Annotated in this window: 51 protein-coding genes (2 of these 51 only partly in view); 18 read left to right on the top strand and 33 right to left on the bottom strand. The window is 65.9% G+C overall.

Annotated features, from left to right (window positions below):
• The 5 genes from phnC (QTH91_RS06830) to phnC (QTH91_RS06810) all read right to left on the bottom strand — a co-directional run.
• Positions 1-250: the 5' end (the start) of a phosphonate ABC transporter ATP-binding protein gene (phnC, locus tag QTH91_RS06830; protein WP_286659250.1), read on the bottom strand. The gene continues 563 nt to the left of window position 1, outside the view; only the first 250 of its 813 coding nucleotides appear in the window; its start codon is at positions 248-250; the stop codon falls past the left edge of the window.
• Positions 247-1,128, bottom strand: a complete 882-nt coding sequence (gene phnD, locus QTH91_RS06825; protein WP_286659249.1) for a phosphonate ABC transporter substrate-binding protein — start codon at positions 1,126-1,128, stop codon at positions 247-249. Before phnD (QTH91_RS06825) ends, phnC (QTH91_RS06830) begins: the two co-directional genes overlap by 4 nt.
• A 171-nt stretch (positions 1,129-1,299) precedes the next feature.
• A complete protein-coding gene (phnE, locus tag QTH91_RS06820) occupies positions 1,300-2,139 on the bottom strand; it encodes a phosphonate ABC transporter, permease protein PhnE (RefSeq protein ID WP_286659248.1) in 840 nt (279 codons plus the stop codon).
• Positions 2,140-2,144: 5 nt separating this feature from the next.
• Positions 2,145-3,098 (bottom strand): phosphonate ABC transporter substrate-binding protein, encoded by a 954-nt coding sequence (gene phnD / locus QTH91_RS06815; protein ID WP_286659247.1) that lies wholly within the window; start codon positions 3,096-3,098, stop codon positions 2,145-2,147.
• A 47-nt stretch (positions 3,099-3,145) separates the two neighbouring features.
• Positions 3,146-3,982, bottom strand: a complete 837-nt coding sequence (gene phnC, locus QTH91_RS06810; RefSeq protein WP_286659246.1) for a phosphonate ABC transporter ATP-binding protein — start codon at positions 3,980-3,982, stop codon at positions 3,146-3,148.
• A gap of 186 nt (positions 3,983-4,168) precedes the next feature.
• On the opposite strand from phnC (QTH91_RS06810), the gene QTH91_RS06805 reads away from it, so the two are divergent.
• Entirely contained in the window at positions 4,169-5,032 is an 864-nt protein-coding gene (locus QTH91_RS06805) for a LysR substrate-binding domain-containing protein (protein WP_286659245.1), read from the top strand.
• A 17-nt stretch (positions 5,033-5,049) separates the two neighbouring features.
• Here the strand turns inward: QTH91_RS06805 and QTH91_RS06800 are convergent, their stop codons facing one another.
• Positions 5,050-5,784: an HAD family hydrolase gene (locus QTH91_RS06800; RefSeq protein WP_286659244.1), complete on the bottom strand. Its 735-nt coding sequence runs from the start codon at positions 5,782-5,784 to the stop codon at positions 5,050-5,052.
• A 15-nt stretch (positions 5,785-5,799) separates the two neighbouring features.
• On the opposite strand from QTH91_RS06800, the gene hemH reads away from it, so the two are divergent.
• Positions 5,800-6,888, top strand: a complete 1,089-nt coding sequence (gene hemH, locus QTH91_RS06795; RefSeq protein WP_286659243.1) for a ferrochelatase — start codon at positions 5,800-5,802, stop codon at positions 6,886-6,888.
• On the opposite strand, the gene QTH91_RS06790 is transcribed toward hemH, so the two are convergent.
• The 10 genes from QTH91_RS06790 to QTH91_RS06745 form a co-directional block, all read right to left on the bottom strand.
• Positions 6,869-7,402: a redoxin domain-containing protein gene (locus QTH91_RS06790; protein WP_286659242.1), complete on the bottom strand. Its 534-nt coding sequence runs from the start codon at positions 7,400-7,402 to the stop codon at positions 6,869-6,871. The two genes, hemH and QTH91_RS06790, sit on opposite strands and share 20 nt — an antisense overlap.
• Positions 7,403-7,404: 2 nt before the next feature.
• Entirely contained in the window at positions 7,405-8,103 is a 699-nt protein-coding gene (locus QTH91_RS06785) for a cytochrome c biogenesis CcdA family protein (protein ID WP_286659241.1), read from the bottom strand.
• A 111-nt stretch (positions 8,104-8,214) separates the two neighbouring features.
• Entirely contained in the window at positions 8,215-8,736 is a 522-nt protein-coding gene (locus QTH91_RS06780) for a DUF1993 domain-containing protein (RefSeq protein ID WP_286659240.1), read from the bottom strand.
• An 80-nt stretch (positions 8,737-8,816) separates the two neighbouring features.
• Positions 8,817-9,704, bottom strand: coding sequence for an alpha/beta fold hydrolase (locus QTH91_RS06775; RefSeq protein WP_286659239.1), 888 nt, complete (start codon positions 9,702-9,704; stop codon positions 8,817-8,819).
• Entirely contained in the window at positions 9,701-10,765 is a 1,065-nt protein-coding gene (locus QTH91_RS06770) for a branched-chain amino acid ABC transporter permease (protein ID WP_286659238.1), read from the bottom strand. The genes QTH91_RS06775 and QTH91_RS06770 overlap by 4 nt, the downstream gene beginning before the upstream one ends.
• A 12-nt stretch (positions 10,766-10,777) precedes the next feature.
• Entirely contained in the window at positions 10,778-11,758 is a 981-nt protein-coding gene (locus QTH91_RS06765; RefSeq protein WP_286659237.1) for a branched-chain amino acid ABC transporter permease, read from the bottom strand.
• Between the two features lie 56 nt (positions 11,759-11,814).
• Positions 11,815-12,540, bottom strand: coding sequence for an ABC transporter ATP-binding protein (locus QTH91_RS06760; RefSeq protein ID WP_286659236.1), 726 nt, complete (start codon positions 12,538-12,540; stop codon positions 11,815-11,817).
• The gene (locus QTH91_RS06755) at positions 12,537-13,304 is read right to left on the bottom strand and encodes an ABC transporter ATP-binding protein (RefSeq protein ID WP_286659235.1); all 768 of its coding nucleotides are present in this window, start codon (positions 13,302-13,304) and stop codon (positions 12,537-12,539) included. The genes QTH91_RS06760 and QTH91_RS06755 overlap by 4 nt, the downstream gene beginning before the upstream one ends.
• A gap of 152 nt (positions 13,305-13,456) precedes the next feature.
• Entirely contained in the window at positions 13,457-14,662 is a 1,206-nt protein-coding gene (locus QTH91_RS06750) for a substrate-binding domain-containing protein (RefSeq protein WP_286659234.1), read from the bottom strand.
• Between the two features lie 155 nt (positions 14,663-14,817).
• Positions 14,818-16,341: a sigma-54 interaction domain-containing protein gene (locus QTH91_RS06745; RefSeq protein ID WP_286659233.1), complete on the bottom strand. Its 1,524-nt coding sequence runs from the start codon at positions 16,339-16,341 to the stop codon at positions 14,818-14,820.
• A 289-nt stretch (positions 16,342-16,630) separates the two neighbouring features.
• On the opposite strand from QTH91_RS06745, the gene QTH91_RS06740 reads away from it, so the two are divergent.
• Both QTH91_RS06740 and QTH91_RS06735 read left to right on the top strand, forming a co-directional pair.
• A complete protein-coding gene (locus QTH91_RS06740; protein ID WP_286659232.1) occupies positions 16,631-17,761 on the top strand; it encodes an acyltransferase family protein in 1,131 nt (376 codons plus the stop codon).
• Positions 17,758-19,263 carry a right-handed parallel beta-helix repeat-containing protein gene (locus QTH91_RS06735; RefSeq protein WP_286659231.1) on the top strand — a complete coding sequence of 502 codons (1,506 nt, stop codon included), beginning with the start codon at positions 17,758-17,760 and terminating at the stop codon, positions 19,261-19,263. Before QTH91_RS06740 ends, QTH91_RS06735 begins: the two co-directional genes overlap by 4 nt.
• 22 nt (positions 19,264-19,285) lie before the next feature.
• Here QTH91_RS06735 and QTH91_RS06730 read toward each other — a convergent pair whose 3' ends face one another.
• Positions 19,286-19,480 carry a hypothetical protein gene (locus QTH91_RS06730; protein ID WP_286659230.1) on the bottom strand — a complete coding sequence of 65 codons (195 nt, stop codon included), beginning with the start codon at positions 19,478-19,480 and terminating at the stop codon, positions 19,286-19,288.
• Here QTH91_RS06730 and QTH91_RS06725 point away from each other — a divergent pair.
• A complete protein-coding gene (locus tag QTH91_RS06725) occupies positions 19,479-20,009 on the top strand; it encodes a hypothetical protein (protein ID WP_286659229.1) in 531 nt (176 codons plus the stop codon). The two genes, QTH91_RS06730 and QTH91_RS06725, sit on opposite strands and share 2 nt — an antisense overlap.
• A 4-nt stretch (positions 20,010-20,013) precedes the next feature.
• On the opposite strand, the gene QTH91_RS06720 is transcribed toward QTH91_RS06725, so the two are convergent.
• From QTH91_RS06720 to QTH91_RS06700, 5 genes are all read right to left on the bottom strand, one after another.
• Complete coding sequence (locus QTH91_RS06720; protein ID WP_286659228.1) at positions 20,014-20,337, bottom strand: thioredoxin family protein; 324 nt, start codon at positions 20,335-20,337, stop codon at positions 20,014-20,016.
• Positions 20,338-20,390: 53 nt separating this feature from the next.
• Positions 20,391-22,880: an AI-2E family transporter gene (locus QTH91_RS06715; RefSeq protein ID WP_286659227.1), complete on the bottom strand. Its 2,490-nt coding sequence runs from the start codon at positions 22,878-22,880 to the stop codon at positions 20,391-20,393.
• Positions 22,881-23,032: 152 nt separating this feature from the next.
• A complete protein-coding gene (gene putA, locus QTH91_RS06710) occupies positions 23,033-26,854 on the bottom strand; it encodes a trifunctional transcriptional regulator/proline dehydrogenase/L-glutamate gamma-semialdehyde dehydrogenase (protein WP_286659226.1) in 3,822 nt (1,273 codons plus the stop codon).
• A gap of 108 nt (positions 26,855-26,962) precedes the next feature.
• On the bottom strand, positions 26,963-28,066 hold the full coding sequence (locus QTH91_RS06705) for an extracellular catalytic domain type 1 short-chain-length polyhydroxyalkanoate depolymerase (protein ID WP_286659225.1): 1,104 nt from the start codon (positions 28,064-28,066) through the stop codon (positions 26,963-26,965).
• A gap of 17 nt (positions 28,067-28,083) precedes the next feature.
• Entirely contained in the window at positions 28,084-28,506 is a 423-nt protein-coding gene (locus QTH91_RS06700) for a ribbon-helix-helix domain-containing protein (protein ID WP_286659224.1), read from the bottom strand.
• 176 nt (positions 28,507-28,682) lie between these two features.
• Between QTH91_RS06700 and QTH91_RS06695 the strand changes: the two genes are divergently transcribed.
• The 3 genes from QTH91_RS06695 (at position 28,683) to QTH91_RS06685 (ending at position 32,965) form a co-directional block, all read left to right on the top strand.
• Positions 28,683-29,819, top strand: a complete 1,137-nt coding sequence (locus QTH91_RS06695) for a zinc-binding metallopeptidase family protein (RefSeq protein ID WP_286659223.1) — start codon at positions 28,683-28,685, stop codon at positions 29,817-29,819.
• Positions 29,816-31,945, top strand: a complete 2,130-nt coding sequence (glgX, locus tag QTH91_RS06690; protein WP_286659222.1) for a glycogen debranching protein GlgX — start codon at positions 29,816-29,818, stop codon at positions 31,943-31,945. The genes QTH91_RS06695 and glgX overlap by 4 nt, the downstream gene beginning before the upstream one ends.
• Before the next feature lie 69 nt (positions 31,946-32,014).
• The gene (locus QTH91_RS06685) at positions 32,015-32,965 is read left to right on the top strand and encodes a glycosyltransferase family 25 protein (RefSeq protein WP_286659221.1); all 951 of its coding nucleotides are present in this window, start codon (positions 32,015-32,017) and stop codon (positions 32,963-32,965) included.
• A 310-nt stretch (positions 32,966-33,275) separates the two neighbouring features.
• Here the strand turns inward: QTH91_RS06685 and QTH91_RS06680 are convergent, their stop codons facing one another.
• A complete protein-coding gene (locus QTH91_RS06680; RefSeq protein ID WP_286659220.1) occupies positions 33,276-34,685 on the bottom strand; it encodes a DUF1254 domain-containing protein in 1,410 nt (469 codons plus the stop codon).
• Positions 34,686-35,739: 1,054 nt separating this feature from the next.
• On the opposite strand from QTH91_RS06680, the gene QTH91_RS06675 reads away from it, so the two are divergent.
• Genes QTH91_RS06675 through QTH91_RS06665 form a run of 3 tightly spaced genes read left to right on the top strand, consistent with a single transcriptional unit; the run spans position 35,740 to position 41,646 of the window.
• Entirely contained in the window at positions 35,740-37,263 is a 1,524-nt protein-coding gene (locus QTH91_RS06675; RefSeq protein ID WP_286659219.1) for an efflux transporter outer membrane subunit, read from the top strand.
• A complete protein-coding gene (locus tag QTH91_RS06670) occupies positions 37,260-38,486 on the top strand; it encodes an efflux RND transporter periplasmic adaptor subunit (RefSeq protein WP_286659218.1) in 1,227 nt (408 codons plus the stop codon). Before QTH91_RS06675 ends, QTH91_RS06670 begins: the two co-directional genes overlap by 4 nt.
• 49 nt (positions 38,487-38,535) lie before the next feature.
• A complete protein-coding gene (locus QTH91_RS06665; protein WP_286659217.1) occupies positions 38,536-41,646 on the top strand; it encodes an efflux RND transporter permease subunit in 3,111 nt (1,036 codons plus the stop codon).
• A 10-nt stretch (positions 41,647-41,656) separates the two neighbouring features.
• Here QTH91_RS06665 and QTH91_RS06660 read toward each other — a convergent pair whose 3' ends face one another.
• Positions 41,657-42,148 (bottom strand): Lrp/AsnC ligand binding domain-containing protein, encoded by a 492-nt coding sequence (locus QTH91_RS06660; protein ID WP_286659216.1) that lies wholly within the window; start codon positions 42,146-42,148, stop codon positions 41,657-41,659.
• Positions 42,149-42,286: 138 nt separating this feature from the next.
• Here QTH91_RS06660 and QTH91_RS06655 point away from each other — a divergent pair, with 138 nt between their 5' ends.
• From QTH91_RS06655 to QTH91_RS06645, 3 genes are all read left to right on the top strand, one after another.
• A complete protein-coding gene (locus tag QTH91_RS06655; protein ID WP_286659215.1) occupies positions 42,287-43,609 on the top strand; it encodes a D-amino acid dehydrogenase in 1,323 nt (440 codons plus the stop codon).
• A gap of 101 nt (positions 43,610-43,710) precedes the next feature.
• The gene (locus tag QTH91_RS06650) at positions 43,711-44,928 is read left to right on the top strand and encodes a patatin-like phospholipase family protein (protein ID WP_286659214.1); all 1,218 of its coding nucleotides are present in this window, start codon (positions 43,711-43,713) and stop codon (positions 44,926-44,928) included.
• 74 nt (positions 44,929-45,002) lie between these two features.
• On the top strand, positions 45,003-45,395 hold the full coding sequence (locus QTH91_RS06645; RefSeq protein ID WP_286659213.1) for a hypothetical protein: 393 nt from the start codon (positions 45,003-45,005) through the stop codon (positions 45,393-45,395).
• Between the two features lie 70 nt (positions 45,396-45,465).
• Here QTH91_RS06645 and QTH91_RS06640 read toward each other — a convergent pair whose 3' ends face one another.
• The 6 genes from QTH91_RS06640 to QTH91_RS06615 form a co-directional block, all read right to left on the bottom strand.
• Entirely contained in the window at positions 45,466-46,149 is a 684-nt protein-coding gene (locus QTH91_RS06640; protein ID WP_286659212.1) for a hypothetical protein, read from the bottom strand.
• An 11-nt stretch (positions 46,150-46,160) separates the two neighbouring features.
• Positions 46,161-47,852 carry a pectin acetylesterase-family hydrolase gene (locus QTH91_RS06635; protein WP_286659211.1) on the bottom strand — a complete coding sequence of 564 codons (1,692 nt, stop codon included), beginning with the start codon at positions 47,850-47,852 and terminating at the stop codon, positions 46,161-46,163.
• 278 nt (positions 47,853-48,130) lie between these two features.
• Positions 48,131-48,700 (bottom strand): OmpA family protein, encoded by a 570-nt coding sequence (locus QTH91_RS06630; RefSeq protein WP_286659210.1) that lies wholly within the window; start codon positions 48,698-48,700, stop codon positions 48,131-48,133.
• Between the two features lie 203 nt (positions 48,701-48,903).
• Positions 48,904-50,421 (bottom strand): tripartite tricarboxylate transporter permease, encoded by a 1,518-nt coding sequence (locus QTH91_RS06625; protein WP_286659638.1) that lies wholly within the window; start codon positions 50,419-50,421, stop codon positions 48,904-48,906.
• 24 nt (positions 50,422-50,445) lie between these two features.
• Positions 50,446-50,994, bottom strand: a complete 549-nt coding sequence (locus QTH91_RS06620) for a tripartite tricarboxylate transporter TctB family protein (protein ID WP_286659209.1) — start codon at positions 50,992-50,994, stop codon at positions 50,446-50,448.
• Between the two features lie 43 nt (positions 50,995-51,037).
• Positions 51,038-52,000 (bottom strand): Bug family tripartite tricarboxylate transporter substrate binding protein, encoded by a 963-nt coding sequence (locus QTH91_RS06615; protein WP_286659208.1) that lies wholly within the window; start codon positions 51,998-52,000, stop codon positions 51,038-51,040.
• 168 nt (positions 52,001-52,168) lie between these two features.
• Here QTH91_RS06615 and QTH91_RS06610 point away from each other — a divergent pair, with 168 nt between their 5' ends.
• From QTH91_RS06610 to QTH91_RS06595, 4 genes are read left to right on the top strand one after another with little or no spacing between them, the layout of a single operon-like run.
• Complete coding sequence (locus tag QTH91_RS06610) at positions 52,169-52,852, top strand: response regulator transcription factor (protein WP_286659207.1); 684 nt, start codon at positions 52,169-52,171, stop codon at positions 52,850-52,852.
• Positions 52,849-54,264, top strand: coding sequence for a sensor histidine kinase (locus QTH91_RS06605; RefSeq protein WP_286659206.1), 1,416 nt, complete (start codon positions 52,849-52,851; stop codon positions 54,262-54,264). The genes QTH91_RS06610 and QTH91_RS06605 overlap by 4 nt, the downstream gene beginning before the upstream one ends.
• A gap of 4 nt (positions 54,265-54,268) precedes the next feature.
• A complete protein-coding gene (locus QTH91_RS06600) occupies positions 54,269-54,709 on the top strand; it encodes an RNA-binding S4 domain-containing protein (RefSeq protein ID WP_286659205.1) in 441 nt (146 codons plus the stop codon).
• A 15-nt stretch (positions 54,710-54,724) separates the two neighbouring features.
• Complete coding sequence (locus QTH91_RS06595) at positions 54,725-55,540, top strand: PPK2 family polyphosphate kinase (RefSeq protein WP_286659204.1); 816 nt, start codon at positions 54,725-54,727, stop codon at positions 55,538-55,540.
• Between the two features lie 14 nt (positions 55,541-55,554).
• Here QTH91_RS06595 and QTH91_RS06590 read toward each other — a convergent pair whose 3' ends face one another.
• The 3 genes in view from QTH91_RS06590 to QTH91_RS06580 are tightly spaced (each overlapping or abutting the next) and all read right to left on the bottom strand, a layout consistent with a single transcriptional unit that may run on beyond the window.
• Complete coding sequence (locus tag QTH91_RS06590) at positions 55,555-56,001, bottom strand: acyl-CoA thioesterase (RefSeq protein WP_286659203.1); 447 nt, start codon at positions 55,999-56,001, stop codon at positions 55,555-55,557.
• Positions 55,998-56,777 (bottom strand): SDR family NAD(P)-dependent oxidoreductase, encoded by a 780-nt coding sequence (locus QTH91_RS06585; RefSeq protein WP_286659202.1) that lies wholly within the window; start codon positions 56,775-56,777, stop codon positions 55,998-56,000. The genes QTH91_RS06590 and QTH91_RS06585 overlap by 4 nt, the downstream gene beginning before the upstream one ends.
• Positions 56,774-56,836, bottom strand: the final stretch of a protein-coding gene (locus QTH91_RS06580) for an ATP-dependent acyl-CoA ligase (protein WP_286659201.1). 1,554 nt of this gene lie beyond the right edge of the window; only the last 63 of its 1,617 coding nucleotides appear in the window; its start codon lies off the right edge, out of view; it ends in the stop codon at positions 56,774-56,776. The genes QTH91_RS06585 and QTH91_RS06580 overlap by 4 nt, the downstream gene beginning before the upstream one ends.

Below are 56,836 nucleotides of genomic sequence, written 5' to 3'. Positions count from 1 at the left end.
GGAAGATCATCGCCACCTGGCAGCGCAGCCGGCGAAGGCTCGCCGCATCCGAACGGACCGGCTGGCCATCGATGCGGATGTCGCCGCTGGTCGGCTCGGCAAGCCGGTTGATGCAGCGAAGCAGGGTCGACTTGCCGGCGCCCGAGGGGCCGAGCACCACCAGGAATTCCCCTGGCTTCACGTCGAGGTCGATGCCCTTGAGGGCATCGAAGGCGCCGTAGCGCTTGTTCAGGCCGCGGATCTCGATCACTTCATGGCCTTCAGGTCGAGGTGGAGGATCGAGGCCGTTTCGCGGATGACGTCGTAGGCCTTGTCGTTGGTGGGATGGAAGCCGTTGAGCATGCCCTGGTCCGACCACGGAATGTCCTTGACGTCCATGAACGCGGCCTGCACGCGCTTCTTCAACTCAGGGTCGAGGTCCTTGCGCCAGACCGTCGGGGATTCGGGAATGGGGTCGGACTTCCAGACAACGACCAGGTCCTCCCGCTTGGCCAGGCCCTTGGCGATCGCGGCGTCGAGGATGCGATCGGCAATGGCCACCGCATCCACCTTCTTGTTCTGGACGGCCACCGCGTTCGAATCGTGGGAGCCGGAGAAGATCACGCGGCTGAACTCCTTGTCGGGATCGAAGCCTGCCTTGATCAGGCCCGCCTTGGGGAACAGGTGGCCCGAGGTGGAAGTCGGATCGACGAAGGCGAAGGTCTTGCCCTTGAGGTCGGCGACGTTCTTGATGCCGCTGTCCTTGCGCGCGACGATCAGCGAGTGGTAGGAGGTGCGCCCGGCCTTCTTGGTCTCGGCCACGGCGAAGGCTTCGATGGGCGCGACGGTCGTGCCCATCACATAGGAGAAGGGGCCGAGGTAGGCCACGTCGAGGCGCTTCGAGCGCAGCGCCTCGATCACGCCGTTGTAGTCGGCCGCCACGAAGGGCTTGACCGGCATTCCGAGCGACTTGGAAAGCATGTCCATCATCGCCTGGCTGTTGGCGATCATGGCGCGCGAGTCCTCGGAAGGAATCAGGCCGACCGACAGCACGTTGGCGGCTCGTGCAAGGCTGCTGCCCAGACCGGCCATCGGGGCGCCCAGCACCACCGGTGCGTAGGCAAGAAGGGTACGACGCTTGAGTTTCATCGATGTCTCCAATTTGCGGAACTGAGGGGTCCGTCACTTTGTGCGCATCGCTCGCAGGCCGCGATGCGTGGTTGCACTGTCGTGCTTTCCCCTCTATTCAGCCAATTCAACTTTTGAAGACTATGTATCGATGAAATCTATAGGTTGGGCGGGATAACGCCAACCCGCCGCTCAGATGAAGCGCTTGCGCAGCCGGGCCGACGCCATATCGATGAGCGAGACAGTGACGACGAGGATCAGCAGCACCGCGCAGGTCTGCGCGTACTGGAAGCTGCGGATGACCTCGTAGAGCACCACGCCGATGCCACCGGCGCCCACCATGCCGACCACCGAGGCCGAGCGCACGTTGGACTCGAAGCGGTACAGCGTGAAGCTCAGCCACAAGGGCAGAACCTGCGGCACCACACCGTGAATCACTTCGACCAGGCGGTGCGCGCCGGTCGCGCGGATGCCCTCCACCGGCCGCGGATCGATGGCCTCGACCGCCTCGGAGAACAGCTTGGCCAGCGTGCCGGTGGTGTGCACCGCCAATGCCAGCACGCCTGCGAAAGGCCCCAGGCCCACGGCCACGATGAACAGCATGGCGAACACCATCTCGTTGATGGCGCGGCAGGCGTCCATCAGTCGGCGCAAGGGTTGATGCACCCAGGCCGGCGACACGTTGGACGCGCACAGCAGGCCGGCCGGCACGGCAGCCACGACCGCCAGCAGCGTGCCCCAGATGGCGATGTGCACCGTCACCAGCATCTCGCGGGCGTAGATGCGCCAGTCGTGAAAGTCCGGCGGGAAGAAGTCGCTCGCGTAGGTGCCGATGTTGGCCGCATCGCGCACCAGTGCGAGCGGTCGGATCTCCGCGCCTTGCCAGGCCCAGGCCAGCACACCCAGCACGGCTGCCCAGGCCAGGTAGCTCAGCAGGCCCGGCCGCTCGCTGGCGGCCCGCTCGCGCAGGCGCTCCAGCGAGGCGGCACTCGGTGCGCGCGGCGCGCCGGCCGCGATGGTGTCGATGCCCATGACGCTCACAGCTTCAGGGCAGCCAGCCTGCCGTCGATGTCAGCCAGGCGCTTCGCGCGGGTCGCATCGTCCAGCGCGGCGTCGTGCTCGACCTTGCTGCGCTCCTTGAACAATTCGAGTTGCCGGATCGGGATCAGCTGATCGTTGTCCGACGCCCTGAAGCCACCGTAGTTGTAGATGTTCTTGAGGATCGCCTTCTCTTCCGGGTCGCTCTTGGCGTAGTTGATGACGAAGGTCTTGAGCTTGGCCTTGACGGCGGGGTCGAGGTCCTTGCGCCAGACGAACGGGTCGCTCGGGATCAGCGGGCTTTCCCAGAGCACGCGCAGCTGGCTGGCCAGTTCGGGCTTGCTGGCCTTGAGCTTGTCGATTTCCTCGGTGTTGTTGGTGGCAACGTCGATCTGCTTGGCCAGCACCGCCTGGATGTTGGCGCCGTGGCTCGCATTGCGGATGGTCTTGAAGGCCGTGCGGTAGTCGATCTTGTTCTTGGCGAACAGGTAGAAGGTGGGCACCAAAAAGCCCGAGGTCGAGTTCGGATCGCCGATGCCGAAGTTCAGGTTCTTGCCATTGGCGAACACGTCGTCGAGCGACTTGAGCGCGCTGTCCTGGCGCGTGATGAGCAGGCCCTTGTAGCCGAACGTGCCGTCCGCATACATCACCTGCGCGAACACCTCGCCGTTGGCGCGGTCCACCGCCTCCATGGCCGACTTGTTGCCGTACCAGGCCACCTGGATCTTGTTGAAGCGCATGGCCTCGATCACGCCGGCGTAGTCGGGTGCGTAGAAGGACTTGACGGTCAGGCCCGTCTTCTTCTCCATGTCGCGGAAGAACGGCTCCCAACGCTCGCGCTGGGTGGAAGCGGTGTCGGTGGCGATGATGCCGAAGTTGATCTCCTGCGCATTGGCAGCGGCGGCGGAGGTCACGACGAGTGCGGCGATGGCAAGGCTTCGAAGCTTGTGCATGGTGGGTTCTCGTGGAAAGAGGGTTGAAGGAAGGTCGGCGGGGGGGGTCAGGCGGCAAGGGCCAGCGGGGCCTCGCCCAGCCACGGGCTGGCGGGTCTGTCATCACGCTCGCCGAGCAGGTCGGCCGCAGCGGTTCCGTACAACTGCTCGAGAAAGCCGGGCGTGAGCGCTTCGCTTGGGCCGTCGTAGACCAGCGCGCCATCGCGCAGCGCCACCACACGTTCGCAATAGCGCTTGGCCAGGGCCACGTGGTGAAGGCTCACGATCAGCGTCATGCCGTTGTCGCGGTTGAGTGCGGCCAGTTGCTCCATGACCCGGGTGGTGGACTGCGGGTCCAGCGAGGCGACGGGTTCGTCGGCCAGCACCATCTCGGCGCCCTGGACGAGCACGCGCGCAATGGCGGCGCGCTGCTGCTGGCCGCCGGACAGCGTCGAGGCGCGCTGGAAGGCTTGCGGCGCCAGGCCGATGTCGGCGAGCGCGTCCAGCGCACGAGCCTGATGCGCAAGCCCGTAGCGTCCCAGCACGGCGCGCCACAGCGGCGCTTCGGCAGCCAGACCGGTCAGCACATTGCTCATGACGCTCAGGCGCCCGACGAGGTTGAACTGCTGGAAGATGACGCCGATGCGTCGGCGCAAGGCGCGGATCTCGGCACTGTTCCTGCCTCCGGCCTGCAGCACTTGTCCGAAGACTTGGATGCGGCCGGTGCCGGGATCGGTGGTCTCGAGGCCGCACAGGCATCGGATGAGCGTCGACTTGCCCGAGCCGGAGGCCCCGAGCAGCGCCACGCGCTCGCCGCGGCGCACCTCCAGGTGCACATCGCGCAGCGCACGATGGCCGCCATAGGTCTTGTGCACGCCTTCGGCGCGCAATACGACAGGGTTCATGGTGAAGTGGGTTGCCGCGCGATGCACGGACCAACGGGTGGGCGGAACATGCCGGCGAGTATTTGGACCGCACATGACCGATCGGTGACAAACGGGCCTTCACCGCCCATATTGCGCATACAAGCTTTTTGGACCAGCTATTGATCCAATCTATAGTTCGGCCGGGCAACTACCGAGGACCCGTTCATGCGCCTGACTCAGCTGCGTTCATTTCATGCGGTCGCCACCACCGGCACCTTCACGGGCGCGGCGCAAAGCCTGCATGTCAGCCAGCCGACGGTGACGACGCAGGTGGGGCAGCTGGAGGCGCTGTACAAGGTCGAGCTCTTCCACCGGACCGGAAGGCGCGTGCGACTGACCGAGATGGGCGAACGGCTGCTGCAACTGTCGCGGCAGATCTTCGACCTCGAAGCAGAGGCCATCCAGCTGCTGCGCGAATCGGGTGAGCTGCGGTCGGGGCATCTGCGCGTGGCCGCCGTCGGGCCTTCGCATGTGACGCGGATGCTCGTGGCGTTCAACCAGCGCTATCCGGGCGTCAAGGTCTCGGTGACGACCGGCAACTCGCAAGACGTGCTGGACCGGCTCGCGGACTACAGCGCGGACATCGGCGTGCTGGCGCAGGTGGCGCGTGACAGGCGCTTCGTCTCGGTGCCGTACAGCGAGCATCCGGTGGTGATCTTCTGCTCGTCCGAACATCGCTTCGCGCACCGGCGCACCATCCGCACGTCGGAGCTGGAGGGCGAGAGGCTCATCCTGCGCGAGTCCGGATCGACGACGCGAAAGGCGATCGAGTCGGTGCTCAAGGCGGCGAACGTCACGCCCGACGTGGTGATGGAAATCGGCAGTCGCGAGATCATCCGCGAGGCGGTTTCCCAGAACCTCGGTGTGGCGGCTGTCTCGGAGGTGGAGTTCGTCCCCGGGCCGGGCCTGCACGTCGTTCGCCTGCGCGACGCGCAGGTGCAGACCTATGCGCACGTCGCCTGCCTGGCGGAGCGGCGCGACACCGCCATGGTGCGCGCCTTCTTTCAGACGATCGGCATGGACGCCTAGCGCGCCCATGCGCTAGATCAGGCGCCCGGCGCGCCCAGCGCCTTGCACAGCGCATGCAGGTCGGGCACCACCAGGTGTGGTCGCCTTTCGTGCTCCCAGGGCCGCGCATCGCGCACCAGCCAGGCTGCCTGCATGCCGGCCTCCAGCGCGCCCACCACGTCCAGCGCTGCATCGTCACCAACATGCAGCACCTCGGACGGGGCCACGTCGAGCGAAGCTGCGGCGGCATGGAAGATGGGCGCCGCCGGCTTGCCTTGTCCGAACTCGCGCGCGCTGAAGGCGCCCTTGAACCAGTGGCCCACGCCGGTTTCGTGAATGTTGGCGTTGCCGTTGGAGATGGCCACCATCGGATAGCGTGCGGCCAGCCACTCCATGGAAGGCAGCACGTCCTCGTAAAGCGTGACGCGCTGCCGCTCGGCGAAGAAGGCCTCGAAGGCGGCGGGCGCGAGCGCCGGGTCGTCGCCAGCGCGAAGCAGCGCCACGCGGATCGACTCCCTGCGCATTGCGCTCATGTCGTGCATCCATTGGGGGTTCTGCGCCTCGACCTCCTGGCGGATCTCGCGCAGCACGCCGGGCGTGAGCAGCATCCGCGCCGTGCCTGGCGCGCGCTCCTCGAGCCAGCCGTGCAGGACCTTCTCGGCACGCTCGATGGTGGGCCAGATCGGCCACAGCGTGTCGTCCAGATCGAGAGAGATGGCGCGGACGCGGGATGCGTCGAAGGGCTCGGGCGTTGAAAGTGAAGACGAAGCCATGCACGAGAATAGCGCATGGCCTTTCGCCCCGAACCCACTCAACCCACCTCCTCCAACGCCCTTCCCCGCACCGCGGTGCTGTGGTGCAACCTGGGTTCGCCCGACGCGCCGACCGCCAAGGCCGTGCGGCCCTACCTGGCCCAGTTCCTGTCCGACCAGCGCGTGGTCGAACTCCCGGCCGCACTGTGGCAGCCCATCCTGCGCGGCATCATCCTTCGCACCCGTCCGGCCAAGTCGGCCGCCAAGTACGCCAGCATCTGGCTGCCCGAGGGCTCGCCGCTCAAGGTATGGAGTGCGCGCCAGGCCGTCGCCTTGCGCGGCCTGCTCGATTCACGCGGCCATGCGGTGCAGGTTCAAGAGGCGATGCGCTACGGCCAGCCGGCCATCGGCGCCCGGCTCGACGCGCTGAAGGCCGAGGGCGTCCAGCGCGTGCTGGTGCTTCCGGCCTATCCGCAGTATTCCGGCACCACCACGGCCAGCGTGATCGATGCGGTCAACGACTGGTCGCGGGACATTCGCCGCCTGCCCGAGTTCCGCTTCGTGGCTGACTATCACGACGACCCCGGCTACATCGATGCGCTGGCCCACAGCGTGCAGCGGCACTGGCAGGCCAACGGCCGTGGCGACATGCTGTTGATGAGCTTCCATGGCGTGCCCGAGCGCACCGCCAAGCTGGGCGACCCTTACTCGCAACAATGCATGGCCACCGCAGGCCTGCTCGCGCAGCGGCTTCAGTTGTCGCAGTCGCAATGGCGCGTGAGCTTCCAGTCGCGCTTCGGCAAGGCCAAGTGGCTGGAGCCGTCGACCGAAGCCGTGCTGCACGAACTGGGCGGCCAAGGCACGCACCGCCTCGACGTGATGTGCCCGGGCTTCACCAGCGACTGCCTCGAAACGCTGGAAGAGATCGCGATGGAAGGCCGCGACACGTTCGTCGCTGCCGGCGGCCGGGAGTACCGCTACATCCCCTGCCTCAACGACGACGCCGAATGGATCGACGCGTTGGCCGCCATCGCGCAGCGGCACATGGGCGGCTGGCCCACGCAGCGCACGGCGGCCGGTGGGGACGCTGGCGCAGGCGCCGTGCCTAAGCCAGAAGCGCGCTGATCGCCTGGTCCATCTGCGCGTATTCGCCTTCGCCGAAGTGCCGGCGGCGCACGCGCCCGGCCTGGTCGACCAGGTAGAAGGCAGGCCAATACTGGTTGCGCCATGCCTTCCAGGTGGCGAAGTCGTTGTCCTGCGCCACCGGAAAGCGAATGTCGAAGCGCCCCAGCGCGGTCTGCACGTTGGCCGCCAATTTCTCGTAGCCGAATTCGGGCGTGTGGATGCCCACGACCACGAAGCCGCGCGCCGCATACCGGTCGTACCAGCGCACCACGTGCGGCATGGTGTTGGCGCAGTTCACGCAGCCGAAGGTCCAGAAGTCGACCAGCACCACCTTGCCGCGCAAGCTCGCGAGCGTGAGCGGCGCCGAGTTGAACCACTGGCCCAGGCCGGTGAACTCCGGCGCGGCCCCCAGGTCGGGCAGATCGGGCCCGGTTGCGGCGCGCGCCGACCAGGGGCTGGCCAGTGCACCCGCAGCCAGTGCGATGGAAAAGCTTCGGCGATCGATCGAGGTCATGGTCAGAGTCCTTGTGAGATGGCGGGAAGAAACCGCAGTGCCCAGGCGGTAAAGACGACGTCGTACTGCAGGAACATGGCGACGGCCGTTGCAACGACCAGCAGCCCAAGCCCGCGCTGGATCGCGCCCAGGTGCTGCGCCAGCCACCGTGCCCTCGCGCTGGCCCATTGGCCGCTGTAGGCCAGCAGCAGCATCGGCACGCCCGCGCCGACTGCATAGGCGCACAGCACGACGGCCGCGCGATGCGGCTCCGGCTCGGTCGCCAGTGCGACCAGCACCAGGCCCAGCGCCGGGCCGGCGCATGGCGTCCACACCGCGCCGAGCGTCAACCCGATCAGGAACGCGCCAGGCAATCCAGTGCCGACGGGCCGGGTGCCCAAGGGCGCCAGCGCGCGGCCAGCCGCCGCAAAGGCCCGCTTGAACGGCGCGCGCCAGAGCATCGACAGACCGAACAGCAGCAGGCCTGCAATCGCCAGATTGCGCAGCGCCTGTGGCGACACGCCGGCGATGTGGTTGAACAAGGAAAAAGCCAGCGTGACGCCGGCGAACGCGGCAACAAAGCCGGCCACGATCACAAGCGGCCGCCCTCGCCCGGCCGTGCCCACCGAGCCGCCCAGGATGACCGGCAAGGCGGGCAGCACGCAAGGCGCGGCAATGGTGGCCACGCCAGCCAGGAAGGCAATGGCGATCTGGTTCGACAAGGCAGGCAGCGGCAACAAGGCCGTGAGGCAAACCGAAGGCGGTCCACCTGCCTATTCGTTGGCGACGCCCTTCAGGTTACGCGCCGCCCATGCTCTGGCCGTTGCGCCACGTCAGCCCACCGGCTTCCAGAACGGGCCCAGGTAGTCCGGCTTGCCGAGCGGCACGCCGCTGTGGCGCAGCACGTCGTAGGCGGTGGTCACGTGGAAGAAGAAATTGGGCAGCGCGAACTGCAGCAGATAGGCCTGCGCCGCGAGTTGCAGCTCTTCGCCGCGCGCCTTGATCGTGACGATGCGGTCTTCATGGCCGTCGATCGCGCCGCGCTCGACGGTCTTGATCCAGGCGATCGTCTTGGCAGTGCGTTCCTGAAGTTGCGCGTAGGTGGTCTCGTCGTCGGCAAAGACGGGCGCCGTCAGGCCCGCGATGCGTGCGGTGCCGAGCTTGGAGGCGTCGCTCGCCGTCCGGATCTGCCCTGTCAGCGTGAACATGTCCGGCGCGAGGCGCGCCTCCACCAGCGAGTCGGGATCGATGCCGGTGGCCTTGGCATGGGCCAGCCCCTTGTCGAGGACGTGCGCGAGTTGATGAAGACCGCGCAGGAAAACCGGCACGGAAGCGTCGAATAGAGAAATCGCCATCGAAAGGGCTCCAGAACTGAGGCAGCGGCGATTGTGGAGCGCCTCTGGAAAGTCTGCTTGCCGCGCCCGCAGCTGCTTCCTCAGCCGCCAGCCGCCCGGATGAACGCCTCGATCGGCTCCACTTGCTCGGGCACGTTGAGCGCCGGCGCATGCCCGCAGCCGGGCACCTCGATCACCGTCAGCGCGCCGCGCTCGCCCGGGCCGCGCTGGCGCATCTCCTGGATCGTTTCCGGCAGAACCAGGTCCGAATCGACGCCGCGCAGGCAAAGCACCGGCACATCGATGGCGTCGTAGTGCGACCAGATGAGGTAGTCGTCGCCTGGCCCGGCAAATTGCTGGACCATCGCCGGGTCATAGTGCGGCGTGACGCGGCCGTCGGGCAGGCGGCGCGTCGACGTCTCGGTCAGGCGGCGCCATTGCGCGTCGCTCAGCCAGCCATAGGGCTTGTAGACGGTGCGGAAGAACGCTTCGAGCTCGCACACGGTGTCGAAGGCCGGTGGATTGCCGGCGTAGGCGCGAATGCGTTCGATGGCCGCCGGCGCCAGGGCCGGCGCGTTGTCGTTGAGCACCAGGCTGGCGATGCGCGCCTTCATGCGCGGCTCGAACATGCCGCCAGCGCAGACAGTGCCGATCGCGCCGCCCATCGACGTGCCCACCCAATGCACCCGTTCCAGTCCGAGGTGCTCGCACAGTGCGTCGGCAAGGCGGGCATAGAAGGCCAGGCGGTATTCCTGCGCCGGCACCGGGCTCCACTGGCTCAGGCCGCGGCCGATGGTGTCGGGGCAGATCACGCGGAAGCCGGCGCCGGCCAGGTGCAGGGCCAGCTCGTCCATGTCGCGCCCGGTGCGCGCCAGGCCGTGCCACGCGATGACGGCGGGCGCATCGGCGCCGCCCCATTCGACCCAGTGGATCTCTCGGCCGGCAAGCCGGGCGTAGCGCGATACGGGGGAAAGGCTGGACTGGCTCATGACGCGGCCCTTGCACGAAGTTTGCCGACCACGCCGGTCGGGAAGTAGTAGACCGACAGGACGAACAGCACGCCCAGCCACAGCAGCCAGCGGTCCGGCGACAGCACGGCCGCCAGCCAGGGCAGCGATGCCGAAGCCTCGCTGCCCATGCGCAGCAAGTCCTGCAGATAGCTTTGCGCCACCACGAAGAGCGCCGCGCCGATCACCGCGCCGTAGATGGTGCCCATGCCGCCGATCACCACGATCAGCAGCACGTCGACCATGATCTCGAACGACAGCGAGGTGTCCGGGCCGTTGTAGCGCAGCCAGATCGCCAGCATGCAGCCGGCCAAGGTGGCGAACAGGGCCGAGAGCATCGACGACACCGTGCGATACACCACCACCCGATAGCCGATGGCCTCGGCACGGAATTCGTTCTCGCGAATCGCCTGCAGCACGCGGCCGAATGGCGAGTTGACGATGCGCAGCATGGCCAGCACCAGCACGACGGCCACCACGAACAGCAGGTAGTAGCACAGGAGGCGACCGTCGAGCGAAGCGCCCAGGAAGGGCTCCTCGGCGAACTCGAAGCTCGGCGAGATCAGTTCGGGCAGCTTGAACGACAGGCCGTCCTCCCCGCCGGTGAACACCGAGAGCTGCGAGGCCAGCGTCTGGAAGGCCGCCGCCACTGCCAGCGTGATCATGGCGAAGAAGATCGCCCTCACCCGCAGCGAGAACAGGCCGATGGCCAGCGAAAGCACGAGCGAAAGCGCAAGCGCGCAGGCCACGCCGACGCCCATCGACATCCAGGTCGGCCCCAGGCGCGTGGAAGCGATGGCGATGCCGTAGGCCCCGATGCCGAAGAACATCGTGTGCGCGAAACTGACGATGCCCGTGTAGCCCAGCAGCAGGTCGAAGCTCGCCACCAGGACGATGAACACCAGGATCTTGGCCGCCACGTTCAACGCCTTGACGCCCGGGAACGCAAACGGCGCGACCAGCAGCGCAAGCACGATGGCCGCAAGAATCACCGCCAGCAGTCGGCTGCGTGGCAGGTCGTGGGAAATGAGTCTGCTCAACATGTTCGGCTCGCTTCAGCGGTTGACCACCGGGTACACGCCCTGCGGACGCCAGAGCAGCACCACCACCATCAGCGCGATGGTCGAGAACTGCGTTGCCGCCGGCAGCAGGAAGCCCACGTAGTTGTTCATCAGACCCACCAGCAATGCGCCGATGAGCGCGCCGCCGGTCGAGCCCAGGCCGCCGATGATGATCACGATGAAGATGAGCACGTTCACCTGCGCGCCCATCTGGGGGATGAGGTTCTGCTGGAACAGCCCCCACATCGTGCCGCCCAGGCCGGCCAGCGCACTGCCGGCCACGAACACGCCGATGAACAGGCGGCCGATGCGGTAGCCCAGCGACTCGACCATTTCGCGGTCCTGCACGCCCGCACGGATGAGCAGGCCGATCTTGGTCCGCGCCAGGGTCCATGCCATGAGGCCGAACACCGCCAGGCCCACCACCACCGCCAGCAGGCGGTATTTGCTGATGGCGGCATCCATCACGAAGATCGACCCGCGCAGCGCCTCTGGCAAGGGCAGCGGCAATTGGGCGGGGCCCCAGATCACCTTGATGATCTCCTCGCCGATGATCATGCCGCCCATCGTGATCAGGATCTGCTTGAGATGCTGGCCATAGACCGGTCGCACGATCAGCCGCTCGAACGCCAGGCCGACGGCGCCGGCGACCAACATGGCGACGAGCATGGCCGGGAACACGGCCATCAGGTTGAGCAGGAGCGACTGGGAGCCGGTCCAGTCGCCCATCAGCGCCAGCACGCTGCTGGCCACGAAGGCACCCAGCGCGATGAACACGCCGTGGCCGAAGTTCAGCACGTCCATCAAGCCGAAGACCAGCGTCAGGCCCGAGGCAATGATGAAGATGATCATGCCCATCGCCAGCCCCGCCACCGTCAGCGTGAGCCAGGTGGAAAAGGAGCCGGTGAGCGGCAGCGCCACCAGCGCCAGCACGGGCGCCAGCAACAGCGGCTTGTAGTCGATGTCGCGAAACATGGTTCGGGTTCCTGCGGCGCCGCCTGCGTCCGGCGCCTGGGTAGTGGCCGGCGCGTTCACAGTGCCAGCCCCAGCAGTCGCTGCTGCAACTGCACGTCTTCCGAGAAGGCGGCCATGCGACCGGCGTGCACCAGACGCCCGTTGTCCATCACCGCCACGTGATCGCCCAGCCGCTGGGCGAAGTTGAGGTTCTGCTCGACCAGCAGGATCGTCACGCCGCGCGACTTGAGCTCGGCGAACGCGTCGATCATGTTGTTGATGATGGCCGGCGCCAGGCCCTTGCTGGGTTCGTCCACGATCAGCAATTCGCGCGGCTCGACGATCGCCCGCGCGACCGCCAGCATCTGCTTCTGCCCGCCCGAAAGCTTGCCGGCCGGATGGTTCCAGAACTTCTGCACGGCCGGAAAGAGCTGGAAGATCCACTCGAGCCGCTGCGTATCGATGTCGTCGGCCGTGCGGGCGGCGCGCGCGGCCAGCAGCATGTTCTCCTTGACCGTCAGGTCCGAGAAGATGCCCATGTTCTCCGGCACGTAGGCAATGCCCAGTTCTGCGATCTGCGGCGTGCGCAGCCGGGTGATGTCGCGCCCGGCAAAGCTCACCTTGCCTTGCGAGGCCTGCCACAGGCCCATGATCGTGCGCAGCGTCGTGGTCTTGCCGGCGCCGTTGCGGCCCAGAAGCATCGTGAGTTGGGCGCGCGGCACCTGCAGGTCCACGCCATGCAGGATGTGGTACGCACCGATGTGCGTATGCACGCCTTGCAGGTCGAGCAGCATCTCGCTCATGCGGCCTCCTTCGTGCTCACGCCCAGGTAGGCTTCCTGCACCACCGGCGAGGCAATCACTTCGGCCGGCTCTCCATCGGCCACCAGCGTGCCGTTGTGCAGCACGATGATGCGGTCGGCCAGTTCGCGCACCACGTCCATCTTGTGCTCCACCAGAAGGATGGTCTTGCTGCGGTCCTGCTTGAGCTGACGGATCAGATCGAGGATGACCGGCGCCTCGGCCGCGTTCATGCCCGCGGTGGGTTCGTCGAACATGAAGACCTTGGGCTCCAGTGCGATGAGCAGCGCCACCTCCAGCTTGCGCTGGTCGCCGTGCGGCAGGCTGGCCACGGCGTCGTGTTCCCTCGCCTTGAGGGCCACCTGGGTCAGGATCTCGTCGGCGCGGGCCACCAGATCGCGGTGGTCGCTCCAGATGCTCCACAGCTTCAGCCCACGCCGGTGCGTGCCATCTCGAGTGGCCTGAACCGCCAGGCGCACGTTTTCCAGCACCGTCAGATGCGGGAACAGGTTGGTCAACTGGAACGCGCGTCCGAGTCCCGCTCTTGTGCGGGCCGACGGCGCCATTCCGGTGAGCGACCGCCCGTCCAGCGACACCGTCCCGGCGCTCGCCTTGAGCTGCCCCGAGATCAGGTTGAAGTACGTCGTCTTGCCTGCGCCATTGGGGCCCACGATGGCCGTCAGCGTGCCCGGTGCGAAGCTGCAGGACACGGCGTTGACCGCCACGTGCCCGCCGAAGCGAATGGTCAGATCCCTGGTTTCAAGCATGAGTGTTCCCAGCGCCGACTTCGTCGCGAGGAAGAGAAAAGTGGAGTTGCGCCGGATTCACCGGCAAGCGAAGCGAAGCCCTTCGGCACGCCCGCGGAACCGGCCTTGCCGGACCACGGGTCGTGCCCCGCCTCAGGGCGCCAGCGATCGATCTATCGCTTGTTCTTGATCGGGATGTTCATTTCCTCGGGCTTGATCTCGTGAACGAGTTCAGGCACGCCCCAGGCGAACGCCGGGTCCACCTTGATCTTGAAGTGATACATGCTCTGCATGGCCTGGTGGTCTTCCTTGCGGAAGGTCATCTTGCCCTTGGGCGTATCGAAGCTCATGCCTTCCATGGTCGAGATGAGCTTGTTGGTGCTGGTGTTGCCTTCGGTCTTCTTCAGCGCGGTGACCACGGCCATCGCGGCGGAGAAGCCGCCGGCGGTGAAGAAGTCCGGCGGTGCCTTGAACTCCTTGTAGTGCGCCGAAACCATCGCCTCGTTCACCGGGTTCTTGGGGATGCCGAAGTAGTAGTAGGTGGCGCCCTCCATGCCCGGGAAGCGCTTGTAGGCGGCCATGGCCGGCAGGATGTTGCCGCCCGAGCCCACCTCGATGTTGTAGCGGCTCTTGAGGTCCGCATCGGCCAGCGCGTTGAACGGGTTGGTGGCACCCGCCCACACCACGGCAATGATCTTGCGGCCCGGCTTGTCCTTGAGCGCATCCACCATGCGGGCAATGCCGGCAGTGAAATCGGTGGTGGCCGGCGGCAGGTATTCCTCGTGGACGATCTTGGCCTTCTTCAGCGCGTCCTTGAAGGCCTTCACACCGTCGCGCCCGAACGCGTAGTCCTGCGCCAGCATGACGATGGAGGTGCCTTCCTTGTCGACGGCCACGGCGTTGCTGATGGCGTCCTGGCTCGAATTGCGGCCGGTACGGAAGATGTACTTGTTCCACTTGTCGCCGGTGATCGAATCGGCCACGGCCGGCTCGACCAGCAGGATCTTCTTGTACTCCTCGGCCACCGGCAGAAGCGCCAGCGCCACGCCCGACGACGTGGGGCCGATGGCCAGGTCAGCCTTGTCGTCGGAATAGGCCGCTGCCAGCAGCGACTTGCCCAGGTCCGGCTTGCCCTGGTCGTCCTTCTCGATCACCACGATCTTCTTGCCGCCGACGGTCATGCTGCCGCCGGTGGCGTATTCCAGACCCATCATCAGGCCGATCTGGGTCTGCTTGCCATAGGCCTCCAGCGGGCCGGTCTTGCTGTAGACGTGGGCGATGCGGATTTCCTTGTCCGCAGCAGCAGCCGGAATGGCGAAGGCCGACATGGCCAGAGCACCGACCGCGGCAGCGGTGGCGACGAGTGAACGACGTTGCATTGCTTTGTCTCCTTTTGCAATCGATGACCAAATATTGCACAGTTCGTGCCAAGTCATCGAGAGGGGAGAACTACCCGGTTTTCACTGCGGAGTGCGCGGATTCAGCCGGATTGCAAACAACTGTGTTGCATGATCTACGAACACATGTCTGCTTTTCATGCAGGGTTTTCCAGACGATCGTAGAGCGTGGCGCGAGAGATGCCCAGCAGCCGCGAAGTCGCCAGCTTGTTGCCCCCTGTCGCCTCCATGGCTGCAGCGATGGCGCGGCGTTCCAATTCGGCCACCTGCTCGGTCAGCGGGCGCAGCAGCAAGGCCTGCGCCTCGGCTTCGTCGTTCGGCATGCGGGCGTAAGCAGGCGGCGCCGCCTCGATCTGCTCGACCCCGCTCTCGCGCATGATGCGTTCGAGCTGCGCCGCGTCGATGCGTTGCGAATCGCTGCGCATGGCCAGTTGTTCCAGCACATTGCGCAGCTCGCGGATGTTGCCGCGCCAATGTTGCGCCGCCAGCAGCGCGAGGGCATCGGGCATCAGCTCCGGCGGCGCTTCCCCGCTGCGCAGCGCCATGTCCTCCCCCAGGACCTCGACCAGCGCCGGGATGTCGGCCCGTCGCTCGCGCAAGGGCGGCACCTTCAAGGGCAGGACGTTGAGGCGGTAGTAAAGGTCCTCGCGGAACCGGCCTTCGCGCACCAGCGCCGGCAGGTCGCGCGAGGTGGCCGCGATCACGCGGGCGTCGAAGGGCACCAGCACGTTGGAGCCGAGCGGCTCGATCTCGCCTTCCTGCAGCGCGCGCAGCAGCTTGGCTTGCAGGCCCGGCGGCATGTCGCCGATCTCGTCCAGGAACAGCGTGCCGCCGTCGGCCAGCTTGAACTTGCCGGTGCGCCCCTTGCGGTCGGCGCCTGTGTAGGCGCCGGGCGCGACGCCGAAGAACTCGGCCTCCAGCAGCGTGTCCGGCACGGCGGCGATGTTCAGGCTGACGAAGGGCCCGTTCGCACGCGCGGACGCCGTGTGAATCGCATGGGCCAGCAGTTCCTTGCCGGTGCCCGTTTCGCCAAGCAGCAAGACCGGGCTGGACGACTGGGCCGCCCGACGCGCATGACGCTTCACGTCCACCGCGGCCGGACTGCTGCCGACGAAACTCGCGAAGGTGTATTTGGCGCGGCGCTGGCCGTCGGGCAGTTGCCGCAGCAAGGGGTTGGCACGCTGGGCGGCCAACTCGCGCCGGGCATCGTCCAGGTCGCGCTGCAGCATCGCGAACTTGCTGATCAGCGGTTGAAGCGTCGTCTCCGGATGGTCGAAGAGCACGATGCCGATCGCACCGATGACTTCGCCCAGCCCATCGCCGCCCTCGCCCTCCTCGTGCAGCGGAATGCGGCTGACCACGAACGTGCCGGCCTTGTTGGTCAGCAAGTCGATCAGGATCGGCTTGCCGGTTTCCAGCACCTGACGCATCTGCGTGTTCGGAATCACCTCCTCGACCATCCGCCCGAGGAACTGGTCGACCGAACTGAACCCCAGGGCCGGAAGGAAACGTTGATAGCCCTCGTTCACCCAGACGATGCGCCCCGTGCGATCGACCAGGAACATGCCCTGGCTGATGCTGGAGAACAAATGAAACATGGAGCGGGACGCGAGTGCGTGGATGGCACTGGCGTCGAGGGGTAGCGGTCGAGGGCTGGGCATGTGGGGCGATTCTAGGAACTGCGGGCGGCAGGCGCCGGCTGGATGCCGTCCGACGCACCTGTGCCGCAAAGGCAGGACGAGCCGCCTTCACACACTTTAATAACCATCAATTACATGAGCAATTATATAAATTGATGTTAATTTGCCGGCTATTTGTTAATACTTTGTCGCCAGAATCATAATATCTTGCCACTCTATAAAAGCGTGTCTAGACTCGCCCCCTCACGGCTCGCCACCCAAGAAAATTCGAGTCTTCGCGATATCAAGTTGGTGATTAGGGATATTCCAAATGACGCTCGACGAGCGCGCGGTCGGCCGAAGTAACAATCTCAATCTGCTTCGTCTGATCGCAGCCTGGATAGTCCTGGCCAGTCACAGCTTTGTCCTTGCAACGGGGGATATTCATGCGGAGCCTTGGCAAACCGTCCTTGGCACCACGCCTGGCGGCATCGCCGTCGATGTCTTTTTCGTCATCAGTGGATTTCTTGTCACCGGAAGTCTTCTTCGCTCCAAAAGCATCTGGGAATTTGCAATTGCACGCGCATTGCGCATCTATCCCGCACTCTGGGTGTCGCTGCTGCTGACCGTCGGAATCATTGGAATAGGGTTCAGCGCCGAACCCACCAGCCAGTATTTCACGCAGCTTCAGACGTGGAAATATCTGCTGAAAAATGCGCTCATGGTCGCAGGTGCCGAGGCCGATTTGCCCGGCGCATTTTTCGACAACAAGGCGCCTGCCGCCGTCAACGGATCACTCTGGACACTCCGGCATGAGTTGCGCCTGTACGCGTTGCTCGGAATTGGCTGGCTATTTCTGGCCGTCACCGCACGGCATCGTCATCACGATTGGATGAGGCGGGCGAGCTTGGTCATCGCCATTGCGTTGATCGTGGCAAGCCTGCGCTCGCCGCAGCATTCGACGTCCCCGGAAATCCTGAAACTCGCCGTGATGTTCTGCAGCGGCATGGTTTACCAACTGTTCCGATCGAAGATTCCACTTTCACCCATGCTTTTTGGCGCAGCAAGCATTTTTCTGGTGGGCGGCGCCATGAATTCGCCAATGGTTTTCAGGTCCATCTACCTGTTCGCCCTGCCCTACGTGACTCTTTTCATCGCGTATTGGCCTGCCAACAAGGCCTTGTTGAAATTCAACGAAATGGGCGACTATTCCTATGGCATCTATATCTATGCGTTTCCCATCCAGCAAATGCTCATGGCAACCATGCCGACACTTTCGGTCTGCGCGCTGACGGCTGCCGCAACGTTCTTTTCGGTGGTCGTGGCCATGATGTCCTGGCATTTCATCGAAGAGCCGGCAATCCTGCAAAAACACCGTCTGACCAAAAAGATCAAGCCAATGAACAAGCTTGCATCGATTCACCCTTTAAATCAACCCTCGGCTGAAAACGGCAATCAATGAAAAAACTCTATGCTGCCGCAGCGTGCGCGCTTCTATTGACTGCCCTGTCGCCTGCGCAATCGAAGGAATGGCGCGTCGGCAAAGGCACGAGTTACAGCCTCGCCGATATCCAATATTCGCTGAAGGCCCAGATCAAACCGGGTGACGTCATCCTCATCACGCCGGGCACCTACGGCGCGGAACCCACCCTCGGATACAACTCTCTGGCCATCAACGGATTTCAGGGCACGGCAAGCAAGCCGATCACGATCAAGGCGGCGAGCAGTACGGCCATGCCTCGCCTGATTGAGGGGATCAGCGTCTTCAACTCGAAATACATCGTCATCCAGCATCTGGATGTCACGCGCAACAACCGGGACACGGCCGCTGCCGCGATCGCCGTATCGGACGGTAGCTCCTACGTCAAGCTATACAACCTGAGCGTGCACAGCGCCTTTGTTGGCGTTTCCTTCGCCGATCCGGGACCGGGAAACTCGATCCAATACAGCCACATCGTCGCCAATGACCACCACGGCATCGCAAGCAAGATATCGGACGATAAAAAGGCAGCCAACAAGCCGATCAATGCCGGCGATGCATCGACCATCGAAAACAACCTTGTCGAAGGCAATGGGGGCCATGGGATCGATATGGAGGCCTCGTACTGGCAGATCCTCAGGAACCAGGTTCTCAACAACGGCCAAGCCTATGGCGGCACGTCCGGCATCCATCTCTTCCGAGTCAACGATCGCCCTGACGACGATCCAGATTGCGACAACAACGAGATTCTTTACAACTATGTGGCCGGACAGAAGGATGAAACGCTTTCCGACGGCAACGGCATTCAGATAGACCACTACTGCGACGGCAACCTGGTCGCGTACAACGTCCTCAAAAACAATGCCGGAGCGGGCATCAGTCTCTTTGTCGGCAAGAACAACGTCATTTCATCCAACACGCTCTACCACAACGCCACCGATAAGAATCGAGTTCCCTACGGCGCGCACCGCGCAGAAATGATTCTCGCAAGCCAGCCAAGCATCTGCCCCAATGACGTCAACGGCACCTGCATTCTTCCTTACGCCCAAATCTCGCCGAACCGAAGCAGCTGGAATTTCATCTACGACAACATCGTGGCTACCAGCGATTCGGATACCAACGGCATTTATGTGACGGATGACTTCAAGGATCCGCAGCGCAACACCAACTTCCTGTACGTCAATTGGTACAGCATTCAAGGCAACGGCGCTCCGCTGCGCTGGGGCAACGAATTGGTCAGAGATGTCGACGCGAAGACCACCACAGGAAATCTTGTTGCGCCGGTTCGTTTCGTCAACAGCGCAGCCACCGACGGCACGGGTTTCAGCTTGGCTGCCGCGCCTCCGAACGGCAATCCCGGATGGGCGCCAGTGCCGCCGCGTGCGGACATGGCGGGCAAATTTCCCCTGCCGGTTGGCACGGGCCTGACTTCGTACTGGGGAGCCTTTTACTTGTGCTCCAACAGCGTATGCGCCAGCAACTAAGGCGCGCCAAAGCGCGTGATGGTCAAGCCAAGGCGTGGTCTCTCGCGTGGCGCACGGTCGCCGCGGGCGCGATCACGTTGATGGCGACCACAGGCCAGGCGCGCGAATCGACGGCCCGAAGCGAGTGCGCGCGGCCTGAAAAGTTGGTCGTCATCGGGAACAGCCTGACCAGGCATCCGCCCAGCGCGCAAGTGCAATGGCCCAACGATTGGGGCATGGCGGCATCGGCCAAGGAGCGCGATTTCGCGCATCTGGTGGCATCGGCCCTGCGCCTGCCGCTGGAGCTTCGCGCCATTCCCGAGTTCGAATCCGCTCCGTCGCAGCACCTCCATCGCATCCCCGAAGTCACCGCCAACGTCGACGACAAGACGCTTGTCGTGGTCGGACTCGGCGACAACGCCAAGAACGAGACGGCGGCCGAATTCGTCAGCAGCTACGGCAAGCTTCTGAAGGCTGCCCACGGCCTGCGCCTGGTTTGCATGTCGACCTGGTGGGGCAACGCTGCTCTGGATCGACAGATGAAAAAGCAATGCGAGGACGGCGGGGGACGCTTCGTGGGCATTGGAGATCTGCGCCAATCTCCGCAAAACCCCGACCAGCAGTCCGGCCCGCAGTACGCCATTGCCGCGGTCAACGACCACCCCCATGACTGGGGCATGGCCCGCATTGCCGAGCGCGTGGTCGCCGCATGGCGTGGCAGCGAGGAAAAAGCCGGCTGTCAGCCGGCTGCGCGCACAGCGCCCTGAAGCGTCAAGTGGTCAGCTTGGCCAGGCCGTCGCTCACGTCCTGCGCACTGCCAGGGCGGACCACCCGGGCGACTTCCTTGCCGTCTTGCAGGAACACCAGGGTCGGCCAGAGCTTGACGCCGAAGCTGCGGCCCAGCGGACGGCCGCTTCCGTCCTCGACCTTGATGTGCCGCAGCCCTGCCTTGTCGGCCAAGGCTTGCGAGATCAGTGGCTGCGCCGCGGCGCAGATGCCGCACCAATTGGCCCCGAACTCCAGCACCGCAGCGCCTTGCAGGCGGTCGATGTCGGAACGTTCGGGTTGCTCGGCGGCGTAGGGTTGGGTGCTCATGCGGCAACCTTAGCGCAGAACGAAGCCCACGCGGTTCGGGGGTGATTCGATCATCACGTTCCCTGCGGCACGGCTTGCCCCAGCGTGGCTGACGACCCTTCCTCCGGCTCAGGCTGCACCGGAAGCATGTCCCCCCACTGCGCCACGCTGTTCGCCAGCGCCTTCATCAGGTCGTCGGCCATGGCCTGCAACAGCCGTCCTTCCCGGGGGTTGAGAACGCGCGGTTCGTTGTCCAAGAGGCACAGGGTGCCGATGACATGCCCGCCTTCCGCCCGCAGCGGCGCGCCGGCATAGAACCGGATGCCTTTCTCGCGCAGCGCGGCGTTGCCGGCAAAGCGCATGTCCTTGGAGACATCGGGCACGATCACCGACTGGGCGTTGGCCACCACGTGCCCGCACAACGAGACGGTTCGATCGATCTCCATGTCTTCGCCACGCACGGTCGGCTTGCCCGAGCCGCGCGGCCAGGCCAGCTTGCCCCACGATCCGCCGATCTGCTGGCGGCTTTCGTCGATCAGCGAGACCATGGCCATCGGCATGTCGAAGATGTCGGCCGCCCTTTGCGCAGCGGCATCGAACAGCGGCTGCGCGCGCGCGTCGAGCGCACCGCTGGCGCGCAGCGCCTGCAGCCGCAATGCATCGGCCTCTGGGACGATGGCCTCCATGAAGCTTTCGGAAAGGCGCGTGCCCATCAGGTCGGAGATGCGCACCACCGCCTCGTCGATGCCACCCACGATCGCGTCGGCGCCCAGCGATTCGGCCGCGTCCTCGCCACGCAGTTCCGGCGACGCGTTCCACAGGCCCAGCACGATCTTCACCTTCGGCCAGCGGCGGCGCAGGCGGCGGCAGAAGTGGCGTGCCTGAATCTCCGGCTGGGGGCTGAAGTACGAGAGGCAGACGCACTGCGCGTCGTGCAGATCCAGACCGTCGATGTGTTCGGCGGTGAGCGTGCTGGCCGCCCGCCAGCCGGCGCCCTGACCTTCGAGCGACAGGGCATGGCCGAGCATGCGCGCAGCGATGTTGTCGACCTCCCACTTGCCGCCGATGCACACCACGTGCGGCGCGGCGTCGCGCACCGGCGCGGGGTGCTCCTCTTCCAGATCGTCGATCAGCGCATACATGCCCGTCACCACGCGATGACGATGCTCCGCCGTGGCAACTCGTCCGTGGTCGATCGACGACATGCGCAGAACCTGCAGCGCCGTCTCGTTGTAGAAGGCGGTGACGCTGCCCTTGTCCACCTGTTCCTCCGCCAGGTCGCCGGCCTCTTCCACGTCGCCGGCGATCAGGCGCTGGTAGATGCGGGTGGGCGTATCCAGCGCCGGGTGGCTTCCCAGCAGCACATCCAGAAAATGCAGCCGCGGCAGATAGCGCCCGATGACCAGCAGGCAGACCGTCAATGGCGTCGACATGATCAGCCCGATGGGCCCCCACAGCGCCGTCCAGAAGATGGCCGCCACGATCAGCGACAGCGCGGACAGGCCAGTGCTGGCGCCATAGAGCCAGGGCTCGACGATGTTGTTGCTGACCAGTTCGAGCACCACGATCAGCCCGATCGTCCAAAGCACCATCGACCAGCCGGGGTCGACCGCGAACGCCAGCGCGATCGGGAATGCCGCCGAGATCATCGGCCCGACATAAGGCACGAAGCGCATCACCGCGGCGATGGCGCCCCACAGCATGAATCCAGGCACGCCGATCAGCCAGAGCCCGGCGGCCATCGGCAAGCCGTAGGTCAGGTTCACGACGAGCTGCATGCCCAGGTATCGGCTGATGCGGCGCGCCGCCTCGTCCATCGCGTCGGTCGATCGGTGAACGCTGCCGCCCCACAGGCGGACCAGTCGGTCGCGCAGGTCCAGCCGGTCCAGCAGGATGAGCACCACAAAGACCAGCACGATGCCCGCCGTGGCGAGCGGCCCGCTGGCCTTGTTCACCCCGTTGATGAGCTGCTCCATGGGCGAAGGCGTCCGCTCGGCGATCACCACGCGCTGGGGCGGCGCCGGCGCAGCCTGGGGTGCGGGTGCCTCTTTCTCGACCTCTTTCTTCACGGTATCGAGCGTCCTCATGGCGCCATCGAACATGCCCGGCTTGTCGAACGCGGCGCGCAGATCCCGCAGCTTGTGGCGGATGTTGGTCTGGTAGGTGGGCAGCTGCGCGCTCAACGCACTGACCTGGTTGCCCAGGAAGAGCCCGCCGAGGCCGAGCATGCCCAGCACCAGCGTCACCACCAGGATGACGGCCGGCGCCCGGGGCAGCCCCCAGCGCTTGAGGCGCACCACCACGGGGTCGAGCAGAAAGCCCAGCAGGAAGGCCAAGGCCAGGGGAATGAGAATGTCGCGCCCGAAATACAGCGCGGCAATGATGGCGGCGCCGGTGAGCAGTCCGGCCATGAGCTTCAGCTCGGGAACGAGCGCGGCCAGGGCGGCCAGCGGATGCGTGGATGCGCCGGGCAAGTCACCCAGCGCCGGCGGCAGCGTGGAACTCCTCGAATCAGGCCCGGCGTCTTGCGCACGTGGGCGCGCGTCGGCATCTTTTGTGGTCATGTTTGCGGCGCCCGGCGGCGCAATTGGTGCGCGTCGAGCCGACACTTTGCCGTCACAACGGTGCAGCGCGGGTCGTCCGCGCCCGCAACGTCGCGTAGGCGCCGGCCGTCATCCGCGGCCTTTTGGCCGCCTTGCCAGGAACCGCCGGAGGATCAGCCGATGGACATGAGCGACGCGTTGCCGCCGGCGGCGGCCGTGTTGGTGCTCACGCTGCGCTCCGCCAGCAGGCGCTCGCCCACATAGCGCGACCGGCCGCTCGCGATGTCGCCGCTGGCCAGGCCCTGAACGCCGACGATCGGGCCGTCGCGCGACGCCACGCGCTGGTTGAGCGCGCGCAGCGCATCAGGGTCGCCTTCGAACATCACGGCGTCGAAACGGGCCGACTCCAGCGCATCGTCGGCCACGAAGGCGCAGGTGGCGCGCTCGGCCTTCGTCAAGCTGGCGACGAAATCCTGCGCCACGGGCCCGTCGAGCCACAAGGCACGGTTGCCCAGCGGATGCAATGTTTCCCACTGCGCTCGCGCGCCTTCGGCCGTGGCCGCCACGCACAGCACCGTGCCGCGCGGCACCAGGCTGTAGACATTGCGCTCGCCGGTCGGACCGGGCAGCACCTGGGCCTGGCCCGGCTGCGCCGCTGGCGCGGGGCCCGCCGCCAACAGGCGGTGGAGGTAAAGCGGCCCGCCCGCCTTGGGGCCGGTGCCCGACAGTCCTTCTCCACCAAAAGGCTGCACCCCAACCACGGCGCCCACCACGTTCCGGTTGACGTAGACATTGCCAGCGTGGATGCGCGAAACCACCTGCGCGATCGTCTCGTCGATGCGCGTGTGCAGGCCGAAAGTCAAGCCGTAGCCGGTGCCGTTGATGGCGTCGATCAACTCCGGCAGGCCGTCGCGCTTGTAGCGCAGCACATGCAGCACGGGGCCGAAGACTTCGCGTTCGAGCTGCGCGGGGCTGTCGATCTCGATCAGCGTCGGGGCGACGAAGCTGCCGTGCACGCAAACCTGCGGCAGCGGCAGGCGCTCGACCTGGCAGCCGGCAGACTGCATGGCCGCCACGTGGCGCTCGATGACGTCGCGCGCGCCGTCGTCGATCACCGGGCCGACGTCGACCGAAAGGCGATCGGGGTTGCCCACCGCCAGTTCGCGCATCGCGCCGCGCAGCATGGCAAGCAGCCGGTCGGCCACTTCCTCCTGCACGCACAGCAGTCGCAATGCCGAGCAACGCTGGCCGGCGGAGTCGAACGCGGACTGAAGCACATCCAGAACCACCTGTTCGGCCAGCGCGGACGAGTCGACCACCATCGCGTTCTGGCCACCGGTTTCGGCGATGAGGGGAATGGTGTGGCCGTGATCGTCCAGACGCGAGGCCAGCGTGCGCGAGATGTGGCGCGCCACCTCGGTCGAGCCGGTGAACATCACGCCGCGAACGCGGGCATCGCCCACAAGACGCGCGCCCACGGTCTCGCCTTGTCCGGGAAGCAATTGAACGGCGGCCGGCGGCACGCCGGCTTCGTGCAGCAGGTCGATCATGCGCGCTGCCACCAGCGGTGTCTGCTCCGCCGGCTTGGCGAGCACCACATTGCCGGCAGCCAGCGCGGCCGCCACCTGGCCGGTGAAGATCGCCAGCGGGAAGTTCCAGGGGCTGATGCAGGTCACCAGGCCCAGCGGGCGGCTGGGCGCTCCGCCCAGTTCATCGCGCGCCTGCGCCGCGTAGTAGCGCAGGAAGTCGACCGCCTCGCGCACTTCGGCGATGGCGTTGTTCAGCGTCTTGCCGACTTCGCGCACGATCAGGCCGAGCAGCGGCTGCATCTGCGCTTCCAGCGCCTGGGCAGCGCGCTCCAGGCATTCGGCACGCTGTTCGACCGGGGTCGATTGCCAGATGGGTGCCTCGCCCGCGGCGGCGGCCAATGCCTGTTCGACTTCTTCGGGCGTCGCCTCGATCACATGGCCGACCACGTCGCGCCGGTCGGACGGGTTGCGCACCGGCTGCGAGCGCCCGTCGTCCCAGGTCGTGCCGGTGGGCGCGGCGCGCCAGGCCTGGCCCGTGCCGCCGAGCAGCGCGGCCGACAGCGATGCGAGTCGCTGTTCGTTCGACAGGTCCAAGCCCTGCGAATTGGCGCGACCCTGCCCTTCGCCGTTGCAAAACAGGTTGACCGGCAAGGGTATGCGCTCGTGCATCGCACCCACGGGGGTGATGCGGGAGGCCGCCTCGACCGGATCGGCGATGAGCGATTCCACCGACACCTTTGGATCGGCAATCTGGTTGACGAAGGACGTGTTGGCGCCGTTTTCCAACAGGCGCCGCACCAGGTAGGCCAGCAGCGTCTCGTGCGTGCCCACCGGCGCGTAGATGCGGCAGGGCCGCGCCAGCTTGCCTTCCGACACCGGGCCGGTCACCTCTTCGTAAAGTGGCTCGCCCATGCCGTGCAGGCACTGGAACTCGTACTGGCCGGGGTAGTAGTTCTGGCCCGCCATCTGATGAATGGCGGCCAGCGTGTAGGCGTTGTGCGTGGCGAACTGCGGATACACCTGCTGCGGCGCTGCCAGCAGGCGACGCGCGCAGGCCAGGTACGACACATCGGTGTGCACCTTGCGCGTGAAGACCGGATAGTCCTCCAGCCCATCGACCTGAGCGCGCTTGATCTCGCTGTCCCAATAGGCGCCCTTGACCAGCCGCACCATGAGCCGCCGACCACTGCGCTGTGCCAGCTCGATCAGGTGATCGATCACGTAGGGGCAGCGCTTCTGGTACGCCTGAACCACGAAGCCGATGCCGTTCCAGCCCTGCAACTGCGCGTCGAAGCACAGCGCTTCGAGCAGGTCCAGCGACAACTCCAGCCGGTCGGCTTCTTCAGCGTCGATGTTCAGGCCGATGTCGTAGCGCCGCGCCAGCAGCGCCAGTTCGCGCACGCGCGGCAGCAGTTCGGACATGACCCGCTCGTGCTGGGCACGGGCATAGCGCGGATGCAGCGCCGACAGCTTGATCGAGATGCCCGGCCCCTCGTAGATGCCGCGGCCCGCACTGGAGCGGCCGATGGCGTGAATGGCCTGCTCGTACAGCGCGTAGTAGCGCTGTGCGTCGTCGGCCGTGGTCGCGGCCTCGCCGAGCATGTCGTACGAATAGCGAAAGCCCTTGGCCTCGTACTTGCGGCTGTTGGCCAGCGCGGCGGAGATGGTCTCGCCCGTCACGAACTGCTCGCCCATCACGCGCATGGCCATGTCCACGCCCTTGCGGATGAGCGGCTCGCCGCCCTTGCCGATCAGGCGCGACAGCGCGCTGCCCAGCGACTTCTCGCTGCTCGTGCCGACCAGCTTGCCGGTGAGCATCAGGCCCCACGTGGCCGCGTTGACGAACAGCGATGGCGAGTGGCCCACGTGCGAATGCCAGTCACCCTGGCTGATCTTGTCGCGGATCAGCGCGTCGCGCGTCGCCCGATCGGGAATGCGCAGCAGCGCCTCGGCCAGGCACATGAGGGCCACGCCCTCCTGGCTGGAGAGGGAGAACTCCTGCAGCAAGCCTTCGACGCCACCGGTCGCGCGCTTGTTGCGAAGCGCCGTCACCAGCTTGTGCGCCAGTTCAGAAGCGCCCTTGGCCTGGGCCTGAGGCAGGCGCGCCTGGGCGATCAGCATCGGCACGCACTCTTCTTCCGGACGCCGGTAGGCCGCGGTGATCGCGGCGCGCCGGACCGACTGCGGCGCCACCGATTGCGCAAACTCCAAAAAAGGTTGCACCATTGGATTGGGCTCGAAGATCTGGGTTGCACCTTCGAGGTTGGCCGGGCCATCCAGCGCGCTGCCCAGCTCGCCCGCGCCGAGCACGCGGCCTGCGATCAGGCCCCCTTCCACACGCTCGATCGCACCCAGGACGGCTTGCTTGATGAACCAGTGTGGCGTGCGACCGAGGGCTTCCGCCGAGGCACGCAAACGGTTGCGAAACTCCTCGTCAACCTTGATCCCGAGTGTGGTGAGGCCCATGTCTGCCGTCCGTGTTTGATTGGCGGCGACTATAACCGAAGGTGCAACCCGTAGAAAAGAAAGGTGCAACCCATTGCGGATCCGCTCAAATCGGTCCTTGCCGTCCGATCAATGCGCGGGTTTGCGAGGGTGCTCGAAGAAGAAGCGCAGCATCTCCTCGGTTGCGTCTGGGCCGGACGCGTCGGTGTACGAGCCTTGTGGACTGCCGCCAAACCAGGCGTGAGATCCGCCGTGCACGACCCAGTGCTCAGCCAATACGCGCCCGTCTGCATGGCAATGCAAATGTCGCGTGGCATGGCGCCGCCCTGCCCCCTGTACATGCTCCGTTTCGCTCGGCTCGACCTGGCCGGTCGCCGAAAACACCACGCTCGCGCCGTTCCTTGCGTGGACCGTCGAGTCGGCATCGCCATGAAAAACGATCGTCGGAACGCCGCTGCCCCCGCCTGCAGCGGGTTTTGGACTCGCCGTCGCGCCCTTCATGGCAGCCAATGCGCTGGGCAGGTCGGCCGCAGCATTGGCTGCCAGGCCGGAATGCACACCGACGGCCGCAAACAACTCGGGGTACAGCTCGCCGACGATGGCCGCCATGGCCCCGCCTGCTGACAGCCCGGCCACATAGACCCGATCGGCATCCACACGGTGCCTTGCCATCACCTCGCGCGTCATCGCCGCGATGAGGCCCGGCTCGCCACGGTCTCGCTGCTGGTGCGTGTGCTTGAACCAGTTCCAGCAGCCTTGCGGATTGGCCTTTCTGGATTGCGCGGGATACAGCACGTAGAAGCCTTGCGCCAAGGCTGCGTCGTTCATGGCCGTGCCGGCAGCGAAATCGTCCGGGTTCTGCGTGCAGCCATGCAGCATCACGACCAGCGGCAAGGGCCGCTCCCCGGCCTGCGGCGGAACGAAGAGCTTGTAGTCACGCTGGGTGCCACCTTGCGCCAGAGTGTGCGTCGAAAAGCTGCTGCGCCCGAGCGGTGCAGGCTCCGAACTGTCCGGCTCGAGTTGCGCGCGCTCGGGCGCGACATTGGGAATCTCGCGGGCCTGCACGTCGATGATTTCGCCGGGCTCGTCGGCGGCGCCGGGCGCATGAGGCGAAGGGGGCGTGTCTGGCGTCTGAAGAAGTGCCGCCTGAATCGCTGCGGTTGCAGCGCGCAGATCCCCTGCGCGGGTAAGGTGGGTCGCTTGCGCCAGGAGTTGCTGGAACTTGGGGTTCATGTTGGTGTCCGGTTGGTTCAACGAATGCGTTCTGCAAGGGCCTTCTTGACGGCGGCACTCGCATGCAGGGCGCCAAGCACGGTGATGGATTCGATCGTCGCCAGGGCCAGCTCAGGCGTCACGTCAGGTGCGATCACCGCAAGCCCAAGCACGCGGATCTGGATCGTCTGCTTGGCTTCCTGCAACGCATGCAGTTCGTCTGCGCCGAAGGTCTGTATGCCGAGCACAAGCGACTTGCGCGCTACGGTCTGGCGCACGAAGTCCGTCTGCGTTGCCAGGTGGTTGCGGATGGCTGTCCGGATGAGATCGGTGCGGTTGGCGTAGAAGCCCTCCTGGACCAGCAGGTCGATCTGACCCAGGTCCACACAACCGATGTTGATGGTGATCTTCTCGTCGCCAGGCTTGTTGGCGGTGGCGACGGCGTGGCTGCGTTTTGGCATTTTGCCATCTTAGCACCATCCACTTGGATGGCAAATGGCTGGTTATTCCCCTCGCGAAAGTGCGGCGAATGCCGCCCTGCGGCAAATTCCTACTGCAGTGCAGCATGAAGGATGGCGCCCCGGAACGCCGCCTCTGCCCATCATGGCGGCCACCATCTCGCCAGGCGTTCCATCCGATGAAGCTCTTCAACTGCAGCCACTGCGGCAACCGCGTTTTCTTCGAGAACGACCATTGCGATGTCTGCCAGAAGCTCCTCGGCTTCTCGGCGGACGAAATGAAGATGGTGGCTTTCGAAGAATCACCAGAATCACCAGAATCGGCACAAGGCCCCATCCAGCGCTGTGGCGCACCTGAGCAGGCCCTGCCCTTGCGCGCGTGTGCCAACCGCGCGTCGGGGGTGTGCAACTGGCTCCTGCCGCACGACGCCGACCATCAGTACTGCATCTCTTGCAGAACCACGCACACCATTCCGGCCCTGTCGAAGCCGCAGAACCTCGAGTACTGGATCAAGCTCGAGCGCGCCAAGCGGCACTTGGTGTTCACGCTGCTCGAGTTGGGCTTGCCCGTCCCAAACAAGGTCGAAGACCCAGCCAATGGCCTGTCCTTCGAATTCCTGGAAGACGTGAGCCCCGAGGCGCGCGTGCTCACCGGGCACGACGAAGGCGTCATCACCCTGAACATCGCGGAAGCGGACGACGCCCGCCGCGAAGACATCCGCACCCGGATGCACGAGCCGTACAGGACGCTGCTGGGCCACTTCCGGCACGAGATCGGTCACTACTACTGGGATCGGCTCGTTCGTGACACGCCCTGGATCGACGGCTTCAGGGAGCGATTTGGCGACGAGCGCGCTGACTATGCACAGGCCTTGCAGCGCCACTACGCATCCCCACGGGCCGACTGGGCCGAAGACTGCGTGAGCGTCTACGCCAGCTCGCACCCCTGGGAAGACTGGGCAGAGACCTGGGCGCACTACCTGCATCTTGTCGATGGCCTGGAAACCGCCGCGGCGTGGGGATTGCGGCTCGACCACGCCGTGCCCACCGGGCCGGCGTTGCAGGCGCGCCCTGTCGATCCCGATGACGAGCAGTTTGTCGCGACCGTCATCGAGCAGTGGCTTCCGGTGTCGCAGTTCATCAACGCCATGGACCGCAGCCTCGGCTCACTGGACAGCTACCCCTTCGTGATCGTCGAGCCGGTCGTGCAGAAGCTGGCCTTCGTGCACCAGGTGGTGCACCACGCCACGCACGGTCTCAGCCCCATGAATTTCGCCGTCCCCACGCCTGCCAACCAGCCCACTGCCGCCCAATGACCACTCAGAGCTTCAGCATCGAGGAAGGTGTATCTCACCCGCTGGGTGCCAGCTACACCGGCACCGGCGTCAACTTCGCGGTGTTCTCGGCCCATGCCACCCGCGTGGAGGTCTGTCTGTTCGACGAGGCGGGCGAAAACGAAATCGGGCGCGTGACCTTGCCCGAGTACACCGATGAGGTCTGGCACGGCTTCGTGCCCGGGCTCGCTCCGGGGGCGCGCTACGGCCTGCGGGTGCACGGCCCGTACGAGCCGGAGAACGGACATCGCTTCAATCACCACAAGCTTCTGCTCGACCCGTATGCCAAGGCCCACATGGGCGAGCTGCAATGGAGCCCGGAGCTCTTCGGCTACACCGTCGGCCATCCGGATGGCGACCTGAGCTTCGACGAACGCGACAGCGCGCACCTGGTGCCCAAATGCGTCGTGGTCGATTCGCGCTTTGCCTGGGAGCAGACGGAGGGCCCGCGCGTTCCCTGGGAGCGCACCATCGTCTACGAAACGCATGTGCGCGGCCACACCATGCGCCACCCCGGCGTGCCGGAGGCGCTGCGCGGAACCTTCGCCGGCTTTGCGCAGGACGAAGTGCTGCGGCACATACGCGAGCTGGGCGTGACCAGCATCGAGCTGCTGCCGGTGCACCGCTACGTTTCGCAGTCTTTTCTGGAAGAGCGCGGACTGAAGAACTACTGGGGCTACGACACGCTGGGCTTTTTCGCGCTCAAGCCACGCTACCTGCATGAGCCGAGCATCGACGAGTTCAAGCACATGGTGGAGCGCATCCACCACCATGGGCTGGAGCTGATCCTCGACGTGGTCTACAACCACACGCCCGAAGGCAACGAGCTGGGCCCCACGCTCAGCTTCAAGGGCATCGACAACGCGAGCTACTACCGCTTGATGCCCAAAGGCGAGGCGACCGGCCCGCGCTACTACATCAACGACACGGGCACCGGCAACACGCTCAACCTGAGCCATCCGCGCGTCCTGCAGATGGTGACCGACAGCCTGCGCTACTGGGTCACCGAGATGCACGTGGACGGCTTCCGGTTCGACCTGGCCACCATCCTCGCGCGCGAACCCTACGGCTTCGACGAAGGCGGGGGCTTTCTGGACAGCTGCCGACAAGACCCGGTGCTTTCCAGCGTCAAGCTCATTGCGGAGCCCTGGGACTGCGGGCCGGGCGGCTACCAGGTGGGTGGCTTTCCGCCGGGCTGGGCTGAATGGAACGACCGCTTCCGCGACACGGTGCGTGCGTTCTGGAAAGGCGACGAAGGCATGGCGCCCGCCCTGGCCAATTGCATGAGCGCCAGCGCGGACCCTTTCAACCACCGCGGTCGCCGGCCTTGGGCCAGCGTGAACTTCATCAGCGCGCACGACGGCTTCACGCTGGCGGATCTCACCAGCTACAACGGCAAGCACAACGAAGCGAATGGCGAGGACAACCGCGACGGCCATTCCGACAACCGCAGTTGGAACTGCGGCGCAGAAGGGCCGACCGACGAACCGGTTGTGCTGGCCCTGCGAGCCCGACAGCGCCGCAACCTGCTGGGCACGCTGCTGCTCGCCCAAGGAACACCCATGCTGCTGGGCGGCGACGAATTCGGTCGCACCCAGAATGGCAACAACAACGCGTACTGCCAGGACAACGAGATCTCGTGGTTCGACTGGGAGGCCATCGACGCGGCCGGCCGGGCGCAGATTGCCTTCGTGCAACGTCTGCTGCAGCTGCGCGATGCCTTGCCGGTGCTGCGTCGAAACCGTTTTGCGACAGGCCAGCTTGACGAAGAACTTTCGGTGAAAGACTTGTGCTGGCTCGCACCCGACGGCAGCGAGATGGGCCCGGAACAGTGGAACGATCCTCGGACGCGCAGCTTTGGAATGCTGCTCGACGGCCGCGCACGTGCCACCGCCATTGCCCGCCACGGCGCCGACCACAGCGTGCTGCTGGTGTTCAACGCCTGGGAAGATGCAGTCGACTTCACACTGGTCGCACCCAGCACGCCAGGCGCGTGGGTGCTCGAACTGGACACCGCGCAGGACGCGCTCGCGCCAGGTGGCCGCTTCGACACAGGCACCACTTACACGGTCACCGGCCGATCGCTGCTGCTCTTTCGCTCGGAGTGATCGCTGCCGGTGGCATCGCAGCAAGAGGGCACGTTTTGGACTGCCCAGGCTCGTGCGCGTTAGCGATGAGTGTTCGCGCGCTGGGGATGGCGAGTTGTTCAGCAGCCATTCATTTTGGCCGCCAAGAATGCCGCCGCCGCCCCCGCATTCGATACCGTGCCCATTCACCCGCGCTTCCAAACGTTCGTCATCAACCTGGACCGTTCGCCCGATCGCCTCAGTGCGATGGGCCAACGCCTGTCCCGCGCTGGCCTGCCGTGGATACGTGTGCCAGCGATCGACGGCAGCACCTTGGATCTTTCGTGCACCCCAGAGGTGGACTCGACAGGGTACCGTCGCAACCACGGCAAGCACTTGAACGCCGCCGAGGTCGGCTGCTACCTTTCCCACGTGAGGGCACTGCGAGAATTTCTTTCAGGGCCTTGGAGCTGGGCCCTGGTGCTCGAGGACGACGCCGACTTTCCTGACGATTTTCAGCACTTGCTGAGCCGCCTGATCAGCCTCAACGACGAGTGGGACGTCGTCAAGCTTTCCAGCTTTCACTCCGGGACCCCGGTTCGCATTGAAGACCTGTCCGAGCACTATGCGTTGGCCGTACCCTTGTCGCGCCTGATGAACTCGAACAGCATTCTGTTCAACCGACGGGCCGCCGAGGTTCTGGTGGAAAGACTCCTTCCCATGCAGCTGCCCTACGATCACGCGCTGGAGCGGGCATGGCTCTTCGGTCTGAAGCTGCGAACGGTTACTCCATCGCCCTGTCCGTCAGACACCAACCTGGTGAGCACCATCGGCGATCGGCAGCGCTTGAAGCTGTTCAAGTTGCGCTGGTATCGGCGCGGGCCCGCCATGATCTTCAGGGCTCGAACCGAACTCATGCGCGTGTACTTTGGTGGCGTTCACGCCCTGCATGCGCATTCGAGCAGGTTGCGATGGGGGACGATCGGTCGCGTGTTGCGCATGCCCATCGCATGGATCGCCATTGGGCTGGTCGCGCTTCTTTCGATGGCCTCTGATCTATGAAGTGCCAGGGAACATTCGCAGGTTCGCGATCGCTGCGCAAGCGGAACATCGGAAGAGTTCCAAGGCCGAATGAGCGCTGGTTCCGCCTAGGGCACTGACCGGACGTTGCCGCGATACCGTCGGTCGACTCGTTTGCGCCCGCTGCAGACATCGGGACTTCTTGAAAGCGGACCTACGTTCAATGTCCGGAACGGAGCTTCAGGTACAGCCGCTGTGGGCCCTGAGCGGACCCCAAGCGGTTCGGACCAAGCTGTCATTCCCAACTCGCAACAGGTGTTCCCCGCGTTGTCAGCAGCGGTGAAAGGCGAAGCTATCGAACCAGTTCGAAGTCTCCCGGCTTCCAGCTTCTATCGAAGGCCCCTTGCTCAGGCCCATAGATACGGAAGTACGTGAACCAGCCTTTGCCGGGGGTGGTTTTGAGCCAGCGAGCCTCGTGTCCGGGGGGAGGTTTGGGGCCGAAGTACAGGTCGACGGAACCACCCGTGGCATCCTTGAGTTCGACCATCGAGCGCAGTGCCGCCTTTCCCTGGTCAGTGAGCAATTCGCTTCGCGTATGCGGGTCGTAAAGGGTGACCGACCAAAAGAGCTTGCCCGGCACCGGCAAGGGCACCGTGAGCTTGTACGTCTTGGCGCCGTCCAGGTAGGCTCCGGAAGCATCTCGCGTACCAAGCCAGTAGAGCGACCCGGCGGCGGCTGTGCGCCTGAACATCGCCGGCGACTCGATTTGCGCTTGGTAGAACCACTTCGCTCGAGCGTCTAGGTCTTTGTAGGTGGGCAGGTCAAACGTACCGTTCTCGGGCCTCAGCGTCGCCCACTCCCACTTTCGGTCCGGCCACATGACGCGGTCTGGCCTGCGGTCAGCGAACGACTGCACTCGCATCTGAGCATTGGCGATTCGAGCGGCTTTCTCGAGGATGGCTGTCATGCGCGCATCCGGTTCGAACGGCTTGCCTTTCTCGATACCCAGAGCCGCAAGCTCCCCGTAGTTCATTCGATAGGCTTCATATGGCGGCTCAGCGTCAATCAATTGATGCAAGCGCTTCCAGTAGCCGATGTTGTTCTCCCACGGTCCCGGCGTGAACTCCCCCGGTCGGTCGCCGATGGGCGCCCAGGCGAGTTCAGGCCAGTCGGCCGGCCGGTTGAGCGGATAGAACTTGATGGTCTTGAGCCTCGCGATGGCCCCGTCCACGTCGCCATTCGCGGGAATGACGCGCATCAACATGAGGGCCCGGTTGGACGTGGCAGTCGCCACATAGTAGCCAGCCGGCACGTCGCCCTTGTAACCGGGAGGGAGAATCAAGTGCTTGCCTCCCTTCCCCTCATCGGGCCCTGGGAGACCCATGTCCATCACCCATCGCTGGTTCATATCGTTGACCACGCAGATGAGCGGACCAGGAGGCAACTCCACCACCATCGGGCCGCTGGACAGGTCCACATTGATACCAGCGTAGGGAGTATCCGAGTTCGGGGTGAACACGGTCTGGTAGGGACTTCCCATCAAAAGCATGGCCGTCTTGTTCGGCACGAGGCCGGCCTTCTCATTCCCATCCCAGGTGGCAGCAATCGACACCGATGGATAGAAGAACTTGTAGGTTTGGATGGCACGCGTCAGGTCGGCATCGTCATATGCCTTCCTCACCGTGGCCGGCGTTGGGAAGCCGCCCTTGAACTGGTAGCCCTCCTGGCCGATGGCAGGTCCCAAAGGCAGCAGTGCTGCCATGACCATCAGATACGCCCTTTGCCGTGCTCCTGCCATCTTTGATGCCCTCTTCGGTACGTGCTCGGTATTTCCGCCGAGCAATACATTACGCCGCCATCGGAACGTAGGCAATTGCCCCTAATGCAAGAACCTGGCATAGCGCAGCCTGCGCATCTACCAAATCGTTCTATCGAGGCCGGGGGCGGCGAATGTCAGCTTCCGAGTGCAGGTGGGCGGCGTCAGCGACTGACCGGTTCTGGCCGGATTCTGCCGGAGCTCGCCGGCGCCAGTTCGGCGCCCATTGCGGAAGTACCGGCGGGCTGGCGGAACCTGCGGAAATGGGCCCCTGTCCATCCTGTCAGACGGCATTTCGGATGACGTTGACGAGATAGATGGCGCTCAGTCCGAGGACGAAAATCAGAAAGAGACGTGTCAGGTAGGCGACGATTGCGTCGCTCAGCGAGCGTTCCTCCAAGAGCCTTGGTCTTCTGGCTGGGAATGCAAGCTCAAAATAGTTCTTGGTGAAGAGCGCACACATGAGAACACAGGGAAGTGTCAAGAAGACTCCAAGCACAAGGACGAATGTCGCTGTTCTCATGATTTGAAGATAGAGACTGAAGGTCGGCTGTTGGCCGATTGTTGAATGAGTGCGAGTTGGTGTGCACGCACCTTCAACGGCCCAACCTACTCAATCGAGTGGAGTCAGTTCGATCGAAGCAACGAACGTCAGCTCCTGGCCGATCGCCGCCAGCACAAACTCCCCCAGCCCCGCCCAAGGATCCCCACACCTGTCAGCACATCAAGACTTTCTTGCCCGGCGCGCAAGAACCTTGACGGCCCACCCCAGCCGTGGCGGCTCGCCATGCGTTGTTTTTTCCTTGTAGGACGCCACCCAGAAACTCGCCCTGGGACAGTGCCCATCGTCGGTTTGCACGCGCCGTGTTGCTATGCTCGCCTGCTGCCGGCAGCGCACCCCCCGCGCGGCCCGGCGATCCCGTCCACAGCGCCTGCCATTGCGATCGCGACGGCCGGCGCAAAACCACTCGCCACGAGCGAGCACCGTTCGTCTTCGACCATGAGGATTCCAGGTCTGTTCGCGCCCTGCCTGGGCGCCTTGCTGTTGTCGGCTGGCTGCGTCTCAAGGCCGCCCGAAAAAGCCCCCGACCCCACGCCGGCGCAGTGGCACGTGCCGCTGCCCCACGGCGGCGCGGTGGTGCTGATGGCCGAGTGGTGGAAGCGCCTGGACGATCCGCTGCTGGTCGACCTGATCAGCGCCGCACAGGCCGAGAGCCCCGACATCGCCAGCGCCGCCGCGCGCATCTCCGAGGCGAGCGCGGACCGCGTGGCCGCCGGCGCCGCGATGATCCCCAACCTGAACGGGAACCTGTCGGCACAGCGCGGCAATGCCCTGATGCAGGCCAGTCCCGGCCAGACCCTCACGCCGATGACGATGCTGCAGGCCGGCCTGGCATCGAGCTGGGAGATCGACCTGTTCGGCGGCCTGGCCGCCAGCCGCGACGCCGCCCAGGCGCAACTCGAAGGCGCGCAGGCGCGCTGGCATGCGGCACGGGTGTCGGTGGCTGCCGAGACGGCCAACACCTATTTCGACGAGCGCGCCTGCCAGGGCCAGTTGCAGGTGCAGGCCTCCGACACGCGCTCGCGCAACGAGACCGCACGCCTGACCGACCTGGCCGCCAATGCCGGCTTCCAGGCGCCGGCCGATGCCGCACGCGCCCGCGCCACCGCCGCCGACGGCAACTCCCGTCTCGTGCAGCAGCGCACCCAATGCGCGCTGTATCGCAAGGCGCTGGTCGCCCTCACCGGGCTGGATGCCGCCACGCTCGATGCCCGGCTCGACGCCGCGCCGCTGGTGCCGCCGCCTCTGGGCGAGATCGCGGTGGGCCCGTTGCCGGCGCAGACGCTGGCGCAGCGGCCGGATGTGTTCGCTGCCGAGCGAGCCGTGGCGGCCGCCAGTGCATCGGCCGGTGCCGCCCAGGCACGGCGGCTGCCGCGCCTGACCCTACAGGGCAACATCGGCATCACGCAGTTCCGCGTCAGCGGCTTCCAGCAGTCACTCGACACCTGGACCATCGGGCCCCTGGCGCTGGACATCCCGATCTTCGACGCCGGCACCCGCGCCGCCAATGCGGAAGCCGCGCGCGCCCGCTACGACGAATCGGTGGCGCAATACCGCTCGACCGTGCGGCAGGCGGTGCGCGAGGTTGAATCGGCCCTGCTGTCGCTGCAAAGCAGCCAGGACCGCCATACCGACGCCCAGGTGGCCGTGGACAACTCGCAGCGTTCGTTTGCCGCCACCCAGGCGCGCTTCGACAGCGGCCTGGCCAGCCTGTTCGAACTGGAAGACGCACGGCGCCAACTCTTCGTGGCCCAGACCACCCTCGTCGGCCTGCAGCGCGAACGCGCGGAAGCCTTCGTCACCCTCTACCGTGCCATGGGCGGTGGCTGGCAGCGGCCCGGCAGCGACGGCGCGCCGACGGTCGGCGCTGTCCCCGCGGCCTCTTCCTCCCCCAGTTCGGCCCCCGCCACCGTCTCGACCGCCGCAGCGCCGGCTGCGACCACCGCCACGACCCGACCATGAGCCTCCAACGTTCCAACTCGCGCCAACGCATCGTCATCGCCATCGTGGTGGTGCTCGTGCTGGCCGCCGCGGCCTTCTTCCTCCTGCGCAAGCCCGACACGAAAGCCGATGCCGGGCCGGCTCCCGCCAAGGCCGGAGCGCCGGCGGCGGGCACGCAGCAGCGCCCCACCCTCACCGTGACGGTGGCGGCGCCCGAAGAAGCCGAGCTGACCATCCAGCTGCCCGCCAACGGCAACATCGCGGCCTGGCAGGAAGCCAGCGTGGGCTCCGAAGCAAGCGGCCTGCGCCTGGCCGACGTGCGCGTGAACGTGGGCGACCGCGTGAAGAAGGGTCAGGTGCTGGCCACCTTCGCACCGGAATCTGTGAACGCCGACGTGGCCCAGGCCAAGGCAGCGCTGGTCGAGGCACAGGCCACGGCCGCCGACGCCGCCGGAACGGCCAAGCGCGCCCGCACGCTGGACGCCACCGGCGCGCTGAGCCAGCAGCAGATCAATCAGTACGTGACCGCCGAGCAGACCGCCAAGGCGCGGGTCGAGGCCGCCAAGGCGGCCCTGGCGGCGCAGCAGGTGCGCATGGGCAACACCCGTGTGCTGGCCCCGGATGACGGCGTGATTTCCGCGCGCAGCGCCACCGTGGGCAGCGTGGTTCAGGCGGGCACCGAGCTCTTTCGGCTGATCCGCCAGGGGCGCCTGGAATGGCGAGCCGAAGTCATCGCCAGCGAACTGGGGCGCATCGCCATCGGCACGCCTGCAGTGGTGACCGGCGCCAGCGGCGCGCAGGCGCGCGGCACCGTGCGCAGTGTGGCGCCGACGGTCGATCCGCAAACGCGCAACGCGCTCATCTACGTCGATCTGCCAAGCCTGCAGGGCGCGGACGCAACGCCCGCTTCTCTCAAGCCCGGCATGTTCGCCAGCGGCGTGTTCGAGCTGGGCAAGAGCCGGGCGGTGACGGTGCCGCAGCAGTCCATCGTGCCGCGCGACGGCTTCAACAACGTGATGGTGCTACAGCCCGACCAGCGGGTGCGCCAGACCAAGATCGAGATCGGCCGCCGTGTCGGCGACCGGGTCGAGGTGACGACGCCGCTGCCGGCCGATGCGAAGGTCGTGGTCCAGGGCGCGGGCTTCCTCAACGACGGCGACCTGGTCCGCGTGGTCGACGCGCCCGGAGCTGGGGCCGCGCCGGCCGCGCCCGCCGCAACCGCCCCGCCCGCCAAGAGCAACTGAACGCGCGGCCAAGGCACGCCACCGCTGCATCTTTTTTCGGACTTCCGCCATGAACGTTTCCGCCTGGTCCATCCGCAATCCGATTCCGGCGGTGATGGTGTTCGTGCTGCTCACCCTTGCCGGCCTGTATTCCTTCAAGGCCATGAAGGTGCAGAACTTTCCGGACATCGACCTGCCCACCATCACCGTGTCGGCCTCGCTGCCGGGCGCATCGCCCTCGCAGCTCGAGAACGACGTGGCCCGCAAGCTCGAAAACTCCGTCGCCACCATCCAGGGCCTCAAGCACATCACCACCAAGGTGCAGGACGGCGCGGCGACGCTGATCGTCGAGTTCCGGCTCGAAAAGCCGCTGCAGGAAGCCCTGGACGAAACCCGCTCGGCGGTGCAGCGCGTGCGCGCCGACCTGCCGGCCGACCTGCGCGATCCGGTCGTTAACAAGCTCGATCTGGCCGCCCAGCCGGTGCTGGCCTACACCATCGCGTCGCCGCGCATGGACGACGAGGCCCTGTCCTGGTACGTGGACAACGACATCCAGCGCATGCTGCTGGCGCTGCCGGGCGTGGGCGCCGTCAACCGCGTGGGCGGCGTGACTCGGCAGGTGCACATCGACCTCGATCCGCTGCGCCTGCAGGCACTGGGCGTTACCGCCGCCGAGATCTCGCAGCAGTTGCGGCAGATGCAGGTGGAAAGCGCCGGCGGCCGCACCGACCTGGGCGGCAGCGAACAGCCGGTGCGCACGCTGGCGACGGTGGAATCGGCCGACCAGCTGGCCAACATCCAGATCCCGCTGCGCGACGGGCGCCGCGTGCGGCTGGACCAGGTGGCACGCATCTCCGACACCATTGCCGAGCCCCGCGCCGCCGCCCTGCTCAACGGCAAGCCTGTGGTCGGCTTCGAGGTCGCCCGCGCCCGCGGTGCGAGCGAGGTGGAAGTCGGCGCCGCCGTGCGCGAGCAGTTGGCCAAGCTCACGGCCGAACGGCCGGACATCCAGCTCTCCGAGGCCTTCAACTTCGTCGATCCGGCCAAGGAAGAGTACGAGGGCTCGCTGCACCTGCTCTACGAAGGCGCCATCCTGGCGGTGCTGGTGGTGTGGCTGTTCTTGCGGGATCTGCGCGCCACTTTCGTCTCGGCGGTGGCGCTGCCGATGTCGGCCATTCCGGCCTTCATCGGCATGCATTACCTGGGCTTTTCGATCAACGTCGTCACCTTGCTGGCGATGTCGCTGGTGATCGGCATCCTGGTGGACGATGCCATCGTCGAGGTGGAGAACATCGTGCGCCACCTGCGCATGGGCAAGTCGCCCTACGAAGCCGCCATGGAAGCGGCCGACGAGATCGGCCTGGCGGTGATCGCCACCACCTTCACGCTGATCGCCGTGTTCCTGCCCACCGCGTTCATGAGCGGCGTGGCCGGCAAGTTCTTCAAGCAGTTCGGCTGGACGGCTTCGCTGGCCGTCTTCGCCTCGCTGGTCGTGGCGCGCATGCTCACGCCCATGATGGCCGCCTACATCCTCAAGCCGATGGCGGACGAGGACAGGGAGCCGCGCTGGCTCTCGCGCTACATGGGGCTGGTGCAGTGGTGCATGCGCAATCGTTTCAAGACGATGGTGCTGGCCACCCTCTTCTTCTTCGGCTCGATCGCGATGATCCCGCTGCTGCCCACCGGTTTCGTGCCGCCGGACGACAACTCGCAGACGCAGGTGTACGTCACGCTGGCGCCGGGCGCGACGCTGGAGCAGACGAGCGCCGCAGCCGAGCAGGTGCGCCAGCGCGTGATGGGCGTCAAGCATGTGAAGAGCGTCTACACCACCATCGGCGGCGGCAGCGCGGGCGGCGATCCGTTCGCCAGCTTCGGCGTGCCCGAGACGCGCAAGGCCACGCTCACGATCCAGATCGATCCGCGTGGCGACCGGCCGGTCAAGCAGACCATCGAGAAGAACATCCGCCAGGCACTGTCCGACATGCCGGGCGTGCGCACCACGGTCGGGCTGGGCGGCTCGGGCGAGAAGTACATCCTCGTGCTGACCGGCGAAGACCCGCAGGCGCTGACGACCGCCGCCCGCGCGGTCGAGAAAGACCTGCGCACCATTCCCGGCCTGGGCAACATCACGTCCACCGCCAGCCTGGTCCGCCCCGAGATCGCCGTGCGGCCGGACTTCGCCCGCGCCGCCGACCTTGGCGTGACCAGCAGTGCCATCGCCGAAACGCTGCGCGTGGCCACCGTGGGCGACTACGACCAGAACCTGCCCAAGCTCAATCTGGCGCAGCGGCAGATTCCGATCGTGGTGAAGCTGGAAGACTCGGCGCGGCAAGACCTGCCCTTGCTGTCGCGCCTCACGGTGCCGGGCGCGCGCGGGCCGGTCATGCTCGACCAGGTGGCCACACTCGACATTTCCGGCGGCCCGGCGGTCATCGACCGCTACGACCGTTCGCGCAACGTGAACTTCGAGATCGAGCTGTCCGGCGTAGGCCTGGGTGATGCGACCGAGGCAGTCGCCAACCTGCCGTCCATCAAGAACCTGCCGCCCGGCGTGCGCCAGGCCGCCGTGGGCGATGCCGAGATGATGGGCGAGCTGTTCGCCAGCTTCGGGCTGGCCATGCTGACCGGCGTGCTGTGCATCTACATCGTGCTGGTGCTGCTGTTCAAGGACTTCCTGCATCCCGTCACCATCCTGTGCGCGCTGCCGCTGGCGCTGGGTGGTGCGTTCGTGGGCCTGCTGATCGCGCACAAGGCGTTCTCGATGCCCTCGCTGATCGGACTGATCATGCTGATGGGCATTGCCACCAAGAACTCCATCCTGCTGGTGGAATACGCCATCGTCGCCCGGCGCGACCACGGCATGAGCCGATGGGACGCCCTGCGCGACGCCTGCCACAAGCGCGCGCGGCCCATCATCATGACCACGCTGGCCATGGGTGCGGGCATGCTGCCCATCGCGCTGGGCCTGGGCGCGGCGGATTCGAGCTTCCGCTCGCCCATGGCGGTGGCGGTGATCGGCGGTCTGATCACCTCCACGGTGCTGAGCCTGCTGGTGGTGCCGGCCGTGTTCACGTACATCGACGACATCGAGCACTGGATCCGGCGCATGGTGCGCAAGCTGCGCGGCCAGCCGGCCGATCCGCACATCGACGACGACCTGCGGCCGGCAGCGGCCGAATGACGCGCGCCAGCTAGCGTCGGCGGGCGACGGGCGCAGCGCCGCCCGTCCGCAAGGCCACGCCCTCCTTCACCGATTCCATCACCACGTAGCTTTGCGACTGCGCCGGGACCGGAAGCTTCTTGAGCATCGCGCCCAGCAGGTTCCGGTATTCGTCCATGCCGGCCAGACGCGCCTTGACCAGGTAGTCGAAGCTGCCGGAAACGAGGTGGCATTCCTGCACCTCGGGCATGAGCATCAGTTCGTTGCGCACCTTGTCGAACACGTCCGCCGACTTGGATGACAAGGTGATCTCCACGAACACCAGCAGCGGCTGCCCCAGGGCCTCGGGGTCCAGCCTGGCGTGGTAGCCGGTGATGACGCCGTTGCGCTCCAGCCGCCGCACGCGCTCCGAACAGGGCGACATCGACAGGCCCACGCGCTGCGCCAGCTCGGTGTTGGAGATGCGGCCCTCGGCCTGGAGGATGTCGAGGATCTTGCGGTCGATGCGGTCGAGTTCGATCAATGCGGACTTTCTTTGGCGGGCGACCCTTGGCGGGCGTCCAGACAGAAGATTTTGCCGCCATGGAGTCAAATTTCAGAGAAATTTTCCGAACACATTTTTCTAAAGTTCAGACATTCACTTCTGAACTGGGTCTGCACCATGAAAGTCATCGTCCTCGGCGGCGGCGTGATCGGCACCACGACGGCTTACTACCTTGCCAAGGCGGGCGCCGAGGTCACTTTGGTCGACCGCCAGGATGGCGTGGCGCAGGAAACCAGCTTCGGCAATGCCGGCCAGGTTTCTCCCGGCTACTCGACGCCGTGGGCCGCGCCGGGCATCCCGCTCAAGGCACTCAAGTGGATGCTGCAGCGCGAACATGCGCCGCTGGCTGTCCGCCCCGATGGCAGCGCCTTCCAGTTGCGCTGGCTGGCCGCCATGCTGGCCAACTGCTCCAACGAGCGCTATGCGATCAACAAGGAACGCATGATGCGCGTGGCCGAATACAGCCGCCAGTGCCTGCAGCAACTGCGCGCCGACACCGGCATCGCCTATGAGCAGCGCACCGGCGGCACCTTGCAACTGTTCCGTTCGCAGGCGCAGTTCGATGCGGCGCAACGCGACATTGCCGTGCTGGAAGAGTGCGGCGTGCCTTATCAACTCCTGCGGCCCGAACACCTGACCGAGGTGGAACCGGCCCTGGCCCGCGTCAGCCACAAGCTGGCCGGAGGCCTGCGCCTGCCGTTGGACGAGACCGGCGACTGCAACCTGTTCACCCAGGCCTTGGCCGATCAGGCCGCGGCGCTGGGCGTGCAGTTCCGCTTCGGCACGAGGGTCGACGGCCTGCTGACGCAGGGCGACCGGATCGCCGGCATCCAACTAGGCGCCGAGCACCGCGGCGAGGTGCTGCGCGCCGACCGCTACGTGCTCGCGCTGGGCAGCTACAGCCGCCCGATGCTCGCCTCGCTGGGACTGTCGATTCCGGTCTATCCGGTCAAGGGCTATTCGCTGACGGTTCCGCTGGTCGACGCCGACCTCGCGCCGCGCTCCACCGTGCTCGACGAGACCTACAAGATCGCCGTCACGCGTTTCGACGACCGCATCCGCGTGGGCGGCATGGCCGAGTTGGCCGGATTCGACTTGCGGCTCGACCCGCGTCGCCGCGCCACGCTGGAGATGGTGGTCAACGACCTGTTCCCTGGCGGCGACACCAGCCGCGCCAGCTTCTGGACCGGCCTGCGTCCGATGACGCCCGACGGCACGCCCATCGTCGGCGCGACGCCGATGCAGAACCTGTTCCTCAACACCGGCCACGGCACGCTCGGCTGGACCATGGCCTGCGGCTCGGGCAAGTTGCTGGCCGACCAAATGACGGGGCGCCATCCCGAGATCAGCACCGAAGGCCTGGCCATGAGCCGCTACGCCCGCGCGCCGCGCGGCAGCAGCGGACTGCGCCACCGCCCAGCGGTCAGCGCCAGCGCCTGAGCCGAAGCCAGGCGCTGAGTGCGCGCTGCGGTATTGCGGCGCAACACAAGTTGGCGATACTGCGCACATCGCCCCACATCAAACGGGGCGCAAAGGCAGACATGGCAACCCGTTCCGCTCGCCCGTCACCCAGCACCCGCCTTCGTCCCGGCAAGGCCGGCGCCGAGAAGGCCGCGCCGGAGGCCCCTGCCATCGGCCGCAAGACCAGCCGATCGCGAACCACCGACAAGCGAAGAGTCGCCATTGCCTGCCAGGGCGGCGGCAGCCAGACCGCCTTCACCGCGGGCGTGCTCAAGGGCTTGTTCGAGGCCGGCGCGCATGAGGAATTCGACATCGTCAGCCTTTCCGGCACGTCGGGCGGTGCCATCTGCGCCACGCTGGCGTGGTACGCGCTGGCCAAGGGCGATGCCAAGCCGTGGGAGCGGCTGTATGCGTTCTGGCAAGACAACATGGCCTGCACGCCAGCGGAGCGTGCCCTCAACCAGGTGACGCTGCAGGCGCTTCGCCTGACCGGCCAGGGATGGCTGCCGATGTACAACACGAGCCCATCCTCGCCGCTCATCCAGCAGGCCATGAGCACGCTCGCGCGCGGCATGAGGCCGCTCTACACCGACTTCCGTGGTCTGCTTGAAAAGCACATCGACTTTGCCGAACTGGCCGCGTGGGGGCCGCGCCCGAACGGCCCGGCCCTGCTGATGGGCGCGGTCGATACGCTGTCGGGCCGCCTGGCCAAGTTCTGCAGCCGCATCGAGGCCATCCGCGTGGAACACATCCTGTCTTCGTGCGCCGTGCCCAGCATCTTCCCGGCCGTGGAATTCGATGGTGGCGCCTATTGGGATGGACTGTTCTCGGACAACCCGCCGCTCAACGAACTGGCGCAGGCCCGCTTCGTCGGCCCGACTTCGATCGCGCAGGAAATCTGGGTCATCAAGATCAATCCGACCCAGGCGGCCCAGGTGCCCGTCACGCCGGACCAGATCGGCGATCGCCGCAACGAGTTGATCGGCAATGTGTCGCTGTTCCAGCAGCTCGACGCGCTGGCGGTGATGAACGAGCTCTACCTGCAAGGCGCCTTTGCACCGCAATTTGCCAAGCGCTTCGACCTGGACGGCCCGATTCGCGTGCCCAAGTGCTTCTGCGACGACGAAGACCGGTCGTACCACATCCCCTTCATCGAGATGTCCGACGCATTGGCATCTAAGCTCGACTACGAAAGCAAGCTCGATCGCAGCCAGGAACACATCGAGGCCCTGATGCTCGACGGTGAGCAGCAGGCCGGCGAGTTCCTTTTGCAGCGGGCAGCGATGGTCTCGGCTTGACGATGATTCGTGCTCGCCAAGGCTGGGCCGGCGTTGCGTTTGCCAAGGCCCGGGCTGAGCGACAGAATCGAACCATGATCCAGACCGCAAGCGCCTGCGCCGGCATTCGCGCCGCCACGTTCCTGATGGCGCTTGCCGGCGCCGGAATGTCGTTCAATGCTTGGTCGCAGCCCTCGGGCGGTGCTGCGGACTCGCCCCAGCAGCGCTACGAGCGGCAACTCGCCGTGTGCAACAGCGGCAAGTTGCCCGAGCCCGAGCGCGACGCCTGCGTTCGCGACGCCGGCCGCATGCTGGATCAGGCATTGGGCGGCAGGCCCGGCAATGTGACGACCACCACCGAGGACGGCCGCGCCACCGTGGTCAGTCCGGCAGGATTGCCGGTTCCCAACAGTGGCTCGGACCAGGTCAGATCGCGCGACGGGCGATCGACCATCGTGGTGCCGGCCGACATGAACGCACCGAAGTAGTCTTCGGCGCTCTATGGCTTCAGGCGCGATACGACGTACTGCTCCTTGGTCATGCCGTTCGGATACGAAGTCATGCTGTTCGCTTCCTTCCAGATCTGCGCTTCTTCGCGCGCAGTGCTTGCATCTCCGGTCGCCGGCTGGGATCGCCCGCCGCCAGCAGGCGCTCCCGATTCGCGATGACATCGCGGTTCAGGTCCGCCAGCTTGTCCTGAAGGTCCGCGCCCGAATACTGAGTTCCCAACAGCCTCGCCTTGACCGCCTGCGTTTCCGCCAGCGTGAGGTAGCGGTCATTGGCCATCTGGTCGGTCTGCGCCATCAAGTCCGCGAATTCCTCGGCAGCGATCGGCACATCCGGTTTTTGCAGGACCTTGGAGATGCGGGCGTTGTAGTCGATGAACGCCGCGGTCTTCTCGGCCAGACGCATGTCTTGGGCGCTCGCGCCGCTGTTGCTCATGGCTCGGGCAAGCTCCTTCTTCTGCTGCTCGTTGGGGTAGAAGGTGTCTTGCCCGCCGGGGATGACCAATTCTGGCTTGACGGGGGGCTTGGCCGCCTGCGCCGCGCGCGGCGCCGCAGGGGCGACCGCGCCGGTGCTGGAGACCTCGGCCTGGCCAGGGCTTGCGAGCGTCTCGCCCGGCCCAACGGACGCCGCTACCGGCGAGCCGGCGGGCGGCGCAGGCGGCTCCTCGAGCACGAGGAGATAGATGCCTGCGACCCCGGCGAGCGCGAGCGAAACGAGTGCGATCTTTCGCTTCATGCCTTGCACGTTCAGTTCAGCGGCGGCGCGAAGATCGATTCACCGCCCAGCAACTTCGCAGCCTGCAAGTTGTATCCAAGAGGCGCGTAGAGCCCGCGCGTCGGATCCGACTCCTTCTCCCGGAACACGGGTGGCCGGCTGCGGTCCAGCAGATTGTTGATGGCGTCGACCGTCGAATGGCCGGTGTCTTGATTGGTCGTGCCTTCGTAGGTCAATGCGGTCATGCAATGGGACTGGTTCAGCCGCCTTCCACTGGGCATGAAATAGCCCTGGTTGGGACCGAGTCGCTGGAAGGTGCTGATCTTGTGATCGAGCTCCTTGTTCCATGAGGTGCGAACGTAGTTGCCCAAGGGCGAGAAATACGCTGGCACTTCGCTCAGGTTGACATTGCCCGTCAGTCTGGCGGCTTGGACATACTGCGGATTGAAGTGGTAGCCGTAGTTGGGAAAGTTCAGGTCGCTTCGGGCGTTGACGAAGACGACTCGATCTTCCGGATACTTGTTGCTGATCAACTCGCTGACATTGGAAATGTTCGCCAGGCTGAACCCGGGCAGCTCGCCGGCAAGCGTCTTCGGGTACCTGCTCAGGACCTGCTGGGCAGGATCGGAGCCCCACCATTGCTTCTTGACCTCGGACATGAAGCGCGTGGCCGGGTAGTTGACGTCGTCACGGTTCACCGGATCTTCAGTGCCGACAAAACCTGCATCGGCCAGCGAATACAGGCTGTCGGAGGGGTTCAGGATCTTGCGAACCGTCAAGCGATGGACGTCGGTGCTCAAGCTGCCCGCGCTCTGTCCGGTCAGGAAGACCTGGGCCGGCCGGGGCAGGTTGCTGCGCAGCCAGCCGAGCGTGCCCACCATGTTCTTCACGCCGTTGAAACGCATGACCTTGCCGGCCTTGCCGTCGAGCCGGGGCAGCGCGGCGACGTTGTCGCCGACGTAGCCGTCGCCCGTGCAATAAGGGAGGAACACCATGTTCCAGTCCTGAACCTTCACGCGACTCGCATCCAGGAAGGACAAGCGCGTGAGGAACGGCGCCACCAGGTCGCCGGGCTGGACCGATCCGGCCAGTACGCTGCCGATGAAGTCCATGTGGTTGTCGTTGATCCCGTCGAGGTGGGCCACGGCCGGTCCCGGGGCTTCCACCACGTTGCCTTGACCGTCGAACTGCCAACTGCCGTCGGGATTGCGCTGCGGATGCTTGCCCGTGCAGCCGGCGTAGTCGGTACAGCCACCGCCGCCTTCCATGAAGATCAGCAGGTTGTTGCTGGCGTTGGTCAGGTTCACGAAGAACTTGTAGTTGCTCCCATCGCCGCAGACTGCGCCGCTGGAAAGCGGCAGTTCCACTTTCTGCCACGAGAAATACTTGTTGAGCGAGACCTGGCTGTCGACCTGCGGAACGGTGTATTCGCCCCACTGGTTGTTGCCCGCGGCAGGCGGGTTGTCTGCCGAGGTCGGGAAGAGCAGGTGCCAGGCGGACTGGAAAAACCCGTAGTTGCCGGGTTCGCCACCGTTCGTCACATCGTGCACCGCCTTCTGGGCCAGTTGCGCGACCTGGTTCGCAACGACCGTCGCCGAAGCCTGAAGTGCTTCCAGCACGGTTGCGCTGGCCTGAGTGGTCATGGCACCCGTCGCCAGGATGCCGACGGCCAAGACGCCCCTAAGTGACTTTCCGATGCGTCTGACCCATATTTTTTCAGTCATTTTTTCTCCCTAGGTGAAACACGAGCGAGCGCCAATGTCGCGAAAAATGCTCAATCTCCTAAGTGGTAAAAACCCCGACGAAATGAGCAATATCAATTTGCATTGATTTGCTAATTTGTTAGTTCATTTCTTGACTCGAAAATTTAAACCGTTTCTCCTCATATGGAGCACCACGACGACAATCAACACGTCGATCAATACCCCGAGCCAACCCAAACCACGCGTCTGCCAAGCGGGCTTTATTGTTTGAATATGTGAGCGCGGCGCAAAAGTGACGCTCAATTCGAAGGCCAACCTTCGATCTCGATCACCACGCGCCGATCGGGCTGCAGGCATGCGATCAAGCTGGCGCCGCGGCGCTTGCCGATGCATTTCCCGCCGCTGACGGGCTCGCGCTCGCCCATGCCGCTGACCTGCATCGGAACGTCGACACCCACACTCTTCAGATAGGTGCGGACTGTCGTCGCGCGCTGCAGCGACAGGCGGTCGTTGTAGGCGGAGTCGCCCAGGCGGTCGGTGTGGCCGATGATGGTCAAGGCCCGCACATTCATTGCCCGGGTGCGGATGGCGGTGGCCATCCTGTCGAGTTCGGCCTTGCCCGCGGGCAGCAGGTCGCCGAGGCCGGATCGATCGAACGCGAACAGCCCATCGGCATTCAACGTGAGCGTATCCCTCGGTGTGCTCGGCTGCGGCGCCGGCGCCGTCGCGGCCACTGCAGCCAGCTCGCAAGTTTGTCCATTGCACCCCTGGTGGTGCTCATTTCCCAAATGGCCGCAGCCCGGCAATAGAAGCAGGCCGCCAGCCACAATGCCACCGGCGAGCGATTTGAATATCGTGTTGCCATTCATCTTTGTATTCCCTGTGTTGAGTCATCCATCGCGTCAGAACGGCGATTGAATTCCTGACCCACTGAATTTGACCTTCGGCGGCAAACATGTCTCTTTCAGAACATGGGAAGAAAGTCATGGTTGTGCGAACTCGTGCAATTCGAGCAAGCCAAAAAAAAGCGCGCCAGGACTGGCGCGCTTCTGGGGGATGGGGTTGCGTCTGGTTATTTCGCCGTCGCGGCGCGCAGCTTTCTTTCTTCCAGGCGCTTGAAGATGCGCGGCAAGACCAACACGGCCAGCACGATCACGATGAGCGCCACCGACATCGGCCGCTGAATGAAGACCACCGCACTGCCCTCGCCGATCGAGATGGCGTTGCGCAATTGCGCCTCGGCCAGCGGGCCCAGGATCATGCCCACCACCACCGGCGCTGTGGGAAAGTCGAAACGCCGCATCACCACGCCCAGCACGCCGATGGCGTAGAGCAGGTAGAGGTCGAACGCGCTCTGGCGCATGCCATAGGCACCCACGGTGGCGAAGATCAGGATGCCGGCGAACAGCTGCGGCTTGGGGATCTTCAGCAGCTTGACCCACAGGCCGACCATCGGCAGGTTCAGCACCAGCAGCATCACGTTGCCGATGTACAGCGACGCGATCAGCGCCCACACCAGCGCGGCCGAGGTCGTGAACAGCTGCGGCCCCGGCTGGATGCCGTAGTTCTGGAACGCGCCCAGCAAGATCGCCGTGGTGTTCGACGTGGGAATGCCCAGCGTCAGCAGCGGGATCAGCGCCGCCGTCACGGTGGCATTGTTGGCCGCCTCGGGCCCCGCCACGCCTTCGATGGCGCCCTTGGTGCCAAACTCCGCGCGGTCCTGCGGATCCTTGGTCAGGCGCTTCTCGGCGGCATAGCTCAGGAAGGTGGGAATCTCGGTGCCGCCGGCCGGAATGCAGCCGAAGGGCACACCGATGACCGTGCCGCGCAGCCAGGCCGGCACCGAACGCCGCCAGTCGCGCCGCGTCATGTGAACCCGGCTGAGCTTGTTCTGCGTCTCGCTCACTCTGCCTTCGTAGAGCGCTGCGTACATGACCTCGGCCACCGCGAACAGGCCGACAGCCACCAGCACGATCTCGATGCCGTCGAGCAGTTCGGGCACGCCGCCGGTGTAGCGGCCCTGCCCCGAAATCTGGTCGAGCCCCACGCAGCCCATCGCCAGTCCGACGAAAAGCGCCGTCATGCCGCGCAGCGTGCTCTTGCCCAGCACCGCACTGACGGTGGTGAAGGCCAGCACCATCAGCAGGAAATATTCCGGCGGCCCGAGGCGCACCGCAAAGTCGGCCACATACGGCGCGAAGAGCGTGACGATGATCGTGGCGATCGTGCCGGCCACGAAGGAGCCCACCGCCGCCGTGGCCAGCGCCGCCCCGGCGCGGCCGTTCTTGGCCATCTTGTTGCCTTCCATGGCGGTGACCATCGAGGCGGTCTCGCCCGGCGTGTTGAGCAGGATCGAGGTGGTCGAGCCTCCGTACATCGCGCCGTAGTAGATGCCCGAGAAGAAGATCATCGAGGCCGTCATGTCGACCTTGCCGGTGATGGGCAGCAGCATCGCCACCGCCACCGCCGGCCCGATGCCGGGCAGCACGCCCACGGCCGTGCCCAACGCGCAGCCGACCAGGCACCACACGAGATTGGCGGGCGTGATCGCGGCCGCGAAGCCGTTCATCAGGGCGCCCAGGATGTCCATGTCCATGTTCGTTCTCCGGTCCGCTCAGATCCAGCCCGTGTCCGTCAGGCCCGGCAGGTTGATCGCCAGAAACTGCGTGAACATCCAGAACACCGGCGCCGAGATCAGCACACCGGTCAGCAGGTCGATGCCCCAGGTGCGCAAGGCGCCGGCCGCCTGCTGGCCCGCCGCGCGGCGCAGCCCCTGCACCGCCAGCAGGTAGCACAGCGCACAACTGAGGATGAAGCCCAGCGTGGTGATCAATGCCGCGTTGAGCAGCAGGCCCGCCGAAACCCAGACGAAACCGGCCCAGTAGCCGTGCGCCGCGCCGGGCGCCTCTTCCAGTTCCCTGAAGCCACCGGTGCGCACCTCCCAGAGGATCCACGCGCCGCACAGCATCAGGACGACCGACACCAGCCAGGGCAGGAAATTGGGGCCGACCCCGCCGTACCCCGCTTGCGAAGAGATGCCCACGGCGCCGAAGGCCAAGGCCGCGCCGGTCAACAACACGCCGGCGCCGACGACGGCCTGCGGCCAGAGCGGGCGTGGCGCGGCCGGCGGCAGGAGCGCCGCCAGGCTGGTGTCTTCATTCATGCTGATTTCTCCTGGCTTTTCGGCAGCGCGGATCGGGCTTGCGTCAGACCATGCCGGACTTGACCATCGTGGCGCGCAGGCTCGCGAACTCGTCGTCCACGAACTTCGAGAACGCGTCGCCGGAGAGCACGGCAGGCGTCCAGTCGTTCTTCTTGAGCGCCTCGTTCCAGGCCGGCGTCTTGAGTGCGGCCAGCACCATGTCGATCAGGGCCTTGCGCTGCGCGGCGCTGATGCCCGGCGCGCCATACACACCGCGCCAGTTGCCGATCTCGACGTTGATGCCCTGCTCCTTGAGCGTGGGCACGTTGCTGCCCTCGAGCCGGGTGCCCGACGTGACGGCAATGGGGCGCATCTTGCCGGCCTTGATGTATTCGGCAAACTCCGAGAAGCCGCTGCCGCCCACCGTCACGTTGCCACCCAGGATGGCCGCCGTCGCTTCTCCGCCTCCACGGAAGGCCACGTAGTTGATCTTCGCCGGGTCGACGCCCACTTCGCGCGCGATCATCGCGGCCGCGATGTGCTCGGTGGAGCCGCGCGAACCGCCACCCCACTTCACGCTGCCCGGGTCCTTCTTCAGCTGGGCCACCACGTCGGCCATCGTCTTGAAGGGCGAATTGGCCGGCAGGACGAAGACGTTGTATTCGCTCGTGATGCGCGCGATGGGCGTGGCCTGGTGCAGGTCCACCGGCGGCTTGCCGGTGATGATGCCGCCAAGCATCACGGCGCCCATCACCATCAGCGCATTCGGGTCGCCCTTGGATCCGCTGACGAACTGGGCCAGTCCGAGGGCACCGGCGGCGCCACCCTTGTTGTCGTAGGTCACGGTGCTGGCCTGACCGCCATCGATCAGCGCCTTGCCCAGCGCACGGCCGGTGGTGTCCCATCCACCGCCCGGGTTGGCCGGAATCATCATCTTCATGTTGGGTCCGGCGGCGTTTGCCGACAGGGGCAGCGCACCGACGGCGGCCATAGCGGCCAGGCTCTTGAGGAAGGTGTCACGACGCATGGGAAGTCTCCTTTGAGTTGGAAGTCGGCGATGCGCACCATGGCACGCGCGCTGCCGTGGGGCGGATCATGAGCGCCAAGCCTGTCATTTGGCTGTCCGCCGCACTGGGGAAAACACCGAAGGCCCACGGGCCGAGAATGGCGCTCGCAACCGGCATCCTGTCCCGCCATGAAACTGCTTCTGGTCGAAGACGACCCCACCATGCAAGCCACGCTGTCGCGAACGCTCGGGCGCCGCCAGATCGACGTGCGCGTGTGCGGCGACGGCGCGCTGGCCCTGCAGATGTGGCAATCGGTGGAACCCGACGTGGTCGCGCTCGACCTGAGCCTGCCCAACCTCGATGGCCTCCAGGTGCTGTCTCAGGCGCGGGCGGCGGGCCTGACCACGCCGGTCCTGCTGCTCACCGCGCGCGGCACGGTGGGCGACCGCATCCTGGGCCTGAACGCCGGCGCCGACGACTACCTGCCCAAGCCCTTCGACCTCGACGAACTCGAAGCCCGGCTGCGTGCGCTGCGGCGCCGCCAAAGGCAGACCGATGCCGAGCAGCCCGCCCGCCTGCCCGAAGTCGGCGCCTTGCGGGCCGACCCCGACAGCGGCGTCATCTACTGCAAGAACGCGCCGATGGACCTGACGCCGCGCGAGTCCGCCCTGCTGCGCGCCCTGATGGCCCGCCCTGGCCATGCGGTGCCCAAGGAGCGCCTGTTCGAGCTCGTCTTTCCGGGCGAGATGGACGTGCAGTTCGAGGCGGTCGAAGTCGTGGTGTACCGCCTGCGCAAGAAGCTGGCCGGCACCGGCGCGACGCTCATGACGTTGCGCGGCCTGGGCTACCTGCTGCGCGAGGACACGTCGTGAAGGCACCGCGCTCGTTGCGCGCCACGCTGCTGATCGGCATCCTCGTCCCGATTGCCGTGTTCATCGTCATCAACAGCGTGAGCCTGTACCGGCAAAGCCGCATCGCGGCCACCACCGCCTACGACCGCACGCTGCTCGCGTCGGCCAAGACCATCGGCGAGCAGCTTGACGTGCGGGGCTTCGACGCCGAAGCGCAGTTGCGCTCCACGGTGCCCTACTCCGCGCTCGAAGCCTTCGAGGCCGACACGCAAAGCCGCCTGTTCTATCGGGTCTCCACGCTCGACGGAAAACTGGTCACCGGCTTCGCGGAACTGCCGCCCTGGCACGGCAGGATCCCCGCGCGGCCGCCCTACGCGGCACTGGTCGACTTCTATGACGGCCAATTCCGCGAACGCCCTGTGCGCGTGGCAGTGCTGCTGCAGCCGGTGGTGAGCAACGAAGGCCGAGCGATGGCGGTGGTGCAGGTGGCCGAGACGCTGGAGCTGCGCGAGACCCTGGCGCGCAAGCTGCTCATCGACATGCTGTGGCGCCAGTTGCTGCTGCTGGCCGTGGTGGCCGGCGTGACGGTGCTCGTGGTGCAGCGCGCCACCCAGCCCGTGCGCGCCCTGGGCAAGGCCATCGAGGCGCGGGCGGATGACGACCTCTCGCCCATCGACGCGCCGGACGCGCCGCGCGAACTGCGGCCGCTGGTGGATGCCACCACCTCCGTCATGGGGCGCCTGCAGCACCTGCTGGACCACCAGAAGCGCTTCGTGCGCGACAGCGCGCACCAGTTGCGCACGCCGCTGGCCGTGCTCAAGGCGCAGGTGCAATCGGCCCAGCGCGGCGACGTCTCGCCCGAAGAGGCGCTGGAAGAAATTCGCCTGACCACCGAACGCGCCACGCAGCTGGCCAACCAGATGCTTTCGCTGGCCAAGGTGGAGCAGCTTCGGCAGCAGCCCGAATCGGTGGTGCTCGACTTCGCGCAGGTGCTGCGCGGCATCGTGCTCGACCTGTCGCCGCTCATGGCGGAGAAGGCGCTCGACGTGGGCATCGAGACGGCCCCGGTGCCGATTCACGCGCACCAGTGGATGCTGGCCGAGCTGTCGCGCAACCTGTTGCACAACGCCATCAAGCACAGTCCTGAAGGCGGTCGCCTCGACATCGACCTGCACCCTCGCCGCGAGGCCGACGCGCAATGGGCCAACCTGACCATCACCGACGAGGGCCCGGGCATCTCGGCGGAACTGCGCAGTCGCCTGTTCGCGCCCTTCGCGGCTGGCGACGTGGCCAAGGGCTCGGGCCTCGGGCTGGCCATCTGCAAGGAGATCGTGCTGGCGCTGGGCGGCAGCCTGTCTCTGGACAATCGCCCGGGCGCCAAGGGCCTTGTCGCCACCGTACGCTTGCCCCTGCACCAGGCGGGCGGACAATAGCGCCATGGAGAGATTGCGCATCGACAAATGGCTGTGGGCCGCACGCTTTTGCAAGACCCGTTCGTTGGCCGCCGAGGAGATCGGCAAGAACCGCGTCCAGGTCAATGGCGAAGTGGCCAAGGCCTCTCGCGAGGTCAAAGTGGGTGACGAGGTCAGCTATCGCCAGGGCGCCGTGACGCGCACCGTTCGCGTGCTGGGCATCAGCGGCGTCCGTGGGCCGGCTCCGGTCGCCCAGCAGTTGTATGAAGAAACCGCCGAGAGCCTGGCGGCGCAGGCCGCGTTCCGCGAGCAGCGCCGGCTGGCCAGCGAACCGGCGCTCGCCATCGAGCAGGGCCGACCCACCAAACGCCAGCGGCGCGACCTCGACAAGGCACGCGGCAGCGCCTGGGGCTCGCGCTGGAGCGCCAGCATCGACGACGACGGCGACGTCGGATCCAATTCCTAGAACCAGGCATCACGCATGAGCAACAAGTTCAAGCCGTACCGCGTCCCGACCGACGGCGATTTCAGGCTGCGCGCCATCGACCCGAACGACATTCCCTTTTCCGAGGGCAGCGAAGACGTCGACCAAGGCAATCTCGAAGCCATGGCCAAGGAGCTGGACAAGCTGCAGAACAAGCTGCATGCCGAAGGCAGACGCAAGGTTCTGCTCGTGCTGCAGGGCATGGACACCAGCGGCAAGGACGGCACCATCCGCTGGGTGTTCTCGCGCACGTCGCCGCTGGGCGTTCGCGTCTACGCCTTCAAGGCGCCCGGCGAGATCGAGCTGTCGCACGACTACCTGTGGCGCTGCCATGCGGTGGTCCCCGCGGCGGGCCAGTTGATGGTCTGGAACCGCAGCCACTACGAAGACGTGCTGGTGCCGGTGGTCGAGAAGTGGATCGACCGGGCGGAGGCGCAGCGCCGCTACCGGCAGATCAACGACTTCGAACGGCTGCTGGTCGAAACCGGCACCACCGTCATCAAGTGCATGCTGCACATCGGGCAGGACGAGCAGCGCCAGCGCCTTCAGGAGCGCATCGACGAGCCGGACAAGAACTGGAAGTTCTCGCGCGGCGACCTTGAGGTTCGAAAGAAGTGGAGCGCCTATCAGCAGGCCTACGAGCGCGCACTGGCCCATACCTCGACCGAGCATGCGCCGTGGCACGTCATTCCGTCGAACAACAAGCTGCACCGCAACCTGATGGTGGCGCGCCTTTTGATCAAGACGCTCAAGCGCATGGACCTGAGCTTCCCGCCCGCCGATCCTGCGCTCAAGGGGCTCGTGGTGGAGTGAGCCGCCAGGGCTCGCTAGCCGGCGTCGCGCTCGTCGGACGTCTTCACGCCCATCAGCGACTCGATGGCCGCACGCAGGTCGTCCGGCACGTCGATCGCCTGATGCGTGTCCAGCGACGTCGTCACCAGCACCTGGCGCATCTGCATGCGCAGTTCGCCGTCGTCCACACCCGTGCAGCGTGAGGACAGCCGGATCGAGCGTCCGCCCAGCCGCTGCACTTCCAGCGCCAGCAGCACCCGGTCGCCCATTCGGCTGATGGCCCGAAAGTCCGCCTCCAGCCTGACGGTGGGCAAGCCGATCCTGCGGTCGATGACCAGGCGCCGGAAGCCCACGCCCAGCCCTTCCTCGACCCAGTCCTCCACGAGGCCGTTGAACATCACGAAGTACTGGGGGTAGAAGACGATGCCGGCCGGGTCGCAGTCGGAAAAGCGGATCAACCGCTCGCGCTGGAAGATGCTCACATCACCTCCCCGCCCGACACCGAGATGGATTGCCCATTGATCGAGGCCGCGCCCTGCCCGCACAGCCACCGCACCGCATCGGCCACTTCGGCCGGCGAGATGATGCGCTGCTGCGGATTGCCGGCGGCGAACTCGGCCAGCGCCTGCGCCTCGCTGCGGCCGGTCTTGGCGACCACGTTGGCCACGCTTTCGCGCAGGATGTCGGTGTCGGTATAGCCGGGGCACACGGCATTGACGGTGATGCCCTTCTTCGCGACCTCGAGTGCCAGCGATCGCGTCATGCCCACGACGCCGTGCTTGGCGGCCACGTAGGCGCTGACATAGGCATAGCCGCGCTGGCCGGCCGTGCTGGCGATGTTGACGATGCGGCCCCAGCCACCGGCCAGCATGTCGGGCAGCGCCGCCTGCGCGCACAGGAAGCTGCCGGTCAGGTTGACCGCGATCATGCGCTGCCACAGTTCGATCGAGGTCTTGTGGAACGGTGCGCTCTCGGCCTGGCCCGCGTTGTTCACCAGGATGGCGACGGGGCCGCACGCGGAACGCGCGGATTCGAAGGCAGCCGCCACCGATGCGGGATCCGACACGTCGGCCACCGCGACCGAATGCCCGTCGCCCGGAAGGCTGCGTGCCAGGTGCAGCAGCGCCTCGCGATTGCGGCCGAGCAAGGTGACACGCGCGCCGTCGGCGGCCAGCGTGCGCGCGATCTCGGCACCGATGCCGCGTGCCGCGCCGGTCACCAGCGCATGCTTGTCTTTCAGGGGATGGTGTTGGGTCATGTGCGTCTTCCTTTCGGCTGACGGTCCCACGTCGTGGGCGTGACGCCGCGTTCGCGCAG

It is taken from the genome of Variovorax dokdonensis, from assembly GCF_030316895.1.
Taxonomy (GTDB): domain Bacteria; phylum Pseudomonadota; class Gammaproteobacteria; order Burkholderiales; family Burkholderiaceae_C; genus Variovorax; species Variovorax dokdonensis.
Note: the sequence above shows the minus strand (reverse complement) of the source record. Positions and strands in the feature narration are given on the sequence as shown.

Coding starts and splice junctions, on each gene's coding strand:
- phnD (WP_286659249.1), bottom strand. CDS start 1,128: ATGAAACTCAAGCGTCGTACCCTTCTTGCCTACGCACCGGTGGTGCTG.
- phnE (WP_286659248.1), bottom strand. CDS start 2,139: ATGGGCATCGACACCATCGCGGCCGGCGCGCCGCGCGCACCGAGTGCC.
- phnD (WP_286659247.1), bottom strand. CDS start 3,098: ATGCACAAGCTTCGAAGCCTTGCCATCGCCGCACTCGTCGTGACCTCC.
- phnC (WP_286659246.1), bottom strand. CDS start 3,982: ATGAACCCTGTCGTATTGCGCGCCGAAGGCGTGCACAAGACCTATGGC.
- QTH91_RS06805 (WP_286659245.1), top strand. CDS start 4,169: ATGCGCCTGACTCAGCTGCGTTCATTTCATGCGGTCGCCACCACCGGC.
- QTH91_RS06800 (WP_286659244.1), bottom strand. CDS start 5,784: ATGGCTTCGTCTTCACTTTCAACGCCCGAGCCCTTCGACGCATCCCGC.
- hemH (WP_286659243.1), top strand. CDS start 5,800: ATGGCCTTTCGCCCCGAACCCACTCAACCCACCTCCTCCAACGCCCTT.
- QTH91_RS06790 (WP_286659242.1), bottom strand. CDS start 7,402: ATGACCTCGATCGATCGCCGAAGCTTTTCCATCGCACTGGCTGCGGGT.
- QTH91_RS06780 (WP_286659240.1), bottom strand. CDS start 8,736: ATGGCGATTTCTCTATTCGACGCTTCCGTGCCGGTTTTCCTGCGCGGT.
- QTH91_RS06775 (WP_286659239.1), bottom strand. CDS start 9,704: ATGAGCCAGTCCAGCCTTTCCCCCGTATCGCGCTACGCCCGGCTTGCC.
- QTH91_RS06770 (WP_286659238.1), bottom strand. CDS start 10,765: ATGTTGAGCAGACTCATTTCCCACGACCTGCCACGCAGCCGACTGCTG.
- QTH91_RS06765 (WP_286659237.1), bottom strand. CDS start 11,758: ATGTTTCGCGACATCGACTACAAGCCGCTGTTGCTGGCGCCCGTGCTG.
- QTH91_RS06760 (WP_286659236.1), bottom strand. CDS start 12,540: ATGAGCGAGATGCTGCTCGACCTGCAAGGCGTGCATACGCACATCGGT.
- QTH91_RS06755 (WP_286659235.1), bottom strand. CDS start 13,304: ATGCTTGAAACCAGGGATCTGACCATTCGCTTCGGCGGGCACGTGGCG.
- QTH91_RS06750 (WP_286659234.1), bottom strand. CDS start 14,662: ATGCAACGTCGTTCACTCGTCGCCACCGCTGCCGCGGTCGGTGCTCTG.
- QTH91_RS06745 (WP_286659233.1), bottom strand. CDS start 16,341: ATGCCCAGCCCTCGACCGCTACCCCTCGACGCCAGTGCCATCCACGCA.
- QTH91_RS06740 (WP_286659232.1), top strand. CDS start 16,631: ATGACGCTCGACGAGCGCGCGGTCGGCCGAAGTAACAATCTCAATCTG.
- QTH91_RS06735 (WP_286659231.1), top strand. CDS start 17,758: ATGAAAAAACTCTATGCTGCCGCAGCGTGCGCGCTTCTATTGACTGCC.
- QTH91_RS06725 (WP_286659229.1), top strand. CDS start 19,479: ATGGCGGCATCGGCCAAGGAGCGCGATTTCGCGCATCTGGTGGCATCG.
- QTH91_RS06730 (WP_286659230.1), bottom strand. CDS start 19,480: ATGCCCCAATCGTTGGGCCATTGCACTTGCGCGCTGGGCGGATGCCTG.
- QTH91_RS06720 (WP_286659228.1), bottom strand. CDS start 20,337: ATGAGCACCCAACCCTACGCCGCCGAGCAACCCGAACGTTCCGACATC.
- QTH91_RS06715 (WP_286659227.1), bottom strand. CDS start 22,880: ATGACCACAAAAGATGCCGACGCGCGCCCACGTGCGCAAGACGCCGGG.
- putA (WP_286659226.1), bottom strand. CDS start 26,854: ATGGGCCTCACCACACTCGGGATCAAGGTTGACGAGGAGTTTCGCAAC.
- QTH91_RS06705 (WP_286659225.1), bottom strand. CDS start 28,066: ATGAACCCCAAGTTCCAGCAACTCCTGGCGCAAGCGACCCACCTTACC.
- QTH91_RS06700 (WP_286659224.1), bottom strand. CDS start 28,506: ATGCCAAAACGCAGCCACGCCGTCGCCACCGCCAACAAGCCTGGCGAC.
- QTH91_RS06695 (WP_286659223.1), top strand. CDS start 28,683: ATGAAGCTCTTCAACTGCAGCCACTGCGGCAACCGCGTTTTCTTCGAG.
- glgX (WP_286659222.1), top strand. CDS start 29,816: ATGACCACTCAGAGCTTCAGCATCGAGGAAGGTGTATCTCACCCGCTG.
- QTH91_RS06680 (WP_286659220.1), bottom strand. CDS start 34,685: ATGGCAGCACTGCTGCCTTTGGGACCTGCCATCGGCCAGGAGGGCTAC.
- QTH91_RS06675 (WP_286659219.1), top strand. CDS start 35,740: ATGAGGATTCCAGGTCTGTTCGCGCCCTGCCTGGGCGCCTTGCTGTTG.
- QTH91_RS06670 (WP_286659218.1), top strand. CDS start 37,260: ATGAGCCTCCAACGTTCCAACTCGCGCCAACGCATCGTCATCGCCATC.
- QTH91_RS06665 (WP_286659217.1), top strand. CDS start 38,536: ATGAACGTTTCCGCCTGGTCCATCCGCAATCCGATTCCGGCGGTGATG.
- QTH91_RS06655 (WP_286659215.1), top strand. CDS start 42,287: ATGAAAGTCATCGTCCTCGGCGGCGGCGTGATCGGCACCACGACGGCT.
- QTH91_RS06650 (WP_286659214.1), top strand. CDS start 43,711: ATGGCAACCCGTTCCGCTCGCCCGTCACCCAGCACCCGCCTTCGTCCC.
- QTH91_RS06645 (WP_286659213.1), top strand. CDS start 45,003: ATGATCCAGACCGCAAGCGCCTGCGCCGGCATTCGCGCCGCCACGTTC.
- QTH91_RS06640 (WP_286659212.1), bottom strand. CDS start 46,149: ATGAAGCGAAAGATCGCACTCGTTTCGCTCGCGCTCGCCGGGGTCGCA.
- QTH91_RS06635 (WP_286659211.1), bottom strand. CDS start 47,852: ATGACTGAAAAAATATGGGTCAGACGCATCGGAAAGTCACTTAGGGGC.
- QTH91_RS06630 (WP_286659210.1), bottom strand. CDS start 48,700: ATGAATGGCAACACGATATTCAAATCGCTCGCCGGTGGCATTGTGGCT.
- QTH91_RS06625 (WP_286659638.1), bottom strand. CDS start 50,421: ATGGACATCCTGGGCGCCCTGATGAACGGCTTCGCGGCCGCGATCACG.
- QTH91_RS06620 (WP_286659209.1), bottom strand. CDS start 50,994: ATGAATGAAGACACCAGCCTGGCGGCGCTCCTGCCGCCGGCCGCGCCA.
- QTH91_RS06615 (WP_286659208.1), bottom strand. CDS start 52,000: ATGCGTCGTGACACCTTCCTCAAGAGCCTGGCCGCTATGGCCGCCGTC.
- QTH91_RS06610 (WP_286659207.1), top strand. CDS start 52,169: ATGAAACTGCTTCTGGTCGAAGACGACCCCACCATGCAAGCCACGCTG.
- QTH91_RS06600 (WP_286659205.1), top strand. CDS start 54,269: ATGGAGAGATTGCGCATCGACAAATGGCTGTGGGCCGCACGCTTTTGC.
- QTH91_RS06595 (WP_286659204.1), top strand. CDS start 54,725: ATGAGCAACAAGTTCAAGCCGTACCGCGTCCCGACCGACGGCGATTTC.
- QTH91_RS06585 (WP_286659202.1), bottom strand. CDS start 56,777: ATGACCCAACACCATCCCCTGAAAGACAAGCATGCGCTGGTGACCGGC.